The 55,279-nt window shown below is 61.6% G+C and carries 57 protein-coding genes and 1 other RNA gene (1 of these 58 cut by a window edge); 35 read left to right on the forward strand and 23 right to left on the reverse strand.

All coding sequences use genetic code 11. From position 1 onward, the window contains the following. Positions 1–337: 337 nt before the first annotated feature. Positions 338–544, forward strand: coding sequence for a hypothetical protein (locus tag AC1RO0_RS28965; RefSeq protein WP_153370176.1), 207 nt, complete (start codon positions 338–340; stop codon positions 542–544). Positions 545–604: 60 nt separating this feature from the next. Here the strand turns inward: AC1RO0_RS28965 and AC1RO0_RS28970 are convergent, their stop codons facing one another. Then, positions 605–1,960: an ATP-binding protein gene (locus tag AC1RO0_RS28970; RefSeq protein WP_498595996.1), complete on the reverse strand. Its 1,356-nt coding sequence runs from the start codon at positions 1,958–1,960 to the stop codon at positions 605–607. A 3-nt stretch (positions 1,961–1,963) separates the two neighbouring features. Beyond that, positions 1,964–2,683 (reverse strand): response regulator, encoded by a 720-nt coding sequence (locus tag AC1RO0_RS28975; RefSeq protein ID WP_498595997.1) that lies wholly within the window; start codon positions 2,681–2,683, stop codon positions 1,964–1,966. Positions 2,684–3,026: 343 nt separating this feature from the next. Here AC1RO0_RS28975 and AC1RO0_RS28980 point away from each other — a divergent pair, with 343 nt between their 5' ends. The 5 genes from AC1RO0_RS28980 to AC1RO0_RS29000 all read left to right on the forward strand — a co-directional run bounded on the left by AC1RO0_RS28980 (position 3,027) and on the right by AC1RO0_RS29000 (position 9,004). After that, positions 3,027–3,863: a pseudouridine synthase gene (locus tag AC1RO0_RS28980; RefSeq protein WP_498595998.1), complete on the forward strand. Its 837-nt coding sequence runs from the start codon at positions 3,027–3,029 to the stop codon at positions 3,861–3,863. Continuing rightward, positions 3,850–4,530, forward strand: coding sequence for a phosphoribosyltransferase (locus tag AC1RO0_RS28985; protein WP_498595999.1), 681 nt, complete (start codon positions 3,850–3,852; stop codon positions 4,528–4,530). Before AC1RO0_RS28980 ends, AC1RO0_RS28985 begins: the two co-directional genes overlap by 14 nt. A gap of 113 nt (positions 4,531–4,643) precedes the next feature. Beyond that, the gene (locus tag AC1RO0_RS28990) at positions 4,644–5,588 is read left to right on the forward strand and encodes a phosphoribosylaminoimidazolesuccinocarboxamide synthase (RefSeq protein ID WP_498596056.1); all 945 of its coding nucleotides are present in this window, start codon (positions 4,644–4,646) and stop codon (positions 5,586–5,588) included. Between the two features lie 351 nt (positions 5,589–5,939). Continuing rightward, positions 5,940–7,394 (forward strand): efflux transporter outer membrane subunit, encoded by a 1,455-nt coding sequence (locus AC1RO0_RS28995; RefSeq protein WP_498596000.1) that lies wholly within the window; start codon positions 5,940–5,942, stop codon positions 7,392–7,394. A 704-nt stretch (positions 7,395–8,098) separates the two neighbouring features. Then, positions 8,099–9,004 carry an SH3 domain-containing protein gene (locus AC1RO0_RS29000; protein ID WP_498596001.1) on the forward strand — a complete coding sequence of 302 codons (906 nt, stop codon included), beginning with the start codon at positions 8,099–8,101 and terminating at the stop codon, positions 9,002–9,004. Positions 9,005–9,201: 197 nt separating this feature from the next. Here the strand turns inward: AC1RO0_RS29000 and AC1RO0_RS29005 are convergent, their stop codons facing one another. From AC1RO0_RS29005 to AC1RO0_RS29015, 3 genes are all read right to left on the reverse strand, one after another. Continuing rightward, positions 9,202–9,444 (reverse strand): DUF982 domain-containing protein, encoded by a 243-nt coding sequence (locus AC1RO0_RS29005; protein ID WP_007690231.1) that lies wholly within the window; start codon positions 9,442–9,444, stop codon positions 9,202–9,204. Between the two features lie 253 nt (positions 9,445–9,697). Further along, the gene (locus AC1RO0_RS29010) at positions 9,698–9,820 is read right to left on the reverse strand and encodes a hypothetical protein (protein WP_267884712.1); all 123 of its coding nucleotides are present in this window, start codon (positions 9,818–9,820) and stop codon (positions 9,698–9,700) included. Between the two features lie 87 nt (positions 9,821–9,907). Continuing rightward, entirely contained in the window at positions 9,908–10,096 is a 189-nt protein-coding gene (locus AC1RO0_RS29015; protein ID WP_498596002.1) for a hypothetical protein, read from the reverse strand. A gap of 359 nt (positions 10,097–10,455) precedes the next feature. Here AC1RO0_RS29015 and AC1RO0_RS29020 point away from each other — a divergent pair, with 359 nt between their 5' ends. The 6 genes from AC1RO0_RS29020 to AC1RO0_RS29045 all read left to right on the forward strand — a co-directional run bounded on the left by AC1RO0_RS29020 (position 10,456) and on the right by AC1RO0_RS29045 (position 18,963). After that, positions 10,456–12,825 carry a transglycosylase domain-containing protein gene (locus AC1RO0_RS29020; RefSeq protein WP_498596003.1) on the forward strand — a complete coding sequence of 790 codons (2,370 nt, stop codon included), beginning with the start codon at positions 10,456–10,458 and terminating at the stop codon, positions 12,823–12,825. 293 nt (positions 12,826–13,118) lie between these two features. Further along, positions 13,119–15,038, forward strand: a complete 1,920-nt coding sequence (gene dnaK, locus AC1RO0_RS29025) for a molecular chaperone DnaK (RefSeq protein ID WP_007690238.1) — start codon at positions 13,119–13,121, stop codon at positions 15,036–15,038. 83 nt (positions 15,039–15,121) lie between these two features. Continuing rightward, on the forward strand, positions 15,122–16,270 hold the full coding sequence (gene dnaJ / locus AC1RO0_RS29030) for a molecular chaperone DnaJ (RefSeq protein WP_498596004.1): 1,149 nt from the start codon (positions 15,122–15,124) through the stop codon (positions 16,268–16,270). Between the two features lie 282 nt (positions 16,271–16,552). Next, entirely contained in the window at positions 16,553–17,680 is a 1,128-nt protein-coding gene (recF, locus tag AC1RO0_RS29035) for a DNA replication/repair protein RecF (protein WP_498596005.1), read from the forward strand. A 36-nt stretch (positions 17,681–17,716) separates the two neighbouring features. Continuing rightward, positions 17,717–18,487: a molybdopterin-synthase adenylyltransferase MoeB gene (locus AC1RO0_RS29040; protein WP_498596006.1), complete on the forward strand. Its 771-nt coding sequence runs from the start codon at positions 17,717–17,719 to the stop codon at positions 18,485–18,487. Further along, entirely contained in the window at positions 18,484–18,963 is a 480-nt protein-coding gene (locus AC1RO0_RS29045; RefSeq protein ID WP_498596007.1) for a GNAT family N-acetyltransferase, read from the forward strand. The genes AC1RO0_RS29040 and AC1RO0_RS29045 overlap by 4 nt, the downstream gene beginning before the upstream one ends. Here the strand turns inward: AC1RO0_RS29045 and AC1RO0_RS29050 are convergent. Continuing rightward, positions 18,960–19,772 carry a class I SAM-dependent methyltransferase gene (locus AC1RO0_RS29050; protein WP_498596008.1) on the reverse strand — a complete coding sequence of 271 codons (813 nt, stop codon included), beginning with the start codon at positions 19,770–19,772 and terminating at the stop codon, positions 18,960–18,962. The two genes, AC1RO0_RS29045 and AC1RO0_RS29050, sit on opposite strands and share 4 nt — an antisense overlap. Before the next feature lie 107 nt (positions 19,773–19,879). After that, complete coding sequence (locus AC1RO0_RS29055; RefSeq protein WP_498596009.1) at positions 19,880–20,881, reverse strand: 2-hydroxyacid dehydrogenase; 1,002 nt, start codon at positions 20,879–20,881, stop codon at positions 19,880–19,882. A gap of 190 nt (positions 20,882–21,071) precedes the next feature. Here AC1RO0_RS29055 and AC1RO0_RS29060 point away from each other — a divergent pair, with 190 nt between their 5' ends. Together AC1RO0_RS29060 and AC1RO0_RS29065 are read left to right on the forward strand one after the other, a co-directional pair. Next, positions 21,072–21,611: an SH3 domain-containing protein gene (locus AC1RO0_RS29060; RefSeq protein ID WP_007690257.1), complete on the forward strand. Its 540-nt coding sequence runs from the start codon at positions 21,072–21,074 to the stop codon at positions 21,609–21,611. 87 nt (positions 21,612–21,698) lie between these two features. Beyond that, on the forward strand, positions 21,699–22,310 hold the full coding sequence (locus AC1RO0_RS29065; protein WP_498596010.1) for a cadmium resistance transporter: 612 nt from the start codon (positions 21,699–21,701) through the stop codon (positions 22,308–22,310). A gap of 42 nt (positions 22,311–22,352) precedes the next feature. Here AC1RO0_RS29065 and AC1RO0_RS29070 read toward each other — a convergent pair whose 3' ends face one another. Further along, positions 22,353–22,814 carry an SRPBCC family protein gene (locus AC1RO0_RS29070; protein ID WP_498596011.1) on the reverse strand — a complete coding sequence of 154 codons (462 nt, stop codon included), beginning with the start codon at positions 22,812–22,814 and terminating at the stop codon, positions 22,353–22,355. A 118-nt stretch (positions 22,815–22,932) separates the two neighbouring features. Further along, entirely contained in the window at positions 22,933–23,925 is a 993-nt protein-coding gene (locus AC1RO0_RS29075; RefSeq protein ID WP_498596012.1) for an adenosine kinase, read from the reverse strand. 415 nt (positions 23,926–24,340) lie between these two features. Here AC1RO0_RS29075 and AC1RO0_RS29080 point away from each other — a divergent pair, with 415 nt between their 5' ends. Continuing rightward, entirely contained in the window at positions 24,341–25,285 is a 945-nt protein-coding gene (locus tag AC1RO0_RS29080) for an AEC family transporter (RefSeq protein ID WP_498596013.1), read from the forward strand. Between the two features lie 142 nt (positions 25,286–25,427). Beyond that, a complete protein-coding gene (locus tag AC1RO0_RS29085) occupies positions 25,428–26,588 on the forward strand; it encodes a patatin-like phospholipase family protein (RefSeq protein WP_498596014.1) in 1,161 nt (386 codons plus the stop codon). A 71-nt stretch (positions 26,589–26,659) separates the two neighbouring features. Here AC1RO0_RS29085 and AC1RO0_RS29090 read toward each other — a convergent pair whose 3' ends face one another. After that, a complete protein-coding gene (locus tag AC1RO0_RS29090) occupies positions 26,660–27,247 on the reverse strand; it encodes a c-type cytochrome (RefSeq protein ID WP_498596015.1) in 588 nt (195 codons plus the stop codon). Between the two features lie 151 nt (positions 27,248–27,398). Here AC1RO0_RS29090 and AC1RO0_RS29095 point away from each other — a divergent pair, with 151 nt between their 5' ends. Both AC1RO0_RS29095 and AC1RO0_RS29100 read left to right on the forward strand, forming a co-directional pair. Further along, positions 27,399–28,154 carry a 3-deoxy-manno-octulosonate cytidylyltransferase gene (locus tag AC1RO0_RS29095; RefSeq protein WP_498596016.1) on the forward strand — a complete coding sequence of 252 codons (756 nt, stop codon included), beginning with the start codon at positions 27,399–27,401 and terminating at the stop codon, positions 28,152–28,154. Between the two features lie 22 nt (positions 28,155–28,176). Continuing rightward, a complete protein-coding gene (locus AC1RO0_RS29100) occupies positions 28,177–29,031 on the forward strand; it encodes a prephenate dehydratase (RefSeq protein ID WP_498596017.1) in 855 nt (284 codons plus the stop codon). A gap of 191 nt (positions 29,032–29,222) precedes the next feature. On the opposite strand, the gene AC1RO0_RS29105 is transcribed toward AC1RO0_RS29100, so the two are convergent. The 5 genes from AC1RO0_RS29105 to AC1RO0_RS29125 form a co-directional block, all read right to left on the reverse strand. Next, positions 29,223–29,591: a VOC family protein gene (locus AC1RO0_RS29105; RefSeq protein ID WP_153370221.1), complete on the reverse strand. Its 369-nt coding sequence runs from the start codon at positions 29,589–29,591 to the stop codon at positions 29,223–29,225. 121 nt (positions 29,592–29,712) lie between these two features. Then, positions 29,713–29,934, reverse strand: coding sequence for a hypothetical protein (locus AC1RO0_RS29110; protein WP_498596018.1), 222 nt, complete (start codon positions 29,932–29,934; stop codon positions 29,713–29,715). 84 nt (positions 29,935–30,018) lie between these two features. Beyond that, positions 30,019–30,705: a helix-turn-helix transcriptional regulator gene (locus tag AC1RO0_RS29115; RefSeq protein ID WP_498596019.1), complete on the reverse strand. Its 687-nt coding sequence runs from the start codon at positions 30,703–30,705 to the stop codon at positions 30,019–30,021. Positions 30,706–30,718: 13 nt separating this feature from the next. Continuing rightward, positions 30,719–31,678, reverse strand: coding sequence for an NAD(+) diphosphatase (gene nudC, locus AC1RO0_RS29120; protein ID WP_498596020.1), 960 nt, complete (start codon positions 31,676–31,678; stop codon positions 30,719–30,721). Further along, positions 31,675–32,085, reverse strand: a complete 411-nt coding sequence (locus tag AC1RO0_RS29125) for an HIT family protein (RefSeq protein WP_498596021.1) — start codon at positions 32,083–32,085, stop codon at positions 31,675–31,677. The genes nudC and AC1RO0_RS29125 overlap by 4 nt, the downstream gene beginning before the upstream one ends. Before the next feature lie 91 nt (positions 32,086–32,176). On the opposite strand from AC1RO0_RS29125, the gene ffs reads away from it, so the two are divergent. The 3 genes from ffs (at position 32,177) to AC1RO0_RS29140 (ending at position 34,634) form a co-directional block, all read left to right on the forward strand. Further along, an RNA gene (gene ffs / locus AC1RO0_RS29130) (signal recognition particle sRNA small type) lies at positions 32,177–32,273 on the forward strand. A gap of 47 nt (positions 32,274–32,320) precedes the next feature. Continuing rightward, a complete protein-coding gene (locus AC1RO0_RS29135; protein ID WP_498596022.1) occupies positions 32,321–34,204 on the forward strand; it encodes a DNA polymerase III subunit gamma/tau in 1,884 nt (627 codons plus the stop codon). A gap of 106 nt (positions 34,205–34,310) precedes the next feature. Then, positions 34,311–34,634: a YbaB/EbfC family nucleoid-associated protein gene (locus AC1RO0_RS29140; RefSeq protein ID WP_007690284.1), complete on the forward strand. Its 324-nt coding sequence runs from the start codon at positions 34,311–34,313 to the stop codon at positions 34,632–34,634. 21 nt (positions 34,635–34,655) lie between these two features. Here AC1RO0_RS29140 and AC1RO0_RS29145 read toward each other — a convergent pair whose 3' ends face one another. Further along, entirely contained in the window at positions 34,656–35,129 is a 474-nt protein-coding gene (locus AC1RO0_RS29145; RefSeq protein WP_498596023.1) for an Lrp/AsnC family transcriptional regulator, read from the reverse strand. A 112-nt stretch (positions 35,130–35,241) separates the two neighbouring features. On the opposite strand from AC1RO0_RS29145, the gene AC1RO0_RS29150 reads away from it, so the two are divergent. Then, positions 35,242–35,778 carry an RBBP9/YdeN family alpha/beta hydrolase gene (locus AC1RO0_RS29150; RefSeq protein ID WP_498596024.1) on the forward strand — a complete coding sequence of 179 codons (537 nt, stop codon included), beginning with the start codon at positions 35,242–35,244 and terminating at the stop codon, positions 35,776–35,778. Positions 35,779–35,835: 57 nt separating this feature from the next. Here the strand turns inward: AC1RO0_RS29150 and AC1RO0_RS29155 are convergent, their stop codons facing one another. Further along, positions 35,836–36,462, reverse strand: coding sequence for an MOSC domain-containing protein (locus tag AC1RO0_RS29155; protein ID WP_498596025.1), 627 nt, complete (start codon positions 36,460–36,462; stop codon positions 35,836–35,838). 57 nt (positions 36,463–36,519) lie between these two features. On the opposite strand from AC1RO0_RS29155, the gene recR reads away from it, so the two are divergent. The 11 genes from recR to AC1RO0_RS29210 all read left to right on the forward strand — a co-directional run bounded on the left by recR (position 36,520) and on the right by AC1RO0_RS29210 (position 49,837). After that, positions 36,520–37,125 (forward strand): recombination mediator RecR, encoded by a 606-nt coding sequence (gene recR / locus AC1RO0_RS29160; protein ID WP_498596026.1) that lies wholly within the window; start codon positions 36,520–36,522, stop codon positions 37,123–37,125. Between the two features lie 14 nt (positions 37,126–37,139). Further along, entirely contained in the window at positions 37,140–38,396 is a 1,257-nt protein-coding gene (locus tag AC1RO0_RS29165; protein ID WP_498596027.1) for a lytic murein transglycosylase, read from the forward strand. A gap of 160 nt (positions 38,397–38,556) precedes the next feature. After that, the gene (gene rimP, locus AC1RO0_RS29170) at positions 38,557–39,162 is read left to right on the forward strand and encodes a ribosome maturation factor RimP (protein ID WP_007690292.1); all 606 of its coding nucleotides are present in this window, start codon (positions 38,557–38,559) and stop codon (positions 39,160–39,162) included. Positions 39,163–39,222: 60 nt separating this feature from the next. Next, a complete protein-coding gene (nusA, locus tag AC1RO0_RS29175) occupies positions 39,223–40,827 on the forward strand; it encodes a transcription termination factor NusA (RefSeq protein ID WP_498596028.1) in 1,605 nt (534 codons plus the stop codon). Beyond that, a complete protein-coding gene (locus tag AC1RO0_RS29180; protein ID WP_498596029.1) occupies positions 40,824–41,513 on the forward strand; it encodes an RNA-binding protein in 690 nt (229 codons plus the stop codon). Before nusA ends, AC1RO0_RS29180 begins: the two co-directional genes overlap by 4 nt. A 101-nt stretch (positions 41,514–41,614) precedes the next feature. Beyond that, a complete protein-coding gene (gene infB / locus AC1RO0_RS29185; protein WP_498596030.1) occupies positions 41,615–44,341 on the forward strand; it encodes a translation initiation factor IF-2 in 2,727 nt (908 codons plus the stop codon). Between the two features lie 75 nt (positions 44,342–44,416). After that, positions 44,417–44,836 carry a 30S ribosome-binding factor RbfA gene (gene rbfA, locus AC1RO0_RS29190; protein WP_007690299.1) on the forward strand — a complete coding sequence of 140 codons (420 nt, stop codon included), beginning with the start codon at positions 44,417–44,419 and terminating at the stop codon, positions 44,834–44,836. Positions 44,837–44,848: 12 nt separating this feature from the next. Continuing rightward, the gene (gene truB, locus AC1RO0_RS29195; protein WP_034516916.1) at positions 44,849–45,781 is read left to right on the forward strand and encodes a tRNA pseudouridine(55) synthase TruB; all 933 of its coding nucleotides are present in this window, start codon (positions 44,849–44,851) and stop codon (positions 45,779–45,781) included. 172 nt (positions 45,782–45,953) lie between these two features. Next, positions 45,954–46,223 carry a 30S ribosomal protein S15 gene (gene rpsO / locus AC1RO0_RS29200; protein WP_007690305.1) on the forward strand — a complete coding sequence of 90 codons (270 nt, stop codon included), beginning with the start codon at positions 45,954–45,956 and terminating at the stop codon, positions 46,221–46,223. Positions 46,224–46,605: 382 nt separating this feature from the next. Then, positions 46,606–48,738, forward strand: coding sequence for a polyribonucleotide nucleotidyltransferase (gene pnp, locus AC1RO0_RS29205; RefSeq protein WP_498596031.1), 2,133 nt, complete (start codon positions 46,606–46,608; stop codon positions 48,736–48,738). Positions 48,739–48,820: 82 nt separating this feature from the next. Next, on the forward strand, positions 48,821–49,837 hold the full coding sequence (locus tag AC1RO0_RS29210; protein ID WP_498596032.1) for a class I SAM-dependent methyltransferase: 1,017 nt from the start codon (positions 48,821–48,823) through the stop codon (positions 49,835–49,837). A 52-nt stretch (positions 49,838–49,889) separates the two neighbouring features. Here the strand turns inward: AC1RO0_RS29210 and AC1RO0_RS29215 are convergent, their stop codons facing one another. The 4 genes from AC1RO0_RS29215 to fabA are packed head-to-tail and all read right to left on the reverse strand — an operon-like array spanning position 49,890 to position 53,129. After that, positions 49,890–50,471 (reverse strand): GNAT family N-acetyltransferase, encoded by a 582-nt coding sequence (locus AC1RO0_RS29215; protein WP_498596033.1) that lies wholly within the window; start codon positions 50,469–50,471, stop codon positions 49,890–49,892. A 54-nt stretch (positions 50,472–50,525) separates the two neighbouring features. Continuing rightward, positions 50,526–51,332 carry an enoyl-ACP reductase FabI gene (gene fabI / locus AC1RO0_RS29220; protein ID WP_498596034.1) on the reverse strand — a complete coding sequence of 269 codons (807 nt, stop codon included), beginning with the start codon at positions 51,330–51,332 and terminating at the stop codon, positions 50,526–50,528. A 4-nt stretch (positions 51,333–51,336) separates the two neighbouring features. Further along, positions 51,337–52,560 (reverse strand): beta-ketoacyl-ACP synthase I, encoded by a 1,224-nt coding sequence (gene fabB, locus AC1RO0_RS29225; protein ID WP_498596035.1) that lies wholly within the window; start codon positions 52,558–52,560, stop codon positions 51,337–51,339. A gap of 53 nt (positions 52,561–52,613) precedes the next feature. After that, entirely contained in the window at positions 52,614–53,129 is a 516-nt protein-coding gene (fabA, locus tag AC1RO0_RS29230; RefSeq protein ID WP_007690321.1) for a 3-hydroxyacyl-[acyl-carrier-protein] dehydratase FabA, read from the reverse strand. 295 nt (positions 53,130–53,424) lie between these two features. Here fabA and irrA point away from each other — a divergent pair, with 295 nt between their 5' ends. Then, positions 53,425–53,844, forward strand: coding sequence for an iron response transcriptional regulator IrrA (gene irrA, locus AC1RO0_RS29235; protein WP_007690323.1), 420 nt, complete (start codon positions 53,425–53,427; stop codon positions 53,842–53,844). A gap of 13 nt (positions 53,845–53,857) precedes the next feature. On the opposite strand, the gene AC1RO0_RS29240 is transcribed toward irrA, so the two are convergent. Beyond that, positions 53,858–54,493 carry a trimeric intracellular cation channel family protein gene (locus AC1RO0_RS29240; RefSeq protein WP_498596036.1) on the reverse strand — a complete coding sequence of 212 codons (636 nt, stop codon included), beginning with the start codon at positions 54,491–54,493 and terminating at the stop codon, positions 53,858–53,860. Between the two features lie 142 nt (positions 54,494–54,635). Between AC1RO0_RS29240 and AC1RO0_RS29245 the strand changes: the two genes are divergently transcribed. Next, positions 54,636–55,112 (forward strand): hypothetical protein, encoded by a 477-nt coding sequence (locus AC1RO0_RS29245; protein ID WP_498596037.1) that lies wholly within the window; start codon positions 54,636–54,638, stop codon positions 55,110–55,112. A 77-nt stretch (positions 55,113–55,189) separates the two neighbouring features. Here AC1RO0_RS29245 and AC1RO0_RS29250 read toward each other — a convergent pair whose 3' ends face one another. Beyond that, positions 55,190–55,279: the end of a YdcF family protein gene (locus tag AC1RO0_RS29250; RefSeq protein ID WP_498596038.1), read on the reverse strand. The gene runs 702 nt beyond the window's last position; 90 of the gene's 792 nt are visible here — the last part of the coding sequence; its start codon lies off the right edge, out of view — the gene reads right to left on this strand; it ends in the stop codon at positions 55,190–55,192.

The raw sequence follows: 55,279 nt of genomic DNA on the forward strand, positions 1-55,279 counted from the left end.
CAGAACTTAGTCAACACTCCATCTGTAAAAATTCTGACATTTTTATAAGGTATTGATTTTACTAATGGATTTGTCGATCAATAAGGAGGTTGTTCGCTTGCCTTGGTCGAGGCGTCGAAAAATCTTGTCCAACTGGTCAAAATTTTCGATTTGCAGCAGCGGAAGGACCGTTCGCAGCCTCTGGAATAAAGGCGCATCCGCTTCTCACCGCCAAAACATGGCAATCAACCCCTATAAGTGCCAGGGGCGCGTTGGACGACCTAGCCACCGCAAGGGCTTGTAAAAAAGCGGTATTCCATAAGGAATTTCTGTTATATAAGGAGGATGGGAGGACATCATGGATACAACAAGCTCAAAGAGCATCGTCGAAGTCAGTGTCGATAGCGCCGCCGGACGGAAGGCGCTCGGTATCATGAATATGCGTCAGGCATTGGACCTGCCTGACCTGCCGAGCTTCACCTATACCCATCCGGATCCGCGCAAGGCCGCCGCAGGCGTCGTCGTCAGCCGTCGGGAATTGGAACGCTTCCTGACCTGCCATTGAGCATATACGCATCGATGGCCTAAGTCGCGCGTCAGCGCGACCCTTTTGGTGCGCCCAGCTTCAAGCGGCAATCCGATCACTCACCGCAAGCGGCAGCAATATAATGGCGTCAAGCCCGCCGCCATTGCGATCCTCCAGGCACAACGCACCATTATGCGTATCGAGGATCTGCCGGACGATCGTCAATCCGAGACCACTCCCCCCAAGATCGCGATTGCGCGACTCCTCAAGCCGGATAAAGGGCTCGAGCACATCCTTGCGCCGCTCCATCGGAATTCCCGGTCCACGGTCGCCGATGACGACGGCGGCATGATCACCACGACGCTCAATACAGACATCGGCACGGGCGCCATAGCGCAGCGCATTGTCGATGAGATTGTCCACCACTCTTGCCAGCGCCGTCTGCGGTATCGACACCGCCAGTTCCCGTCCGAGCGGTGAGAACGAGACAAGACCTTGCGCATCCTGGCGCTCGACGACGAGAGAGCGAACCGCGTCGTCGAGATCGGTGATATCTCTGCCCGTGGAGACAACGGTGCTGCGGGCAAAGCCCAGCGCTTCCTCGACGAGGCGCTGCATGGCCTCGACATCGGCAATCGCCCGCTCGCGATGCGGCGTATCCGGCATCATCTCCATACGCAGGCGGAAACGGGTCAGATAGGTCCTCAGATCATGGGAGATCGCGCCGAGGATCAGGGTGCGGTTGTTGACCAGCGCGGCGATGCGCAGCTGCATGCCGTTGATGGCGCGGATCAGCAAACGCAACTCGCAGGCGCCGCGCTCGGGAATATTGATCGGCTGCAGGCCCTTGCCAATGGAATTGACCGTGCGCGACAGGCGTGTCAGCGGCCGGGTCTCGCGCGCCACGGCGACGATGGCGATCACCGCCACCAGAACGCCGAGAAGTCCGGCCATGAAGCCCACGGGCATTCCGTACAATCGCACGGTCGGCGTGTCTGCCAGGCTGAAGACGGCGACCTTACCGCTGGCAAGGCCGATCGAGACTTCGATGGTGCGATCGGACGCACCGACCGAAAACCAGCCCCCTTGTGGCCGTTCGGGAAGCGCGCGCAGGCGGAAATAACGGTTGCCGAGCGCCATGCTGGCATAGTCCCGGGCCAATTTGCGGTCGAGAGCGGGGTCGGTGGCCGCATCGTTTGGCGCGGGGGTGACGACATCGGCCAGGCGCAGATCCAGACCGGCGGCATTCAGCGCGCGCACGGCCTGTTCCTGCGTGTCCGGCGGGATGGCATCGAGAAGGCGCAGCGTCGACTTGATCTGTGTCGCCGGGGAAAACTCGTGGCTGAGCGGCGTGTCCGGCTTCAGGCTGGCGGCAACGAAGGCGGCGAGCTGGATAATGAACAGCGCCACGGCGACGATCATGATGATACGCGAAACGAGACCGAGTTTCAGCATGGCTCAGACATCCCTCACTTCAGCGGTCAGCAGGTAACCGGCATTGCGCACCGTGGTGATCAGCTGCGCACCATCCGGCAGATACTGCGCCAGCTTGGTGCGCAGCCGCGAGACGGTGACATCGATGGTGCGATCGAAGGGGTCGGCACCGCGACCCCGCGTCCAGTCAAGCAGCTGGTCGCGCGACAGTACCCGGCGCGGCCGCTCAAGGAAGCAGATGAGCAGATCGAACTCGGCCGTCGTCAGGCGCAGCGGGCCTTCGCCCTCCATCTCGATCGCCCTGCCGTCGAGATCGACGATCAGGCCGGCGAAGCTCTTGCGCCGCCGCTGGCCACTCGTCTCTTCCGTGCGCTCCGGCCCGGCACGGCGCAGAATGGCGCGGATGCGCGCCAGGAGCTCGCGCGGATTGAAGGGCTTGCCGAGATAATCGTCGGCGCCCATCTCCAGGCCGAGAATACGGTCGATATCCTCCGACTTCGCCGTCAGCATCAGGATCGGCACGCGGCTGCGCGCCCGAATGCGGCGGCAGGCCGACAGACCGTCCTCGCCCGGCAGCATCAGATCGAGAATGATGAGATCGGGAAAACCCCTGGCAAGCGCGCGATCCATGGCGGCAGCGCTTTCAACCGCCTCGACGGCAAAATCCTCGCGGCTGAGGAACTCCTCGAGGAGGGCTCTTATTTCACGGTCGTCCTCGACCAATAGCAGCGATGCGGAAGCCATGACACATCCATGCGAGGCAAAGGGCGTCTTTGACAACAGGGAAACGACCGGCGTTACAAACTGTAACAAATTTTCGCCTTTCTGAAAAATCCAGGAAACAGACGTCAGGCAGGTTTGTCGCCGTCCCTCCGGAGCGAGGGGCGGCATCGGCCCCGGTGTCGCCCTACCCGACCCTATCGCCGCTCCGGACCCTCGGCAGGGCTCGTGTCGACAAGGCGCGAGCCCTCGCCTGCCCTCACGTATTTCCCCGTTCCGGGATTTGCGTCGTGGCGATCCTCATGCGAAAGGATTGGCATCGTCAGGCCGGCGCGCCTGACCATGGCGACACAAGGACGAGGCAAGGGTGAGCCAAAGGCATTCTCCGCAAAGATCGGGCAAGCCGGCAAAGGGCCGGCAGGAGAGCGACGGCAAACGTGTGACCTTGCCGCGCGCGCTATCGAAGCTCGGCTATTGTTCACGCACGCAGGCGGAAGCGCTGATAGCAGCCGGCCGCGTGACGGTCGGCGGCCGGGAGATCACCGATCCCACCGCCTGGATCGATCTCGACCGCGCAAGAATCGCTGTCGACGGCGAGGCGATATCCGCGGAAAAGAAGCTCTATTTCATGCTGAACAAGCCGCGCGGGCTGGTGACGACCCGCGACGATCCCGAGGGACGGCCGACGGTCTATGATTGTCTTCGGGATATCGACGCCCGGCATCTGGCGCCGGTCGGGCGGCTGGACAAGGCAAGCGAAGGGCTGCTTCTCTTTACCAATGATACCGTTCTGGCGCAGGCGCTGCTCGATCCCATCAGCCATGTGGGCAAGATCTACCATGTGCAGGTCAACACCATCATGGAGCAAGAGATGCTGGATCGGATGGAGCGCGGTATCGTCGACGACGGCGAGCTTCTGACCGCGACCGCCGTCCGCCTCTTGCGCAGCGGCGAGCGCAACGGCTGGATCGAGGTCGAGCTCAAGGAGGGCCGCAACCGGCAGATACGCCGGATGCTGGAGGTGCTCGGCATCGAGTGCCTGCGGCTGGTGCGCGTTGCCTTTGGCGACATTGCACTCGGCGACCTTCCAAAGGGCGCGGTGAGGCCGCTGACAGAAGCGGAGGTTCTCGGGCTGCGCCGGCGCGCCGGCATGGAAAAGACCGGACGCAACGAAACGAAGGCGAGACGCAATGCAGCCCCATGATTTCTGGCAGGAGCTTCATCCGCCGCAGAGCTTTCCGACATCGGGCGAATTCCGCGATGTCTACGTGGCGGAACTTCCCGACGGGCGGCAATTGCGCCTACCGATCCGCATGCTCGCCGATGGCGAGCATGCGCTGGCGTCGTTGATCATCAACCAGGCAGGCTTTTCGGTGCAGGAGGCACTGGCGCAAGCGCTGGCGGAACGCATCGCGGCTTATGATATCGATGTTGTCGCCGGACTGCCGACGCTCGGACTGACATTGGCAAGCGCGGTCGCCCGGGCGCTTGACCACGAGCGCTATGTGCCGCTCGGCACCTCGCGCAAATTCTGGTATCGCGAGGAGCTGTCGGTGTCGCTGTCCTCGATCACCACGCCCAACCAGGAGAAACGTCTTTATATAGACCCGCGCATGCTGCCGCTTCTTGAGGGCAAGCGGGTGGCACTGATCGACGACGTGATCTCGAGCGGCGCCTCGATCGTCTCAGGCCTGGAGCTTTTGAGCGCATGCGCGATCGAACCCGTAGTCATCGGCGCGGCGATGCTGCAATCCGAGCGCTGGCGGGAGCGGGTCGATGCATCCGGCAAGCCATGGAGCGAGCGGATCGTCGGCGTGTTTTCGACACCGATCCTCGACAGAACCGGAAACGGCGGCTGGCGCCTGCCCTGATCGGCTGGTTCCGGATTTGAGGCCGCGCTTTACTTGACATCGGCGGAGCACAAATTAAGGGTCCAGTGATGAAGCGTCCGCGGGGCGGATGCATGAGCCCGCTGGTGACCGTGTTGCGAATTCTCTCCGAAGCCCATTTTCCGGAACTGCCCAATTACTACCGCGGCAAGGTGCGTGAGAATTACGACCTGCCGGACGGCAGCCGCATCATCATCAGCACCGACCGGCTGAGCGCCTTCGACCGCATCCTCACCTGCATTCCCTATAAGGGCCAGGTGCTGACGCAGACGGCACGCTACTGGTTCGAGGCGACCAAGGATATCTGCCCGAACCATGTCATCGCCTATCCCGACCCGAACGTGGTCGTCGGCAAGCGGCTGGACATCCTGCCGGTGGAGGTCGTCGTGCGCGGCTATCTCGCCGGCACCACCGGTACCTCGATCCTGACACTCTATAAGAAGGGTCAGCGCGAGATGTACGGCATCACGCTGCCGGACGGCATGCGCGACAATCAGATCCTGCCGACCCCGATCATCACGCCGACCAGCAAGGAATTCGACGGCGGCCATGACGAACCGCTGACGCCGGCGCAGATTGTCGAGGGCGGGCTTCTGACAAGTGAGCAATGGCAGACGCTGTCGGACTATGCGCTGGCCCTGTTCGCGCGCGGCCAGGAGATCGCCAGCAAGCAAGGGCTGATCCTCGTCGACACCAAATATGAATTCGGCACCGATGAAAACGGCACCATCATCCTCGCCGACGAAATTCATACGCCGGACAGCAGCCGTTACTGGCTGGCCGACAGCTACCAGGACAGTTTCGACAAAGGCGCCCGCCCCGCAAGCTTCGACAAGGATTTCGTCCGCGCCTGGGTGGCTGAACGCTGCGATCCCTACAAGGACGAGATCCCGGAGATCCCGCTCGACCTCGTCGAGCAGACCTCGAAAGTGTATATCCGCGCTTACGAAGCGATCACGGGCACGCCGTTCGTTCCAGACGATCGCGGCGCAACGCCGCGCGACCGGGTTCGCGCAAGCCTCGAGCGCTATTTCCCGTAAGAGCCGGTCGATCGTCGCCGCGACCGTGTTTCAGGGCGGGGAGCCGCCCTGAAGTTGCATATTGCGTCATGTTATAGGCTTCCCACCGCTCTAGGTAGCGGCGGAAAGGGTATGCTTTTTGCAACACTTTAAAATTTTTTTACCAAAAGCCTGATATTTGTCACGATCCCACATATGTTCGCCGACGAGAAATGGCAAAAGGCACTGTGCTATTGCAAAACTCGTTGCTAGATTGGCGCCGAACTGCTTCGGACCATTTGTTGTATTGCGTAGGCAGGAGCGCCGACACATATGGGGTCACGTCGACCCCGTTAAATAGTGATCATGTAAATTGAATTGTGGGATAATGTGATGGTATCCATTCGTACTGCCGCCCCCGCCCTGCTTCTTTTTCTAGCAGGTTGCGTCAGCGGCCCCGATCATAAGCCACCGGAAATGCCTCTCCCGGCCAAATTCTCGGAGGGTGGTACGAAGATCAACGGCGATCTGGCCGGGTCTCAATGGTGGACCGCCTTCGGTGACTCGAAGCTGAACTCGTTCGCAGCACAGGGACTTGCTGAAAACCTCAACATCCAGCAGGCGCTGGAACGCATCAATCAGGCGCAGGCCGCGGTCATTACCGCCGGCGCTGGCGGACTGCCGAGCCTTACGGCCTCCGGCGACCATACGACCAACGGCCAGAAGGGCAGCCTGCGTACGCAGAGCGAAACGCAGAACTCCACCACTGGCGGAGCTTCGGTTTCGTGGCTGCTCGACCTATGGGGTCAGTACCGTCGCGCCAAGGAAGGCGCCGTCGCATCGCTCGACGCGGCCTATTCCAGTGTCGACACCGCTCGTCTGACCTATCTGCAGGATCTGGCCAACAGCTACGTCAACGCCCGTTACTACCAGGCCCGCATCTCGATCGCGCAGGACAACTTGAAGTCCCGTCGCGAGACGCTGGCCCTGACCAAGTTCCAGCTCGAAGCCGGTGCCGCTTCTCGCCTCGACGTCGTCCAGGCCGAAGGTCTCGTCAATTCGACGCTTTCCGAAGTTCCGGGCCTCGAAATCAGCTATCGTCAGGCCGTGCATCATATCGCAACCCTGCTCAACGTGTCGTCGGCAACCGTTATCGCCCAGATGCAGGGCGGCGGCAGGCAGCCGGTATTCCGCGGTCGTGTCAATTCGGGTATTCCAGCCGACCTGATCCGCAACCGGCCTGACATCCGCGTCGCCGAGCGTAACCTCGCCGCCGCAACCGCCCAGATCGGTGTAGCGGAAGCGCAGCTCTTCCCAACAATCACCCTCAGCGGCGCTATCTCGCCGTCCTACGTCCACACGTCGTCCAGAAGCGGCAGCCTGACGACCTGGTCGTTCGGCCCGACCCTGACGCTGCCGATCTTCGACGGCGGCGCGCTGCGCGCCAATGTCAAGACTGCCGAATCGTCGAGCCGTGAACTGTATATCGTCTGGCAGCAGACGGTGCGGTCGGCTGTCGAAGACGTCGAAAACGCCCTGTCGGCCGTCAGCCGCGATGCACAGACTGTTTCGGCGCTGCGTGCGCAGGTAAAGTCCTACCAGGAAGCCCTCTCACTCTCGACGGCTAGCTATAAGGACGGCGCCTCCTCGCTGCTCGACGTTCTTGATGCACAGCGCAACGTTTCGACCGCGCAGGAAAGCCTTGCAACGGCTATCCAGCAGAGCGCCATCGACTACATCTCGCTGAACGTCAACATCGGCGCCGGCTATGTTCCGGCCGAAAAGGGACCGGTCGCCACAAAATCGGCCAAGGTCGTCAAGGTCGCCGACAAGAAGGCCGTCAACTAAAGCATATCGCCCGGCTCTGCCGGGCGTTTCTTCCCATGAAACCGCCGCGGGCAACCGCGGCGGTTTTTCTTTGGCCGGAAAAGGACAAAATAAAATGGCGCGCTCCGCTTCCGCAAAGCACGCCACCAGACAGTCAATAAACAAAAAGGCCGGAACTAACCGGCCTTTCGTCATCCATCCTCACACCAGTGCCAGTACATCCGTGGTCAAAGGGAAAGACGGAACCGCAGCCAGATTGATCGCGAAAGGTTAACACATGGTCAACGCCACTTTCGCAACATCAGGAATGCAAGGGGCTCGCTTTGAAGCGCGCCACGCATTCATCGGCTGCATGACTGAAGCCTATATCGGGTGGGAATACGGTGATTTCAAGGTCGATAGAACGAAAGTCCCGATGCCACGCGAAATAATAAGCAAACCTTCCTAAATATTCCCAGAGATTTTGGCGGCTTTGCGCATACCCGTTCAAGCTGCATTCATACGAAATCTCCTAAAACCTCGGAAAAGATTGAAAGAATGGCGTTGGATCTTCCAAAATCCCGTGAATGCGCCAGCTTTGATCTTCTCGAAACTGGAAACGGCGTGCCGGATCCTGTAACCACATCGAACGCCTCTTGCCGGACGTGCGACGCAGGCAGGCAACAACAATTGGCGCAGCCGCTGGGCAATCCATTAAGCCGGCGGCGCGCAGGGGGAGAGCATTCATGAGACATAAGCTTCTCGCAGCCATCACGCTGACCGCACTCGTCGCGCTACCGGCGCTCGCGCAAGCCGCGGAAGGTTTTGCCACAGCCAATGTCAACATGCGGTCCGGCCCGAGCACGCAATATCCAGCGGTGACCATGATCCCCGCCGGCGTACCGCTGGAGATCAACGGCTGCCTTAACGAAACGCCCTGGTGCGACGTCTCCTTCGTCGGCGGACGCGGCTGGGTCGCCGGCCGCTACATCCAGGCAACCTATCAATCGCGCCGCATCTATGTCGGCCCGCAATATTACCGCCCGCTCGGCATCCCGACCATCACCTTCAATGTCGACGATTACTGGGGCCGCTATTATCGCGGCCGCGACTTCTATCGCGATCGCGACCGTTGGCGTCGGGGTCCGGGCTGGAGCGACCGCCGCCCCGATTCAGGCTGGGATCGCCGCCCCGACCGCAATCCCGGCTGGGATAATGATTCGGGCCGCAACTGGGATCGTCGCCCGGACCGGAACCGCGACTGGGGCAACCAGCAGGACGATAACGGGGATTGGGGCCGGCAACGCCAGGATCGCAATCGTGATTGGGGCAACCAACAGGACAACAATCAGGACTCGGGCCAGCCGCGCCGGGATCGCAACCGCGATTGGAACCGGCAGCCGGACGACAATCAGGGTTGGGGCGGCAACCGGCAGGACCGCCGGCGTGACGACAACCGCCAGGACAATCAGCAGCGCCGTCCAGAACCCCAGCCGCAGCAGGCACAGCCGCAACCCCAAGCGCAGCCGCAACGGCAGGATAATCAACGGCCGAGTGGCCGCCCGCCAGGGCAGTATAGCCAGGACAATGTCGCTCCCTGCCCAACGTCGCAGCCCGATTGCCGCATGACGCCAAGAGGCTTCAATCGATAGTCGCCTCAAGGCGACAAACAACAAAGGTCAGCGACCCACGTCGCTGGCCTTTTTATTGGTCTGCACGATGGTCAAAAGAAACGGAAACGGAAGATTTCGGCAGGGAAAGCGCGCGCTCGCAGGTTGCGCGACAACGCCCGGCATCCGCCGGTCCAGAAGGCTTGAGCGATCAGGCGGCGTTAAGGCGCCGCACTGCCTCAATGAGTTTTCAAATGCGCCTCGCGCATCGCTGAAATGAATATTTCCCGGGCCTCCTCAGCGGATTTCCGCCCATCGATCGCGGCACGGCAGACGCTTCGGGCGGCCACATAAAACGGGCCACGTCGATCCGGCCAGAGATTGGCCATGCAATTCAGCGCCTCGGAAGGGCCAGTGACTGTTTGGAAACTGCCTTGAGTAAAGCCGATCTCGATCGGATTGCTCCATTTGATGTGTCGCATGAATACTCCTCCTCACGCGCTATCAATTGCTTGAGACCATCCGGCAAGACGGCCACAAGCGGTTACTATAGCCTCAATCAGAGCATTCGAAAATATGGAACTTGGCGAGCGCGGCGCATAAAGAAGAAAGGAATCCGGAGAGGTTAATTTGATGTCGTATGCTGGGATTGGGTCCGTCATATTTCACGCCAAGATACCGCTTTATGGCGTGAAAATTTGCGAGAAGACGGCGTTAGAACCTGGGTGTTCCCGCCTACTTCTCCCGCGCGATGCGCTTCGCGTCATCGGCTGAAAAGCCGGCACGGCGGGCAAGTTCTTCCAGCCCGAATACTCGGTCCAACAGATCAACCAGCCATAATTCAAAGCGTTTCCACATGGTAAGCCTCCACCGCAGTAGACCTTGTCGTTGTAACGATCCCGCGATGAACATCCCATGAACACCGCTCCGGCCTACCGAACAGGTTCAGCGAAACAGAGGTGGTCGCTGGGCGTTCGATAGCAATTCCTGCTTGGTGGCGAAGTCGCCGAACAGCTTTTTCAGCCGGACTTCCTCGTCCTTGCAGATCCGGTGCCGCCGCGCGAAATCCTCGATACTCCAGACTTCCCGCAGCTTGGTCTCGCCAACCTTCTCTATCGCAATATGTGAACTCATTGCGCTCGCCCTCTTGTTTTTATGAGAAGAGAATGCCCGAGAAGCGGAAAAGTTCCTTGCACGATCCCGTCATGAAAGGACAGAAGCCGCCGCCATGACGGGCGGTTGAGGATTCTTAATCCCTCCTTAAATCGCCGCATTTACAGTTCAACTCGGGCTTCGACATTTTCACGATCATTTCGTGGGCGAATGCCGGCGGCGCATAAGCTTGAAAATCATGGTCGATTTTCAAGCTTATGCGCCGGTAAAAGCGCTGGCTGCGTCTCTTGCGCGTCCGAACGGATGCGCGGCACGCGGTTATGGCGACGCCGGCATCAGATATCGATCCATAGAACCATCAGGGGTACGACCAGTCCGCAATGGCAGGCAAAAGCAGATCAGGCCAGAGGATAGAACCATCCTTTTCAAGCGGTAAGGAACGTAGCGATGATGGTTTCAGCGCCGGCGAACGTATTGCCGGCGGTGGACGCTCATCGGGACGGGAAAGCTCCAAGCGCGACAACTCCCCTGAACCCGACAAGCCACGCCGATCGAGCCGCCGGCGCAAGCAGCCAAAACGGCGCTCCGGCGGCGGTTTCTTCGGTTTCCTCCGCTCCGCGATCTATTGGGGCATCGTGCTCAGCATCTGGGCCGGCATCGGGCTTGCCGGTCTGGTGGTCTACTACGGATCGCGCATGCCGAGCGCCAGCACCTGGTCCATTCCCGAGCGACCGCCGAACGTCAAGATCGCCGATCTCGACGGCAGCATCATCGCCAATCGCGGCACGACCGGCGGCGAGGCCTTGGCGCTGAGCGACATGTCGCCCTACATTCCCGAGGCGCTGATCGCCATCGAGGACCGCCGCTTCTATTCCCATTTCGGCTTCGATCCGATCGGGCTTGGCCGCGCGGTGGTGACAAACGTGATCACCGGCCATGCCGTTCAGGGCGGTTCGACGCTGACGCAGCAGCTCGCCAAGAACCTCTTCCTATCGCCAGAGCGCACGCTGGAGCGCAAGGTGCAGGAGGTGCTGCTCGCCATCTGGCTGGAGCACAAGTTCACCAAGGACCAGATCCTGGCGATGTATCTGAACCGCGTCTATTTCGGCTCGAACGCCTATGGCGTCGAGGCGGCCTCGCGGCGCTATTTCAACAAATCGGCGCGCGACGTGAACCTCGGCGAAGCAGCCATGCTCGCCGGCCTCGTCAAGGCGCCGTCGAAACTGTCGCCGGCGCGCGATCCCGCCGCCGCCGAAGCCCGCGCGCAACTGGTGCTTCAGGCGATGCGCGACCAGGGCTTCATCAGCGAGGCCGATATCAAGACGGCGATGTCGCAGCCGCCGACGCGCGCCAAAAGCTATTGGAGCGGGGCTGAAAACTACGTGGCCGACATGGTCATGGGCCAGCTTCCCGGCCTGATTGGCGGCGATATCAAGGAAGACTTGACCGTCGACACCACCATCGACATGTCGCTGGAAGAAAAGGCCGAACAGGCATTGAACGACGTACTCGCCAAGGACGGCAAGAAGCTCAGCGCCTCGCAGGCCTCGCTCGTTTCCGTCGACTCGACGGGTGCGATCCGCGCATTGGTCGGCGGCCGGGATTATGCGCAGAGCCAGTTCAACCGCGCCGTCACCGCCAAGCGCCAGCCGGGCTCGGCCTTCAAGCCCTTCGTCTATACCGCAGCACTTGAAATGGGCTTGACGCCGAACTCGATCCGCAACGATGCACCGGTGAAGATCGGCAACTGGGCGCCGGAGAATTACGAGCAGAAATATAGCGGGCCGGTCACGCTCGCCACCGCTGTGGCACACTCGCTGAACACGGTCGCCGCCCAGCTTGCGACCGAAGTCGGGCCGGATCAAGTGATCAAGGTCGCCCACAGGCTCGGCATCGAATCCGATCTGCAGGCCAATGCCTCGATCGCGCTCGGCACGTCGGAAGTGTCGCTACTGGAACTGACCTCGGCCTATGCCTCCTTCATGAACGGCGGCTTCAAGGCGACGCCGCATGTGATCACCAAGGTGACGACGGCTTCCGGCAAGGTGCTTTACCAGGCGAATTTCGACAATCCGCCGCGGGTTCTCAACCCCGATGTCGTCACCAACATGAATGCGATGATGGCCGGCGTCATCAATTTCGGCACCGGCAAGGCCGCTCGCATCCCCGGCTGGCAGGCCGCCGGCAAGAGCGGCACGACGCAATCCTTCCGCGATGCGCTGTTCGTCGGCTTCACCAGCCATCTGACGACAGGCGTCTGGTTCGGCAATGACGACGGCAAATCCATGAAGAAGGTGACGGGCGGCGGATTGCCGGCCAAGGCCTGGAAGGAATTCATGATCGCCGCCCATAAGGGCCTGACGCCGACCCCGATCTTCGGCGGCGGCCAGATCATCGACAACAGCGTGCCGATGGCGCAATCCGCACCTGGCACCAATCAGCCGGCGACGATCGACGGTATTATTTCCGGCACGCTCGGCGACGGCGGCCAGGTCGCGCATCAGGGCCAACCGACACTCCAGCAGCGCCCAGTGCAGCAGCAGATCCCGCAGCAGGGCAATCAAACCGCCGCGAACGACGAGCTGGAAGACCTGCCGCCCGCAAATCTTGCCAATGACAACAATCCGTACAGCTCCAATTCCTACGATACCGGCGATATCCCGCCGGCCGACATCGGCGATACCGCTCCGACGACGGCAACGGCGAGGCCGCATCGCACCTCACTGCTGGACGTTATTCTGGGGCGATAAGACAACGATTCCCGCGATTGTCGCTTGCATGGTCAAAGCAAGGCTGATCTGATAGATGGTCGCGCCAATTCTCCAGCTCCGCAGGCGCAATGCGGGACTGTGGAATTTGAGCGACAAACCATTCGTTTTGCTGGATTCCGGGTGATTTCCCGCCTTGCAGTCAGTAAAACCGCTACTTATATACGCGGCATCACCGCAGTCATGGCTGCGCAATCCTCAAGACCATCCCGTAAGGGGCTGTCAATGGAATGCCTGACAGGGGTTCCGATAGCTTGCTTCAAGGAGAGAATGACATGGCAAAAGTAATTGGTATCGACCTTGGAACGACAAATTCCTGCGTCGCCGTCATGGACGGCAAGGACGCGAAAGTCATCGAGAATGCCGAAGGCGCCCGCACTACCCCCTCAATGGTAGCCTTCACTGAAGACGGCGAACGTCTCGTCGGCCAGCCGGCCAAGCGCCAGGCGGTCACCAACCCCACCAATACCCTCTTCGCTGTCAAGCGCCTTATCGGCCGCCGCTACGAAGATCCGACCGTTGAAAAGGACAAGCACCTTGTTCCTTTCAATATCGTCAAGGGCGACAATGGCGACGCCTGGGTCGAAGCCCACGGCAAGGGCTATTCGCCCGCGCAGGTTTCCGCAATGATCCTTCAGAAGATGAAGGAAACCGCAGAAGCCTATCTCGGTGAAAAGGTCGAAAAGGCCGTCATCACCGTTCCGGCCTACTTCAACGACGCACAGCGCCAGGCAACCAAGGATGCCGGCCGCATCGCCGGTCTTGAAGTCCTGCGTATCATCAACGAGCCGACCGCTGCGGCTCTCGCTTACGGCCTCGACAAGAAGGACGGCAAGACCATCGCCGTTTACGACCTTGGCGGCGGCACCTTCGATATCTCGATCCTGGAAATCGGCGACGGCGTCTTCGAAGTGAAGTCGACCAACGGCGATACCTTCCTGGGCGGTGAAGACTTCGACATGCGTCTCGTCGAGTATCTCGTTGCCGAGTTCAAGAAGGACAATGGTATCGACCTCAAGGGCGACAAGCTCGCTCTGCAGCGCCTCAAGGAAGCTGCCGAAAAGGCGAAGATCGAACTGTCTTCCGCGCAGCAGACCGAAATCAACCTGCCCTTCATCACCGCTGACGCCACCGGCCCGAAGCACCTGACGCTGAAGCTGACCCGCGCCAAGCTGGAAAGCCTGGTCGACGACCTCGTGCAGCGCACCATCGCGCCCTGCAAGGCCGCCCTCAAGGATGCCGGCGTCACGGCTGCCGAGATCGACGAAGTCGTTCTCGTCGGCGGCATGAGCCGCATGCCGAAGGTACAGGAAGTCGTCAAGCAGCTGTTCGGCAAGGAGCCGCACAAGGGCGTCAACCCGGATGAAGTCGTCGCTCTTGGCGCCGCCATCCAGGCCGGCGTTCTGCAGGGCGACGTCAAGGACGTTCTGCTCCTCGACGTCACCCCGCTGTCTCTCGGCATCGAAACGCTGGGCGGCGTCTTCACCCGTCTGATCGAGCGCAACACGACGATCCCGACGAAGAAGTCGCAGACCTTCTCGACCGCCGACGACAACCAGTCGGCCGTGACCATCCGCGTCTCGCAGGGCGAGCGCGAAATGGCCGCCGACAACAAGCTGCTCGGCCAGTTCGACCTCGTCGGCCTGCCGCCGGCACCGCGCGGCATGCCGCAGATCGAAGTCACCTTCGACATCGACGCCAACGGCATCGTCCAGGTTTCGGCCAAGGACAAGGGCACCGGCAAGGAACAGCAGATCCGCATCCAGGCTTCGGGCGGTCTCTCCGACGCCGACATCGAGAAGATGGTCAAGGATGCCGAATCGCATGCTGCCGAAGACAAGAAGCGCCGCGAAGGCGTGGAAGCCAAGAACCAGGCCGAAAGCCTGATCCACTCCAGCGAGAAGTCGCTGAAGGACTTTGGCGACAAGGTGACCGAAGCCGATCGCAACGCGATCTCCGAGGCGATCGCAGCGCTGAAGACGGCAACCGAAGCATCCGAGCCGGATGCTGAAGACATCAAGGCCAAGACCCAGACGCTCATGGAAGTGTCCATGAAGCTCGGCCAGGCTATCTATGAGGCCCAGCAGTCGGAAGCTCCTTCCGCTGATGCCTCGGCAGGCGGCCATCACGACGACGTCGTCGATGCCGACTACGAGGAAATCAAGGACGAGGACGACCGCAAGCGGTCTGCATAAGCGCGAACCGAAAGGTTCTCGAGGAAACTTAGCTCCGGCTGCCTTTTGGCAGCCGGAAATCCATTTCCGGGGTCTAATCCTTAATGGCAAAAGCGGACTACTACGAGACATTGGGCGTCTCCAGGACAGCGGACGAAAAAGAGCTCAAGAGCGCTTTTCGCAAGCTGGCAATGCAATTTCATCCGGACAAGAACCCCGATGACAATGACGCCGAACGCAAGTTCAAGGAAATCAACGAAGCCTACGAAACGCTCAAGGACCCGAACAAGCGTGCGGCCTATGATCGTTACGGCCACGCCGCCTTCGAGCATGGCGGCATGGGCGGCGGCGGTTTTGGTGGCGGCGGCTTCGGCGGCGGTGGCGGTTTCTCCGACATTTTCGAGGATATCTTCGGCGAGATGATGGGTGGCGGCCGAGGCCGCGCACGCTCCTCCGGCGGTCGCGAACGCGGCGCCGATCTTCGCTACAACATGGAAATCTCGCTCGAGGAAGCCTTTACCGGCAAGACGGCACAAATCCGCGTGCCCACCTCGATCACCTGCGACGTCTGCTCCGGTTCCGGCGCCAAGCCGGGCACCCAGCCGAAGACCTGCGGCACCTGCCAGGGCTCGGGCCGCGTGCGCGCCGCGCAAGGCTTTTTCTCGGTCGAACGCACCTGTCCAACCTGCCACGGCCGCGGCCAGACCATTCCCGATCCCTGCGGCAAGTGCCACGGCCAGGGCCGAATCACCGAAGAGCGTTCGCTCTCGGTCAACATCCCCTCGGGCATCGAGGACGGCACCCGCATCCGCCTGCAGGGCGAAGGCGAAGCCGGCACACGCGGCGGTCCATCGGGCGATCTCTACATCTTCCTCTCCGTCAAGCCGCATGAATTCTTCCAGCGCGACGGCGCCGATCTCTATTGCGCGGTGCCGATCTCGATGACGACGGCAGCGCTTGGCGGCACCTTCGACGTCGCGACGCTCGACGGCACGAAATCACGCGTCACCGTTCCAGAGGGCACGCAGGTCGGCAAGCAATTCCGCCTGAAGGCCAAGGGCATGCCGGTGCTGCGCTCCAGCCAGATCGGTGATCTCTACATCCAGATCCAGATCGAAACGCCGCAGAAGCTCACCAAGCGCCAGCGCGAGCTGCTGCAGGAATTCGAACAGATCTCCTCGAAAGACAACAATCCCGAATCAACCGGCTTCTTCGCCCGGATGAAGGATTTCTTCGACACGTTCAGCGATTAAGCAGCGAATCAAATTGTTTCACATGAATCCGGCCGAATCATCGGCCGGATTTTTTTGTTTTGGCGGGCTAATCTTTTCGCCCAGCCGCACTACGGGTTCATCGCTCATCTCTGTTTTGTCGTGGCAACGAGCCTGCTCCGCCTCATCCTGAGGAGCGGAGGCCAAAGGCCGGAGCCTCGAAGGACGAGGCGGCCCGACCGCGCTTCATCCAATCGGCAAAATCCTTGCACTTGGCCAATGTTCGGCATACCCCTCGGCCATCGACACGAATCCGGATGACCGATGCCGCATAAGGTTTTCATCTCGCGCCTGAAGCTGACCGACTTTCGCAATTATGCGACGGCGGCGCTGGCGCTTGACGAGCGGCATGTGGTGCTAACCGGCGACAATGGCGCCGGCAAGACCAATCTGATGGAGGCGGTCTCTCTGCTTTCACCCGGGCGCGGCCTGCGGCGTGCGGCCTATGCGGATGTCGTCCGCGTCGATGCGCCAAACGGCTTTTCGATCTTTGCCGAGCTTGAGGGTATGGAGGACAGTGTCGAGATCGGCACCGGCGTCGACGCCTCCGACGAGACGACGGCGCGCAAGCTCCGTATCAACGGCACACCGGCCAGGACCGTCGACGAGTTGACCGACCATCTGCGCGTGCTCTGGTTGACGCCGGCCATGGATGGGCTTTTCACCGGCGGTTCCTCCGAGCGCCGCCGGTTCCTCGACCGGCTGGTGCTGTCGCTCGATCCGGCGCATGGCCGCCGCGCCAGCGACTTCGAACGCGCCATGCGCAGCCGCAACAAGCTGCTTTCCGAAAGCCGCTTCGACCCCTCCTGGCTTGCCGGCATCGAGGAGCAGATGGCGAGCCTCGGCATTGCCATGGCGCTTGCCCGGCAGGAAATGCTCGGCCTTCTCACCCGGCTGATCGCCGAGACGCGCGAGGCGACGCCCTTTCCCTCGGCCGTACTCGAACTCTCCGGCTTTCTTGACGGGCAGTTCGACCGCCCCGCCCTCGATCTCGAGGATCATTATGCCGGGATGCTGCGCGAGGGACGCTATCGTGACGCGGCCGCCGGGCGCACGTTGGACGGGCCGCACCGGACCGATCTTCTGGTGCGTCATCGCGAGAAGGACATGGAGGCGGAGCGCTGCTCGACGGGCGAGCAGAAAGCGCTGCTGGTTGGCCTCATCCTTGCGCACGCCCGCCTCGTCGGCAATCTGACCGGCCATGCGCCGATCCTTCTGCTCGACGAAATCGCCGCACATCTGGACGAAGGCCGGCGCGCCGCTCTTTTTGACCTGATCGACGGGCTTGGCGGCCAGGCCTTCATGACCGGCACCGACAAGGCGATGTTCTCCGCACTCGGCGAACGGGCGCAATTCTTCACCGTCGCGCATGGCGGCATTACGAAATCGTAGCGGCGAATTTTCCGCAGAGCGTGATATTATCTTGCCATGGACCCTTTGACCCCAGACGAAATCGCCCGTTATCAGCGCCACATCCTGCTTCCCGAAGTGGGCGGCGCGGGGCAACAGAAATTGAAGACGGCGCGCGTTCTGGTGATCGGCGCCGGCGGGCTTGGTGCACCGGTGCTGCAATATCTCGCCGCCGCCGGCGTCGGTACCATCGGCATTGCCGATGATGACCGCGTCTCGCTCTCCAACCTGCAACGGCAGGTGATCCACGATACCGGCACGATCGGCGAATTGAAGACGCAAAGCGCTGCCGACGCCATCGCGCGGCTGAACCCGCATGTCCGCACGATCCGCTTCGAGGAGCGTTTTTCGACGCAGACCGCCGCGCGGCACCTCGCCGGCTTCCATCTCGTCGTCGACGGCTCCGACAATTTCGACACGCGCTATGCCGCTGCCGACGCGGCTGAACTGGCCCGCCTGCCGCTGGTGACCGGTGCGGTTGGCCGGTTCGACGGATCGGTGACGACGCTGAAGCCCTACGAGGCCGATGCGGACGGCACGCTGAACCCCGGTTATCGCGACCTCTTTCCAACGCGACCGCCCGAGGGCCTCATTCCCGCCTGCGCGGAGACCGGCATCATTGGCGCGCTCACCGGCGTCATCGGCACGCTGATGGCGATGGAAGCGATCAAGATCATCACCGGCACCGGCGAACCGCTGATCGGCCGGCTGCTGCTCTATGACGGACTTGCCGCCCGCTTCGACACCATCCGCTACCGCCGCAAGCGCGCGAGGACCGCCGCCGAATGAGCGAAATCATCTTGCAACGCCTCGACGGCAGCTTCGAGCGCTGGGACGAGCTGCTCGCGCTCATCCTCGCCTCCTTCGCCTATATGAACGGCCGGATCGACCCGCCCTCCTCGGCGCTGTCGCTGACGCCGCAATCGCTGAAGGAAAAGGCGAGGACAGAAATCGGCTATGTCGCGCTCGATGGCAATCGAGTAGCCGGCTGCATATTCTGCCGCCCGGAGGCTGAGAGCCTCTATATCGGCAAGCTCGCCATCCTGCCGTCCGAGCAGGGCAAAGGCATCGGCCGACGGCTGCTGGCGCTCGCGGAGGCAACGGCGCGAGAGCTTGGGCTCGATACGCTGCGGCTGGAAACCCGAATCGAGCTGACCGGCAATCATGCCACCTTCGCCGCCTGGGGATTCCGGAAAACCGCCGAGAACCGACATGCTGGATTCGATCGCACGACGTCGATCGAGATGCGGAAAGCTCTGATTTAAGCAACGGCCACGATGACGTGCGCCTGAATTTTGGCGGCAATCTCGCCGCCACCATGCCTATCTGCAATCACGGATGCAGCGTAGTCGGTCGCGGCGTCCAGTTTTCCCGCCTCCCTCGCCTCGATCTCGTTGCGAAGAAGAGTTCCCTGACAGTAAGCAACGGCCGGAATGCGCGGCGAGGATGCACTGCTTTGTTCGGCTCTCGTCTCGATCACCACGCTGGAGAAGCCTGCCGCCTCCAGCTCACTGCGGATCAATGCCGTATCGTGATAGCCGTGCGGCGTGCGTGCCAGAAAACGCGGTGGATCGTTCGGAAACATCTCAGCGAGAGCATTCGTCACGTCATTCGCAAAGAGATTCTCCTCAATGCGATCCCATACGTTGAACAGAAAATGCCCTCCGGGCTTCAGGACCCGCTTTGCTTCGCGGTAGGCAGACACGCGGTCGGGAAAGAACATCGCGCCGAACTGACAACAAACGAGATCGAAGGCCGCATCTTTGAATGGTAATGCCATAGCATCCGCCTGATGCCATTGGATGCGACTGTCGGGACCTTGTTGCGAAGCGGCGTAGTTGAGCATCGGCTGGTTGAGGTCGGTGACGATATAGCTTGAGTCGGCAGACAGTTTTGGCGCCAGCATGCGGGTAACAACACCGGTGCCCGCGGCAATCTCCAAGACGGCGCCCGGCGCCAGGGACGCTGCCCGTCCTGCAAGATCCACGGCGAAGGGCTCGAAAATCAACGGCACCATATAGCGGTCGTAGTTTTCCGGGATAGAACCGGCGAATACCTTGTCCGTTTCCAGCATTGCCATCACCCGCCGTCCGTTTGATAGCCCGCAAGTATAGCACATCGTTTTCCGCTCTGGTCGTTTTCGACCGAGAGGCCCGTAAACATATGTGTCTGCGGTCTAGCTCAGCGGAACGGCAGAACGCGATTCGGCGGCCGGTGGCCGTCGATGAAAGTGCGGATGTTGATGATCACCTTGTCGCCCATGTCGATACGGCTTTCGAGGGTGGCCGAGCTCATATGCGGTAGCAGCACCACCTTGCCCTCGTTGGCGAGCTTCACCAGCTTCGGATTGACAGCCGGTTCGTTCTCGAAGACGTCGAGGCCGGCGCCGGCGATCTTGCCCTCGCGCAGGATTTTGATCAGCGCCGTCTCGTCGATGACGTCGCCGCGCGACGTGTTGACGATATAGCTGGTCGGCTGCAGCAGCGCCAGACGCCGCGCCGAGATCAGGTGGAAAGTCGCTGGCGTCGACGGGCAATTGACGGAAACGATGTCGACGCGGGCGAGCATCTGGTCGAGGCTGTCCCAATAGGTCGCCTCCAGCTCATCTTCCGTTGCCGCGCTGACGCGCTTGCGGTTGTGATAATGGATCGATAGGCCGAAAGCCTTGGCGCGACGGGCGACGGCGGTGCCGATGCGGCCCATGCCGACAATGCCGATACGCTTGCCGTGAATGCGGCGGCCGAGCATCCAGGTCGGCGACCAACCGGCCCATTCGCCGGGATTGTCCGTCAGCACCCGCGCACCTTCGGCAAGCCGACGTGGCACGGCAAGGATCAGCGCCATGGTCATGTCGGCCGTGTCTTCGGTCAGCACATTCGGCGTATTGGTGACCGTGATTCCCTTGCGGGCGGCGGCTTCGACGTCGATATGGTCGGTGCCGTTGGAAAAGCTGGCAATCAGCTTCATCTGCGGTCCGGCTTCCTCGATCAACGCGGCGTCGATGCGGTCGGTAACCGTCGGCACCAGCACATCGACCGTCCGCACGGCTTCGGCGAGCTCCGCCTGCGTGCGCGGCACGTCGTCAATGTTGAGTTCGGCATCGAACAGCTCACGCATCCGCGTCTCGACCGCATCGGGCAGTTTGCGCGTGACGTAGACCTTCGGTTTTTTCTTCGTCGTCATGGCGAGCGGCGATGCCTTGTTCAGATGTTTTTAACCAAGAAGCAGGATAATTTTCCCGTTCCGGGCATTTCTACCAGACCCGCAGGCGAAGACAAACAAAACTCGCTGGCGGCGCCGAGGATTTGCCGATGGTCGGAGCAAATAGGCAGCCTGACAGCGCCTTGATCATGATGAACGAACGGAAACCCCTATGCGTGGCAAAGTATTGAAGTCCTGCGCTGTTTTCGCGATCGGCCTGATGATGGCCGGCGCCACCGCCGATCTTGCCGCGGCCCAGGCCGCCAAGGGACCGAGCGGATTGCCGCTGCCACGCTTCGTCACGCTGAAGTCGAAGCGTGTCAACCTGCGCGTCGGACCGAGCGCGGACTATGCCGTCTCGTGGCTCTATCTCAAGCAGGGCCTGCCGGTCGAAATCATTCAAGAATACGACAATTGGCGGCGCGTGCGTGACGCCGACGGCACCGAGGGTTGGGTCAACCAGTCGCTGCTCTCCGGCCAGCGCTCCGCGCTTGCAGCCCCGTGGATGAAGGGCAAGGGCAAGGCGGTATTCGTCAACATGCGCCGTGATGCCCAACCATCCGGCACCGTCATCGCCAAGCTTCAGCCGGGCGTAATGATGAACGTCCGCGAATGCACCGGCGACTGGTGCCTTGCGACCGCCGACGGCACCGAGGGCTGGGTGGCGCAGTCCGAGATCTGGGGCGCCTATCCCGGCGAAGCCTTCAAGTAATAGAAGCAGCCTTCATGCCCCATGGGAGCCACGATCGCGTGACTATTCCGACGCAATGATGCACCTGGCATCGGAAGAGATCTGATCGTGGAATACTTGCCCGGAATTCTCGGCGTCGCCGTCGTCATGTTCGTATCGACGAATGTGGACGACATCTTCGTATTGCTCGGATTTTTCGTGGATCCGAAATTCCGCGCCCGGCAGATTGTCATCGGCCAGTATCTCGGCATTACCATTCTTTTTGCCGTCAGCCTCCTCGCTTCCTTCATCTCTCTCGTCATTCCCGCCGCCTATATCGGCCTGCTGGGCCTGGCGCCGATCTTTATCGGGCTGAAAAAACTGTGGGAGGTATGGAAAGGCACCGATGCCGACGACGATCCCGAAAATCATGAGAAAGCGTCAGCCGGACACGGCAAGATCGCGGCCGTCGCGATGGTGACGATGGCGAACGGCGGCGACAATATCAGCATCTACACGCCGATATTTGCGACGCGCACCATATATGAGGTTGCGACGATCGCCGTCATCTTCGTTTTCCTGACGGCCATGTGGATCGGCTCCGCCCACTACCTGGTCAATCACCGCACGATCGGCGCGCCGATCAGGCGGTATGGAAACCGAGTGGTGCCCTTCGTGCTCGTGGCACTTGGGTTACTGATTCTCCACGAGGCCGGAACCATTGAGTTGCTGCACCGGTAGTGCTCACTTCGAAGTCTGTTCAATTTCGCCAATTGGATCAGATCATCCGGCAGTTCTTTCGACGACATATTTTGCCAACCTTGCCAGTACGTCCGGAAAATCCGCGCTCACCGCTTCTCCAATGGCCTGAGCGTCAAACCCTTGCGAGTTGACGGCGTAGATGACCCGGCACTGATCGTCGGCCACGGCTTCGATGCTATGCTCAACCTGAATCAGCGTTTCGCCAACCAAAGTCTCGTCGATGAAACGCTGTGGCGCGCTCACATCGGTAAGTCTGCTACGGATAATTTCGCCGTCAGGCAGCTCCATCGAAAACCAGGTTCCCGTGACGAAATTCCCATCCAGCTGGACTGATTTCACGCCCGGATTCCACAGCTTCCAACTGCCGGCGTCAGCGAGTGCCTGCCAGATTGCCCGCTGCGAAGCATCGACGTCGCAGCTGTAAGACTTGCTCCAAGATGCATCGCTGTTCATGGGAAACCCATTTTTGAGGCGTTCACTCATGATGTGTGAACTTGGGAAATAGTCAACAGACCGCATTCGCCTCGAAAGCTCGACAAAAAACCGCCCGCAACGATCTGTTGCGGACGGTTTCGATTCGAACGGAAGTACGAACGGGCGTTTAGATAAGCCCAAATTCCTTGGCGGCTTCCGACAGTGATTTCATCGGCCGAGGGCCGATCTGCTCGATGACGATCGCCGCCGCGAGATTGCCGAGCTTGCCGCAATCTTCGAGGCTGCGGCCCTGGGTATAACCGAACAGGAAACCGGCGGCGAAGAGATCGCCGGCGCCGGTCGTATCGACGCGCTCCTCGATCGGGTGGGCATCGACGACGTAGCGCTCATTGCCGCGCACGACGACGGCTCCATCCTTGCCGGTGGTGACGGCGGCGATCTTGCAGTCGGCGGCGATGAGCGTCAGCGCCTTGTCGAAATCTTCGGTCTCGTAGAGCGACAGCGCTTCGTCACGATTGGCAAAGACAATGTCGACGGTACCGGAGCGCATCAGGTCGAGGAATTCGCCGCGATAACGGCCGACGCAAAAGCTGTCGGAGAGCGTCATCGACATTTCCCGGCCATGGGCATGGGCGATGCGGGCGCATTCGCGGATCGCTTCCTTGGCGCGCGGCGGATCCCAGAGATAGCCTTCGAAATAGGTGACCTTGGCATCGGCGACGACATCTGGCTCGACATCTTCCGGGCCAAACTCGACGCAGGCACCGAGATAGGTATTCATCGAGCGCTCGCCATCTTCGGTCACAAAGATCATCGAGCGGGCGGTCGGCGGAAACGTGCCCTTCGGCCTGGTCTCGTAATGCACGCCCTGGGCGCGGATGTCGTGCTCGAAGATTTCCCCGAGCTGGTCTTCCGCGACCTTGCCGAAATAGGCGGCCCTGCCGCCGAAATTCGCCACGCCCGCCGCCGTGTTGCCGGCGCTGCCGCCGGAGGCTTCGAGCGCCGGACCCATGCGCGAATAGAGAAGTTCGGCACGCTCGGCATCGATGAGATTCATCGCGGCCTTGGTGATCTTGTTGTCGATCAGAAATTGATCGTCGCAGCGTGCAATAATATCGACGATAGCATTGCCAACGGTCAGTACATCGAAACGAGTCATCGAGAAAGTGCCCCGGTATTGGTGATAGCCGTTAATCGGTATTATCGGTTTTTCGGAAGTTTGGAAGAAGAATCCGCAATCTACCGGATAACTACCAGATAACTAAATTCCGATCAGTCATTTGCCTGTCACTTTCCATCTGTAAATTTCTATCAAGCGGCTGGCATGGGATGCGGACAAGGCATCCAAGGCCAGTCTGGGAGGGTATGATACCTTCCGCCTCACCGGTACGCGCGCTGACCACGGATGAACTGGCGGCTTGTATACCGGGAGGACTCCGGCGAGAACCGGACGCTGAAAAGCGGGCTCAGCCCGCTTTTTTTGTGCCCGCCTGCTTTTCGGCTTTCCACGATGCGGCAAGCTGTTACAACTCTGGGATCATATCCCTCGATCCCACCCCACACTCCTTGCCAGCATGTCCGAAATCTTTTCCGATGTTCTCCCGGTCTTCCTGCTGATTCTTGTCGGCTGGGTGATCGTGCGTACCGGCATCCTGACGGCCAGCGTCGGCGAGGCGATGAGCGAGTTCGTCTTCAAGATCGCCGTGCCGCTGCTGCTGTTTCAGACCATTGCGGAAGCGGATTTTCGCGGCGCTTCGCCGTTCCGACTGTGGGCCGCCTATTTCGCCGGCGTTGCGGTCACCTGGACGGCCGGCCATCTGGTGGCGACGCGGCTGTTCGGGCGGGATGCTCGCATCGGCGTGCTCGCCGGCGTCTCCTCCGCCTTCGCCAACACGATTTTCATCGGCCTGCCCCTGGTGGGACGCACGGTCGGTCCTGACGGCATCATGGCGATGTCGATCCTGATTGCCGTGCATTTGCCAACCATGATGATCGCCGGCACGCTGCTGATGGAGCAGGCTGAGCGCAGGGAAAATGGCGGTGCCGGACGCAGCATGCTCGAGCTTCTGCAACAGGTCGGCCGCAACCTCGTCCGCAATCCGCTGGTCATCGGGCTTCTCGGCGGGCTTGTCGTGCACCTCATCGGCATTCCCTTGCCGGCAACGCTCGGCACCGTCGTCGACAACATCGCCAATATCGCCGGTCCGGCGGCGCTGATTTCGCTCGGCATGGCGCTTCGGCAATATGGGGTTTCCGGCAATCTCGGCATAGCCAGCGTCACCGCGGCCTTCAAGCTCGTGCTCTTGCCGGCCTGCGTGCTTGCGGCAAGCTACCTTCTCGGTCTCAGCCCGGAATGGCGAGCCGCACTCGTGCTGACCGCGGCAGTTCCGACCGGCGTGAACGCCTGGCTGATTGCCAATCGCTTCGGCGTCGGCCACAGTCTCGCTGCATCGACGATCACACTGACGACCGCGCTCGGCGCCTTCTCAGTGTCACTTTGGGCCTATTTGCTCGGCTAGGGCATGCAGCAGGCTTGTGCGGATTCATCTCCGCCTCAATGCTGCGACGATATATCTCCACCTTTGGAGAAGCAGGCAGGAAAATGGTCATATATTTGCGCATCGCCACCGCTAAGGATGGAGCGCAGCAAAGGATGGAACCATGAATATTGCAGCGCCACTCACCACCAATCCGGCTTCGGCCTATGCGCAGAAGGTTTTCGTGCTGCAGGGCGGCGGCGCGCTCGGCTCCTACCAGGCGGGCGCTTTCGAGGCGTTGCGGGAACAGAATATCGAGCCGGACTGGATCGCCGGCATCTCGATCGGCGCGATCAACGCCGCGATCATGGCGGGCAACGTGCCGGGCGAGCGGCTGGAGAAGCTGCGATCCTTCTGGAACAAGGTCAGCGTGCAGATGCCGGTCGACCTCCTGATGGAGAAGCAGCGCGGCACCAATCCCTTTTACCGCACCGTCAGCAGCTGGTGGGTCTCGACCTTCGGCGTGCCCGGCTTTTTCTCGCCCTGGCAGATCCCATCCTGGTTTCAGGCGCGCGGTTCGGCGGGTGCAACCAGCATTTATGATACCGAGCAACTGCGCCAGACGCTGCTCGACCATGTCGACTTCGACCGCATCAACCACGGCCCGGTGCGGCTCAGCCTCGGCGCCGTCAACGTCCGCACCGGCAATTTCGCCTTCTTCGACAACCGGGACGTCCAGATCAAGCCCGAACACGTCATGGCGAGCGGCGCGCTGCCGCCCGGCTTCCCGGCCATCAAGATCGGCAACGACTATTACTGGGATGGCGGCCTGGTCTCCAACACGCCGCTAACCTACGTGCTGCGCAATGGCGCCGACGTCGACACCGTGGTCTTCCAGGTCGATCTTTTCAGCGCCGCCGGCCCGCAGCCGCAGGATCTCGAAGAGGTGGAAGAGCGGCGCAAGGACATCACCTATTCCAGCCGCACCCGGCTCAACACCGACCTTTTCCTCGAACGCCATCGCCTGCGCCGCACGATCTCGGAGCTTTACGCACGCCTGCCGGAAGAAGCCAAGGCCGACCCCGAGGTCCAGAAGCTGAAGGCGCAATGCTCGGACTACGGCGTCACCATCATCCATCTGATCTACCGCAATAAGCAGTTCCGCTCGCATTCGAAGGACTACGAATTCTCGGCGCTGTCGATGCACGAGCATTGGGAGACGGGCCTGCGCGACGCGCGCAAGGCGCTGATGGCGGAGGACTGGCGCGTGCCGCCGAGCGCCGAGGACGGGCTCAAGGTCTATGACATCGACCAGAGAACACGGTCGCGCCGGCATTCAGCCTGAAGAGCCGCCGAAACGGCCAAAAGCCCGATCGAAGCGACCGGGTTTTTGGCAATCATTCGCCTGGACTTTCTCTAGTTCGTCGCGGCAGGCGCCGGCGCTGCATTCGGATCCGGCAGCGGCACCGGCGTATCGGCCAGCGTGCGCAGATAGGCGATGAGGTCGGCCCGATCCTTTTCCTTCGGCAAGCCGGCAAAGCCCATCGCCGTTCCGGAAATGAACTTTTTCGGTGCCGCTACGAAGTGATAAAGATGATCGTAGGTCCACTTCTCCGCGCCATCCTTGGAAAAGCCCTTGATGGCGGCGGAATAGGCAAAGCCCTCATGTTCGGCGACCGGACGGTCGACAATACCCCAGAGATCCGGGCCAACCTTGTTTGGCCCTCCCTTTTCCCCGGAATGACAGGCCTGACACTTCTTGAAAATCGTTTCGCCGACCTTGGCGTCTGCCGTCTGCAGCAATTGCGCGATCGGTGTTTCCTTTGCCTCGGCAGCCTTGCCGCCGGCATCCCCGGCCGGTGCTTCGGCGGCGACAATTTCAAAGCCGGGCTTTTCCGGCACCTCTGAATGGAAAATAAATCCTGACGCGAGCGACACGGACTTCAGCACGAAAAGTGTTGCCAGAAGTGCCCCGACACCCATGTTCACGTAGGATGAATTCATCTGCTATGCTCCCCTCGCCTCCGGCAGTGACTGCCGGCCCATCTTGAATTCGCGCGAAACCTATGTCTTTTGGCTGTTTCTTGCAACTCTGTAAACGGTCTCCACCATGAGACGTTTTGACACTTTTACGGCGGGAATAGAAGGCCCAACGATGACAGATTCCAACTTAGACAAGACGCTGGTGCTCATTCCGGCCCGAATGGCCTCCACACGCCTGCCGGGCAAACCGCTCGCCGATATTTGCGGCCTGCCCATGATCGTACAGGTTGCCAAGCGCGCGCGCGAGGCGGCGATCGGTCGCATCGTCGTTGCCGTCGATCATGACGACACCTATGCCGCCGTCGCCAATGCCGGTTTCGATGTCGTCATGACGGGCATGGATCATCAATCCGGCTCCGATCGCATCCATGAAGCGCTGCGGGCCGTGGATCCGGATGGCCGCGCCGAGTTTATCGTCAATGTCCAGGGCGACCTGCCGACCATCGATCCCGAAACCATCCGCGCCTCGCTGCGCCCGCTCGAAAACCCTGTCGTCGACATCGCGACGCTGACCGTCGAGATCAAGGACGAGGAAGAAAAGACCCTGCCGAGCGTCGTCAAGGTCGTCGGCTCGGCTCTTTCCGAAAGCCGGCTGCGCGCGCTCTACTTTACCCGCGCCACCGCCCCTTACGGCAAGGGGCCGCTCTATCATCACATCGGCCTCTATACCTATCGCCGCGCCGCGCTGGAAAAGTTCGTCAGCCTCGGCCCTTCACCGCTGGAAAAGCGCGAATCGCTGGAGCAATTGCGGGCTCTGGAAGCCGGCATGCGTATCGATGTCGAGATCGTTGACACGATCCCGCTCGGTGTCGATACTGCCGCCGACCTCGAAAAGGCCCGACGCATCCTTTCCGGCGCCTCTCGCTGACCCCCCCCTTAAAGGCAGTCCCATGACCACCAAGACCAACAAGATCTCGTTCCAGGGCGAGTACGGCGCCAATTCCGACATGGCATGCCGCGACATGTTCCCGACCATGGCGCCGCTGCCCTGCCAGACCTTCGAGGATGCCTTCGCCGCCGTCGATAATGGCGAGGCCGATCTCGGCATGATCCCGATCGAGAACACGATCGCCGGCCGCGTTGCCGACATCCATCACATGCTGCCTGAATCGCACCTGCATATCGTCGGCGAATATTTCATGCCGATCCGCTTCCAGTTGATGGTGCTGCCGGGCGTCAAGAAGGAAGAGATCCGCACGGTCCACAGCCATATCCACGCGCTCGGCCAGTGCCGCAAGATCGTGCGCGCCAATGGCTGGAAGCCGGTCGTCGCCGGCGATACGGCAGGTGCCGCCAAGCTGGTGCAGGAAACCGGCGACCGTACGATGGCAGCCCTTGCGCCGCGGCTGGCGGCCGACCTCTACAAGCTCGATATCATCGCCGAAAACGTCGAGGATACCGAGGACAACGTGACGCGCTTCGTCATCCTGTCGCGTGAGGAGAAATGGGCGGAGCGCAGCTCGCCGGAGGAAAAGATCGTCACCACCTTCGTCTTCAACGTCCGCAACATTCCGGCAGCGCTCTACAAGGCACTCGGCGGCTTCGCCACCAACGGCATCAACATGACGAAGCTGGAAAGCTACCAGCTCGGCGGCCGTTTCGTAGCGACGCAGTTCTACGCCGACATCGAGGGCCATCCGACCGACGCGAATGTGCAACGCGCACTGGAGGAACTGCGGTTCTTCTCCGAGAAGGTCCGGATATTGGGGGTCTATAAGGGGCACCCGATGCGCGGGCAGCTTTAGGGCTTCATAGCTGCTGGAAAGCCCTTCATCCGGCCTATCGGCCACCTTCTCCCTGCCTGCGGGGAGAAGGGGACAGACGCACCCACAGCCTTCCATCCAGCCAACTCCCTAGACGGATACAGAGGTCGTCCCCTCTCCCCGTCAAAACGGGAGAGGGCTAGGGTGAGGGGCAAAACGGCATACTCTACAGCTCACTTATCCGGCTCACAAACCCTCAAGCGATGACCGTCCGGGTCCAACACGACGAAGGTCGGGCCGAAGTCGAGCGTCGTCAGTTCCTGGGCGACCGGCAGGCCGCGCGCCTTCCAGTCCTTGTAGTGTTCCGCCACCGCCCCTTCACCCTCGACCATGAAGGCGAGTTCGCCGCGGCTGCCGATCGCGGACGGCTGCGGTTCGACGCTGCTGCGGCGCCAGAGGCCCAGGGTGAAACCATTGTCGAGCGGGAAGGCCGCGAAATTCGGCGCGGCAACGGCCGGCTCGCGGCCGAGCAGATCGCGATAGAAGGGTATGCTTTCGGCCGGGTCCTTGACGTAGAAGATGATGAGGTTCGGGCTGGTCATTGGGATATTCCTCTTGGTGCTGGGGATATGACGGCAATATCTGTCCCGGCCGACAGGTCATGACGGACCTTGCCGGAGCAGATGTTTGTCGATGGGTAGTTGGGATGCGTCTCAGAAGCGCCTATCGCAGGCGAACGTCCTCGCGATACGGGGCGCAGCCGTCGAGAAAACCGAGATCGCGTTTCATAACATCGGGCGCTTCGTCGAGATCGAGGCGAGAACGCTGCCGCGCGAAACGGCCAAGCGTCGCCTGCGCAAGACGTTGCAGCCAAGCCTGCGCCAACGGCGCACGAGCCGCAGAACGATGCGTGTCCTCTCGGGCGATGAAAGCGGGGCTTTCCATGATCGGTCCTCCTTCCTGTGTGGAATAGGAGCGATAATAACCGTCCATACTGACAGTTTCTGGCAGTAGTCTATTGCTTGGGGATCAATCGTGGACCATGCCCTGCTGCTTGTGCCATTCCTTCGCAAGCACGACGCGGCGTCGCGGGTAGCGGGTCTCCAGCACGGCGAAATCGACGATGCGATCGGCGCGGAAATGACGAAAATCCTGGCGCAATTCGCACCAGCCCATAACCATGCGCACCTCGTCGAAATAGCCGAGCGCAAAGGGCCAGATGCGCCGGGTCGAAATGGCCCCGTTCACATCACCATAGGTGAGCTGCACGATGCGTTCGGAGCGGATCGCCTTGCGCATGAGAGAGAGGTCGGCCTTATCCTCCAGCGCACGGCGGGTGGCGACGACCAGCGTCGCCTGCTCGACGGTCTCGCGCATATCATTGGGCAGCACGGCGGCTATTTTGGCAAGCGCATCCGCGCCGGCGGCGGCCAGACGCTCGTCGGCGGCGCGCGCCACCCAACGGGAGCCGAGCACCAGGGCTTCGATCTCGTCCTGGGAAAACATCATCGGCGGCAGCATGAAGCCGGGTTTCAGGACATAGCCGATGCCCGGCTCGCCCTCGATCATCGCGCCCTGTGACTGAAGGCTGGCGATATCGCGATAGAGCGTGCGCAGGCTGACGCCGGTTTCGCCCGCCAGAACCGCGCCGCTGACCGGACGGCGATAGCGCCTCAGCGTCTGCAACAGGGTCAGCAAGCGTTCCGAGCGCGCCATGGCAAACGAGGACCTATCGTTTCCATTCCACCCAGTCGCGCATCAGGCGATGGGCGATGGCGCCCTTGGGCGGGGAGGTGTTGCCGGAAGCCGAGACGCGATCGAGCATTTCGAGTGTCTCTTCCGGCGTGAACCAGCGGCAATCGTCGAGCTCGGTGGCGTCGATATGGATCTCCGTCGACTTCGCCTCGGCATAGCAGCCGATCATCAGGGAATGCGGCATCGGCCAGGGCTGCGAGGCGTGGTAACGCACGCGGCCGGTCTGGATGCCCGACTCCTCATGCGTCTCGCGGCGCACGGCATTCTCGATGGTTTCGCCCGGTTCGACGAAACCGGCGAGACAGGAATACATGCCCGGCGCGAAATGATGGCTGCGGCCGAGCAGGCAGAGATTTTTCTCCTCGTCGACCGTCAGCATGATGACGACAGGATCGGTGCGCGGGAAGATCATGTGTTCGCAGGCGGTGCAGACCCGCTTGTAGCCGCCGATGCGGCTTTCCATCACCGAGCCGCATCGGCCGCAGAAGCGATTGTCGCTGTTCCAGCGGATGAGGCTCATGCCCTGCGCCGCCTCGCCGAGGATTTCGCCTTCAAGCAGGAAATCTCGCCAGAGGGAACGCATATCGGCGGGCTTGTAGTGGCTGGCAAGTTCATCGGCATTGATCCGCACCGGCACGGCCAGCCGCGGCTCGCCGGTCTTGCGGTAGCCGAGCAGCACGGCCGCCTCCCAATCCGGATCGAGTTCCTGCAGCTCGTAGCGCGCAAACAGCGGATCGAGCACCTGACCGTCATGCTTCAGAACCAGCTTGTCCCTGGCGAACGCCAGGATATGCGTGCCTTCCTTCGAAAGTGCGCGCTGGATCGTTTCCTCGTCACGATGCTCGGCGTCCCGGTTGAGCTGGTTTTCCGCAAAGGCGGTGAGGCTGCTGGCTTCCGGGTGAGGCGCATCCGAAGAGAAGATCGAGTGGTTCATTGTGAAAGCGTGTCCCGCAACTTGGCTATGAAGCTGTTCATGTCTTCGTCCGTATGGGGTTCCGCCTTGCCGTGGCCCCAGATCGGACCGGGCCAGTTCGCGTCCCCTTCGAACCGTGCAATCACATGAACATGAAGCTGTCGGACGATATTTCCAAGAGCCCCGACGTTGATTTTTGTCGCCCCGGTCACCGTCTTCAGGGCAGCGGCCACCTTGTTGGTCTCGAAGGTCAGCAGAACCTGGTCCAGCGGGGTCAGCTCGAATATTTCCGATATGCCGGGCCGGCGGGGCACCAGCACCAGCCACGGCCAGCGGCTATCCTTCGACAGGCGCACGTCGCAGAGGCCAGTGATCGTCACGGAAACGCTGTCATTCGCCAGACGATCGTCGAGCGTAAATTCCTTCAATGGGTGATCCTCCGGTGTTTTTTCAAATGTTTAGCAGTTTTTTTTGACCTTGGCTTGCTTTTGATGACGATATTGCCGATATGTGCCTCTGGGAGGTTGGTGGTGGACGAGCCACTCGCCAACTGGGTCAGGTCCGGAAGGAAGCAGCCCCAACGAGCCCGGCACGGGTCATCGTGCCAGCCTCCCACCCTTTTTGAAAGCAAGGCCCGGCTTTCTGCGGGCAATAAGCAGGGCCATGAGCGACACCGAGCGACAAGCAAAAGATGCCGCTTCGACCGGCACCGGTTACCGGGTTCTAGCCCGCAAATATCGTCCCAAGGATTTCACAGACCTGATGGTCGGCCAGGAGCCGATGGTTCGCACGCTGACCAACGCGTTCGAAACCGGTCGTATCGCCCAGGCCTATATGCTGACCGGCGTGCGCGGTGTCGGCAAGACGACGACGGCCCGCATTCTGGCGCGCGCGCTCAACTACAGAACCCCCGAGATCGACCGCCCGACCATCGACCTGCGCGAGCCCGGCGAACATTGTCAGGCGATCATGGAAGGCCGGCATGTCGATGTCATCGAGATGGACGCCGCCTCCCATACCGGCATCGACGATATCCGCGAGATCATCGAGCAGGTGCGCTACCGCCCGGTTTCGGCGCGTTACAAAGTTTACATCATCGACGAAGTGCACATGCTGTCGACGGCCGCCTTCAACGGATTGTTGAAGACGCTGGAAGAGCCGCCGGAGCATGTGAAGTTCATCTTCGCCACCACCGAAATCCGCAAGGTGCCGATCACGGTCTTGTCGCGCTGCCAGCGCTTCGACCTGCGCCGCATCAGCGCCTCGGATCTCGTCGGACTGTTCACCACCATCGCTGGCAAAGAAGGCATCGAGGCGGAGCCGGAAGCGCTCGCCATGATCGCCCGCGCCGCCGAGGGATCTGCCCGCGACGGCCTGTCGCTGCTCGACCAGGCAATCGCCCATGGCAGCGGTGTGGTCGTGGCCGACGCCGTCCGCTCGATGCTGGGTCTTGCCGACCGCGCCCGCATCGTCGATCTCTTCCATCACATCATCAAGGGCGATGTCGCCGCCGCGCTCGCGGAATTCAACAGCCAGTATGAGGCAGGCGCCAATCCCGTCGTCGTACTGACTGACCTTGCCGATTTCACCCATCTCGTCACCCGCCTGAAATATGTGCCCGATGCCGCCAATGATCCATCGCTGAGCGAAGTCGAGCGCAACAAGGCGGCGGAATTCGCGCAGGGCGTGGCCGTGACGACTTTGTCGCGTATCTGGCAGATGCTCCTGAAGGGCATACCGGAAACCGAAAGCGCGGCGCGCACCGCCGGTGCCGCCGAAATGGTGCTGATCCGCTTGGCGCATGCCGCCCATCTGCCGGCGCCGGAAGATGCGGCGCGGCGGCTTGCCGAATTCTCCGACAGCAATGGCAACGGCGGCGCACGTCCCTCGCCCGCTTCGCCCAACGGCAATGGAGGCGGCGGAACGCAGGTCTCCTATCAGGGCAATGTGATGGCGCGCGCGGTCGAGACAGCCCCACCGCGGCCCGCACCAAAGGCTCCAGTTGCCATGCTGCGCGCGGTTCCGAATACACAGCCGGACTCTGCTCCGGTCGGCCGTATCGAACAGAGGCCTGCCGAAGCGCCGAAGCCGCTGGTTGCCATCAATTCGATGACCGATATCGCCGAACTCGCCGGCCAGAAGCGCGATCCGAAGCTGAAGGCGATGGTGCGCAGCTTCGTCCGCCCGGTGCGGCTGGAGCCCGGCCGGCTCGACGTCAGCCTGACGCCGGGCGCGCCGGGAACGCTCTTGAACGAGCTTGCCGTCAAGCTGAAGGAATGGACCGGCATTCACTGGATCGTCAGCCTCAGCCGCGACGAAGGCGAGCCGACGGTGGTGGAAGCCGAGGCGAATGCGCAGCGGCAGCGGGTCGCCGATGCACGCCAGGATCCCGATGTCGCGGCGATCCTGGCGCAATTTCCGGGCGCAAAGATCATCGACGTGCGCGTGCGTGCGCCCGATATCGAAGAAGAGGAACAGACCGCCGCTCCGGCGACCGCCGAATCCGACGAAGGCGATATCCTGCCGGGCGATGACATCGAATTCTAAGGATACGATGCCGAACCGGACAGCCACGCAGCAAAATCTGCTGGGTGGCATTCGAAACATATTGTACTAAACTATAATGAATGACGCGGAAGAAGGACGAGCAACGATGCGCGACATCATGGGCATGATGGGCAAAGTGAAGGAAATGCAGGCCAAGATGGAGAAGATGCAGGCGGAGATCGCCGACATCCGCGTCGAAGGCAAGGCAGGCGGCGGCCTCGTCACCGTCACCGTCAACGGCAAGGGCCTGATGCTGGGCATCAAGATCGACCCGTCGCTCTTCAAGGAAGACGACGTCGAGATCCTCGAGGACCTGATCGTCGCGGCCAACAAGGACGCCCAGGACAAGGCCGAGGCGATCACCGCCGAAAAGACCCGCGAACTCACCGCCGGCCTGCCGATCCCGCCCGGCTTCAAGATGCCTTTCTGATAGGCGCCCTCCTGAAAAGATTCAGCGCACCGTCTTGCGGATGAGTTCGCGGCCGATCGGTTTCGCCGGCTCGTTCCGCAGCACCAGCGATGTCGTCACAGCGCCATGCCGGGCGATGGAATCGACGATGGTTTCAAGGTCGGCCGGCGACGGCACCAGCACCTTGAGCAGGAAGCAATCCTCGCCGGTCAACCGCAGCACCTCGATGATCTCCGGCATGTCCGAAAATTGCTTGAGGTAGGGACGGATATGCTCGTGCGTCGTCCGCAGCCGGATCACGGCCATCATGCCGAGGCCGACGGCGGCGGGATCGACGATCGCACGATAGCCGGCAATGATGCCGCGCTCCTCCAGCCGTTTCAGGCGCTCGGACGCGGCCGGCTGAGACAGGCCGACGCGGCGGCCGAGTTCGGAGACGGAAATCCGCCCATCCGCTTGCAGGATCTCGATCATCGACAGATCGGTCGGATCCAGATCTCTCTCGAAACTTTCCATGTCTGAACCTTCAATTCATCGTCAGTGCCAAACTTTATCCGATGGATTGCAATGTCAATGATGGAAGCGGTATGCCAGTTTCTCTCCGTCATCAGACAGCGAGAGGAAAGATATGAGCGATATCATCGTGCTCCCCGGCCTTGGCGGGTCCGGAGAAGGCCATTGGCAAACCCTGTGGGAACAACAGGACCCGCGACTGCGCCGGTTTCAGCCGGCGAGCTGGGACAGGCCGGAGCTTACTGACTGGATCGCCGCGCTCGATCGCGAGATTGGCCGGGCAAAGACGCCGCCGATCCTTGTCGGCCATAGCCTCGCCTGCCAGTTCATCGCACATTGGGCGGTTTCCGCGAAAACTAGAGTCCTCGGCGCCTTCCTCGTTGCGGTACCGGATCCGACCGGCGAGGTCTATCTGAGTGGAGCCCCCAGCTTCGCCAATCCGCCGCGCCGAAAGCTACCGTTTCCATCGCTTCTCGTCACCAGCACCGACGATCCCTACGGCCCGTTCGACTATGCCAAGGAAAGCGCCTCCGTCTGGGGCAGCGAACTCGTCGATGTCGGTCCGCTCGGCCACATCAATGCCGCCTCGGGGATCGGTGATTGGCCGGAGGGCCTAGCTCTTTTCCGGCGGTTCTCGGCCGGGCTCGGCTGAAAGACCAAAGCCGGAAGCGTCCTTGAAATTGCCGCCGGAGATCTCCGTGCGGCAAGCCTAGGAACCGACGGCTTCGCTTTCGAGCATCGCCCGCAGCTTGTGGTGAATGGGTGCGGAGAGATAGCGCGCCCGGTCCTGCGGCGACAATCGCTGGCCGTGGGTGGCGATCATCTCCGGCATGGTGACCCTGGCCCCCGCATAGGGGATATGGGTCACTGCCATTCCGGCGGCGACTGTTCCGGCCGTCATGACGCGGCAATAAATGCCGGGACGACGCGCCTGGAAATAACGTTTGACGAATTTTGGATCGCCCATCTTTGCCGCGAAGGTGGCGCAAGGAATGCGGGCCGAGGTGACTTCCAGAACCAGATCGCCGGCTATGAATCTGTCGCCGACGGCGATCTCGCAATTGTCCAGCCCGTCGATGACGAGATTTTCACCGAACGCGCCAGGCTCCAGCCGACGTCCCAGCTCGCGCGACCACCAGTCCAGCGTCAGGGATCCCTCGACATAAACGGCCTGGTCGCATCCACCGTGATGCTTGCGATTGCAGATGGCGTCGCCAATGAGACCTTCGGCGTCGATCATGACGGCACCGCCAAGCACATGCTTGTTGATACCAGTCCGGTATTTCTTGCCGGGCAGGATTTCGGCGGCGCCGATGCAGACGGCCAGAATTTTCATGGGGCGATCATCCCTTCGGCGATTCCGTTCCGCAAGCATATGGGCTAAAAGCCTCCCATGGCAAAGCGAGTCACCGGCCCCGAAATCGAGAAACTCATCCAGCTCCTGGCAAAGGTGCCGGGCCTTGGTCCGCGCTCGGCGCGTCGCGCCGCCTTGCACCTGATCAAGAAGAAGGACCAGCTTCTCGGTCCCCTCTCCCATGCCATGGGCGAGGCCTATGACAAGGTGAAAATCTGCTCGCGCTGCGGCAATGTCGATACCGTCGACCCCTGCACCGTCTGCACCGACGACCGCCGTGACCAGTCGGTCATCATCGTCGTCGAGGATGTCGCAGACCTCTGGGCGCTCGAGCGCGCCGCCGCGATGAACGTCGCCTATCATGTGCTCGGCGGCGTTCTCTCCCCACTCGACGGCGTCGGCCCCGACGATCTCAACATTCGCGGCCTGATTCAGCGCGTCGGCGAAGGCGGCATCCGCGAAATCATCATCGCCGTCAACGCCACCGTCGAAGGACAGACCACAGCACACTATATAACAGACCAGCTCGCCGGCCTTGAGGTGAAGATCACCCGATTGGCCCACGGCGTACCCGTCGGCGGCGAACTCGACTATCTCGACGAGGGCACGCTGACGGCGGCGCTGCGAGCACGGACGGCGATTTGAGGGAGGGACGAAATATGAGGAGAGTAACAAAGGGGGGTATCTCACGGCATATTCTGGGCCTCCTTATCCTCCTCCTAGCCCTCCCCGCCCTCGCCGCCTCCAAGGCCGATGTCGAAGCCCAGTTCCAGACTTGGATCCAAAGGGATCTCTGGCCCGAGGCAAAAAAGGATGGCATTTCCGAAAAGACCTTTCATGCCGCCTTTGCCGGCGTGACGCTGAACTGGAGCCTGCCCGATCTCGCCCCGCCCGGCTTTCCGAAACCCAAGGAGCAGAAGCAGACCCAGGCGGAGTTCTCCTCGCCCGCACCCTATTTCAACGAGGGGCGCCTGCAGAGGCTGGCGGTGACCGGGCGCAGCTTCGCCTCGCAATACGCCCCGGCGCTGAAGCGGATCGAGAAGGTCTATGGCGTGCCCGGCCCGATCCTGCTTGCCATATGGGGCCGCGAGACTGGCTTTGGGGCTGCAAAACTGCCGAATTCGGCGGTGCAGGTGCTGGCGACCAAGGCCTTCATGTCGACCCGCAAGGACATGTTCCGCACAGAGCTGATTGCCGGCTTGCAAATTCTCGAGCATGGCGACGTCACCCCTGATCAATTCATGGGATCCTGGGCCGGCGCGCTTGGCCAGCCGCAATTCATGCCGACCAGCTATCTGAAATATGCCGTCGATTTCGATGGCGACGGCCATCGCAACATCTGGACCTCCGTACCGGATACGCTTGCCTCCATCGCCAACTATCTTGTGCAGAAGGGCTGGCAGCGCGGCCGTGGCTGGGGTTACGAAGTGACGATCCCGGAGAGTGTCTCCTGCGCGCAGGAAGGGCCGGATCTCGCCAAGCCGATTTCGCAATGGACGTCGCTCGGGATCGCCAGGATCGCCGGCAAGTCGTTTCCCTCCGATGAGCTGCGCGCCAGTGGCATGATGCTGGTGCCGGCCGGCCGCGACGGACCGGAATTCATCGTCACGCCGAATTTCTACACCATCAAGGAATACAACAATTCCGACCTCTACGGTCTCTATATCGGCAATCTCGCCGACCGCATCGCCTATGGCTCCGGCGCTTTCCAGGGCCAATGGGGCGATGTCGGCAAGATGCTGCGCTCCGATGTCGCCGGCATGCAGAAGACTTTGGAGCGTAAGGGCTACGACGTCGGCGGCACCGACGGATTGCCGGGTTACAAGACAAGGCGGTCGATCGGTCAGTGGCAGGCAAAAAGTGGTATGAAGCCGACCTGCTATCCCGACAGCTCCATGCTCGGCGTGCTGAAATAAGCGGCAGAGCGGGGTTCGGGCGCGAATGCCTTGCAATTTGGCGGGAACGGGATTATATCCGCTTCAAATTCTTGATCGTGTGATGAAGAGTGGGCCGCAAGGACCCGCTCTTTTTTATTACCTCGATCTCCCAATTGCAGCACCCTGCAGGAGTGAACGCTTGTCGGAAGTGACAAACGCAGACAATATCAATGAACCGCGGCTGATCGTCGAAACCGGCCTTGACCAGCGCATCGCCGCCATCATCGAGCCCGTGATCGTCGGCATGGACTATCGCCTGGTGCGTGTTCGCCTCATGAACCAGAACGGCCTGACATTGCAGGTCATGGCTGAGCGCAACGACGGCTCCATGAACGTCCAGGGCTGCGAAGAGATCTCAACAGCGATTTCGCCGGTGCTGGATGTGGAAGATCCGGTCGATAAGGCGTATCATCTGGAAGTGTCTTCGCCCGGCATCGACCGCCCGATGGTCCGCAAGTCGGATTTCGTCCGCTGGAACGGCCACATCGTCAAGTGCGAAACCTCGATCCTGGTGGATAACCGCAAGCGGTTCCGCGGCAAGATCACCGACGTCAATGACGATGGTTTTACGATCGAGCGCGATCAGGTCGCTTATGGCGAAGAACCGAAAGTCACCATTCCGTTCAGCACGCTGGCCGAGGCCAAGCTGATCCTGACGGACGATCTTATCCGCGATGCTTTGCGCGCCGACAAGCAGGCCAAGGCCGAGGCTGCGAACCAGAACGAAGCGGACGAAGAAGAATAAACCGATCAACGAACCGCCTAACGGGACGGGAACCCCAGGGCAGGAAGACGGAGACTAAACATGGCAGTCAGTGCGAACCGGCTAGAACTTCTGCAGATTGCAGATGCAGTGGCGCGCGAAAAGGTCATCGACCGCGAGATCGTGCTTGCCGCGATGGCGGACGCGATTCAGAAGGCCGCGCGCTCGCGTTACGGCACGGAATCGAACATCCGCGCCGACATCAATCCGAAGACCGGCGAAATCCGTCTGCAGCGCCTGCTCGAAGTTGTCGAAAAGGCCGAGGACTATTCCACGCAGATCCCGCTGGAACTGGCCCGCGACCGCAACCCGGATGCAGCCCTTGGCGACTTCATCGCCGATCCGCTGCCGCCGATGGATTTCGGCCGTATCGCCGCACAGTCGGCCAAGCAGGTCATCGTGCAGAAGGTGCGCGAAGCCGAGCGTGACCGTCAGTTCGACGAATTCAAGGACCGCGTCGGCGAAATCGTCAACGGCACCGTCAAGCGCGTCGAATATGGCAACGTCATCGTCGATCTCGGCCGTGGCGAAGGCATCATCCGCCGCGACGAAATGATCCCGCGCGAAAACTTCCGCTATGGCGACCGCGTTCGCGCTTACGTTTACGACGTGCGCCGCGAACAGCGCGGTCCGCAGATCTTCCTGTCGCGCACGCATCCGCAGTTCATGGTCAAGCTCTTCACCATGGAAGTGCCGGAAATCTACGACGGCATCATCCAGGTGAAGTCGGTTGCCCGCGACCCGGGCTCGCGCGCCAAGATCGCCGTCATTTCGAACGACTCGTCGATCGATCCGGTCGGTGCCTGCGTCGGTATGCGCGGTTCGCGCGTTCAGGCCGTCGTCGGCGAATTGCAAGGCGAAAAGATCGACATCATTCCGTGGTCCAACGAGCCGGCGAACTTCGTCGTCAACGCGTTGCAGCCGGCGGAAGTCTCCAAGGTCGTTCTCGATGAGGATGCCGAGCGCATCGAAGTCGTGGTTCCGGACGAACAGCTGTCGCTGGCCATCGGCCGCCGCGGCCAGAACGTCCGCCTCGCTTCGCAGCTGACCGGCTGGGACATCGACATCATGACGGAAGCGGAAGAGTCTGAGCGCCGTCAGAAGGAATTCAACGAGCGCACCAACCTGTTCATGGACGCGCTCGACGTCGACGAGATGGTCGGCCAGGTTCTGGCCTCGGAAGGCTTTGCCGCCGTCGAGGAACTGGCCTATGTCGAACTCGACGAAATCGCTTCCATCGACGGTTTCGACGAAGAGACCGCCCAGGAAATCCAGCAGCGCGCCCGCGAATATCTGGAGCGCCTGGAAGCTGAAATGGACGAGAAGCGCAAGGCGCTCGGCGTTGCCGACGAACTGCGTCAGATCAACGGCATGACCGCACAGATGATGGTCGCCCTCGGTGAGGACGGCATCAAGACGATCGAGGACTTCGCCGGCTGCGCCGCCGACGATCTCGTCGGCTGGAGCGAGCGCAAGAACGGCGAGACGAAGAAGTTCGAAGGCCTGTTCTCCAAGCTTGAAATCTCGCGCGTCGAAGCCGAACAGATGATCGTACAGGCTCGCCTGTCGGCCGGCTGGATCACCGAAGCCGATCTCGCCACCGAGGCCGAAGAGGTCGCGGAGGATGAGACCGAGCAAGAAGCATGACGAGCACCACTGAGCCGAATACGCCACCTGAGGACGACGATCTCGGGAGTGACGTGAACGGACGCATGTGCATCGTAACACGCGAAAGCGGATCGCCGGATGAGCTGATCCGCTTCGTGGCCGCTCCGGACGGGACCATCGTTCCCGATCTGAAGCGGCAGCTGCCGGGACGCGGCTGCTGGGTCAAGCTCGACCGGGCGCTGGTGGACAAGGCAGTGGCGAAGAAATTGTTTGCCCGCGCCCTGAAGGCGGAGGTGACGGCACCGAGCGATCTCGGGGCCACCGTCGACCGCCTTCTTGTGGCGCAGCTTGCCGGGATGATGCACATGGCGCGCAAAGCGAGCCAGTTCGTCAATGGCTCGTCGAAGGTTGATGGCTCCGTTCGCAACGGTTCGGCACTTGCCGTGTTCCATGCGATCAATGCCGCCGACGACGGCGTTCGCAAGATCGACCAGGCAAGAAAGGCCTGGCATCTCGGGATGGAGACCGAAGAGGAAATACCGTCATTCCGTGTCTTCACGGAGGCGGAAATGGAAGAACTGATGGGCCAGAACGCTTTTATCCATGCCGCAGCGCTTGCAGGGCGGGCGGGTCAGGGTGTAGTGAAGCGCGCAAACCTGCTCGAACGGTACCGCAACGGCGGTCAGTCCCGGGCAACGGGCGGCGCTGGCCGGCGAAAACAATGACGCGGTCACCGGTCGATACCGGACGCCTCATTAAGGTACATGCATTGAACGACAGGGTCTAACGGACGTTTCCGAGCCCTGTCCGAAGGAACGGGAACGGAATGACCGACAATCAAGACGACAAGACGCTGAGTGCATCGGGTAAGAAGACCCTCACCCTGAAGCCTTCAGGCGTGAACCAGGGCACCGTGCGCCAGGACATGGGCCGCGGTCGCACCAAGGCGGTCGTGGTTGAAACCCGCAAGCGCCGCCCGCTACGCCCAGAAGACGAAAAGCCGATCGTTGCTACGACGACCGCTGCCGCGGCGCCGTCCGTGACGCGCGTTGCAGAACCGACGCCGCAGCCGCCGCGCCCGCCGCAGCCGGCTCCGCGCATTCATCAGCCGGGTGGCCAGCAGCAGCGGCCGCAGCAATCCAACCAGAACAACCAGCAGCGCCCGCAGCAGGAACGTTCGTCGCGCCCGGTGGTTCTGAACCATCTGTCGGCTGGCGAAATGGATGCACGCCGCCGCGCGCTTGCCGAAGCCCAGATCCGTGATGCCGCCGACGCGGTTCGTCGCGCCGAGGAAGAAGCACGCCGCGCTGAGGAAGAGGCCGCCCGCCGCATCGTCGAGCAGGCTGAAGCTGCCCGTCGCGCCGAGGAAGAGGCCGCTCGTGCCCTCGAACCCAAGGTAGAAACGCCTGAACCGGTGGAAGCAGCCAAGCCAGCAGTCCAGGCGACTGCGGCTCCAGTTGTTGCCCGTCGTCCGGATGCGGCTCCGCAGCCGGCGCGCCCAGGCGCTCCTGCCGCTGAAGCACCGGCCAATCGCCGCCGGGTCAATGAAGAAGAAACCGATCGCGGCCCGCCGCGTGGCGGCGCCCCCGCGCGTGGCAAGGTCGTGCGTCCGGAACCGGCAAAGCCGGTCACCACTCGTCCGAAGACGGACGAAGAGCGCCGCCGCGGCAAGCTGACGGTCACGACCGCCAATGTCGATGAAGACGGCAGCGCCCGTGGTCGCTCGCTGTCGGCCATGCGCCGTCGCCAGGAAAAGTTCCGCCGCAGCCAGATGCAGGAAACGCGCGAGAAAATCACGCGTGAAGTCGTGCTGCCGGAAACCATCACCATCCAGGAACTGTCGCAGCGCATGTCCGAACGTGCCGTCGACGTCATCAAGTTCCTGATGAAGGAAGGCCAGATGATGAAGCCGGGCGACGTCATCGACGCCGATCTGGCCGAACTCATCGCCGGTGAATTTGGCCACACGGTCAAGCGCGTTTCGGAATCCGACGTCGAACTCGGCATCTTCAATGTTGGCGACGAAGACGGCGAACTGGTTTCCCGTCCGCCGGTCGTCACCATCATGGGTCACGTCGACCACGGCAAGACCTCGCTGCTCGACGCCATCCGCCACGCCAACGTGGTGGCCGGTGAAGCCGGTGGCATCACCCAGCATATCGGCGCCTACCAGGTCGAGCAGAACGGTCACAAGATCACCTTCATCGACACCCCCGGCCACGCCGCCTTCACGGCGATGCGTGCCCGTGGCGCCCAGGCGACCGATATCGCCATTCTGGTGGTTGCCGCAGACGACAGCGTGATGCCGCAGACGATCGAATCGATCAACCATGCCAAGGCTGCCGGCGTTCCGATCATCGTTGCGATCAACAAGATCGACAAGCCGTCCGCCGATCCGCAGAAGGTTCGCAATCAGCTGCTGCAGCACGAAGTCTTCGTCGAAACCATGGGCGGTGAAGTGCTCGACGTGGAAGTTTCCGCGAAGAACCGCACCAACCTCGACAAGCTGCTCGAAGCCATCCTGTTGCAGGCGGAAATCCTTGATCTCAAGGCCAATCCGAACCGCACCGCGGAAGGCACCGTCATCGAAGCCCAGCTCGATCGCGGCCGTGGCTCTGTTGCCACCGTCCTTATCCAGAAGGGTACGTTGCGTCCCGGCCAGATCGTCGTTGCCGGCGATCAGTGGGGCCGCGTGCGCGCTCTGGTCAACGACAAGGGCGAGCATGTAAAGGAAGCCGGTCCAGCGACCCCGGTCGAGGTTCTCGGTCTTTCGGGTGCACCGCAGGCTGGCGACAAGTTCGCCGTCGTCGAAAACGAAAGCCGTGCCCGCGAAATCTCGGAATATCGTCAGCGCCTGACCCGCGACAAGGCGGCTGCTCGTCAGTCCGTCCAGCGCGGTTCGCTGGAACAGATGATGATGACGCTGCAGACCACGGGCACCAAGGAATTCCCGCTGGTCATCAAGGGCGACGTACAGGGCTCGATCGAAGCCATTGCCGGCGCGCTGGATAAACTCGGCACCGACGAAGTTCGTGCCCGCATCGTACATTCCGGCGTCGGCGGCGTGACCGAATCCGATATCTCGCTCGCCGGAGCATCCGACGCGGCGATCATCGGCTTCAACGTCCGCGCCAACTCGCAGGCTCGTACGCTCGCAGAGCGTGAAGGCATCGAAATCCGCTACTACAACATCATCTACGACCTGGTGGATGACGTGAAGGCGGCTATGTCGGGCCTGCTCTCTCCGGAACGTCGCGAAACCTTCCTTGGCAACGCCGAAATCCTCGAGGTGTTCAACATCACGAAGGTCGGCAAGGTCGCGGGTTGCCGCGTCACCGAAGGCAAGGTCGAGCGTGGCGTCGGCGTCCGCCTGGTGCGCGACAACGTCGTCATCCACGAAGGCAAGCTCAAGACGCTCAAGCGCTTCAAGGACGAAGTCTCGGAAGTCAACATGGGCCAGGAGTGCGGTATGGCCTTCGAGAACTACGAAGACATCCGCGCCGGCGATACGATCGAATGCTTCCGCGTCGAGCATATCACCCGCACGCTGTAAAAGCGCGAAGTTGAAACAATGGGACGGGCGCCGGAACATCCAGTCCGGCGCCCGAATCTTTTGGGACCAAAGCAAATGGCAACAAGACCAACTACTTCCGCGCCTTCGCAGCGCATGCTTCGCGTCGGTGAACAGGTGCGTGCCGCGATCACCCAGGTCCTGCAGCGCGGCGAAGTGCGCGACGACCTGATCGAACGCACCGTGATCTCCATTTCCGAAGTGCGTATGTCGCCGGACCTGAAGATCGCCACCGCTTTCGTGACGCCGCTCGGCGTCGCCGACCACGACCTCATCATCGATACGCTCAATCGCCACACGAAATACATCCGTGGCCGTCTCGGGCAGCATCTCCGGCAGATGAAATACATGCCGGAAATCCGCTTCCGCGACGATACCAGCTTCGATAATTACAAGAAGATCGATGCGCTGCTGCGTTCGCCGGAGGTCCAGCGCGACCTCAAGGACGACGACACCGATACCGACGAAAACCGATAACAGAGACAGAGAATGTCCAAACCACGCAAGCCCAAGGGCCGCCCGATTTCGGGCTGGCTGATCCTCGACAAGCCGGTTGATTTCGGCTCGACCGAGGCCGTTTCCAAGATCAAATGGCTGTTCAAGGCGCAAAAGGCGGGCCATGCCGGCACGCTCGATCCGCTTGCCTCCGGCATGCTGCCGATCGCGCTCGGCGACGCCACTAAGACCGTTCCCTACGTCATGGACGGCCGCAAGATTTACGAATTCACCGTCAGCTGGGGCGAGGAACGCGCCACGGACGACCTTGAAGGCGAGGTGACGCAGTCCTCGGACAAGCGCCCAAGCGAAGACGAGATCCGCGCGCTGCTGCCAAACTATACGGGTGTCATCAACCAGATCCCGCCGCAGTTTTCCGCGATCAAGATCGCCGGCGAGCGTGCCTACGACCTCGCCCGCGAGGGTGAAACGGTCGAAATCCCGTCGCGCGAAGTCGAGATTTTCCGCCTGACGCTGCTCGCCTGCCCGGATGCCGACACGGCGCATTTCGAAGTGGAATGCGGCAAGGGCACCTATGTGCGGGCGCTCGCGCGTGATTTCGGCCGCGATCTCGGCTGCTACGGCCATATTTCCGGCCTGCGCCGCAGCTTTGTCGCTCCCTTCGCCGAGGAGGCCATGGTGCCGCTCGCCGATCTCGTGGCGCTCGAGGAGATCGAGGACGCGGATGAGCGGCTCGCTGCCCTCGACGCGCTGCTGATCGACACCGCCGAAGCGCTGTCATCCCTACCGCATCTGGTCATCAACGACGACCAGGCGCATCGCCTGAAGATGGGCAATCCCATTCTCGTGCGCGGCCGCGATGCCCCGGTTGCCGAAACCGAGGCCTATGCCACGGCGCGCGGCAAGCTGATCGCCATCGGCGAAATCGGCGAAGGCGAATTCCGCCCGAAGCGGGTTTTTGGCTGATCTACCCCAAAAGGGCTGCTGAAGAGGCGTTCCCGAACGCCTCTTCCCTTTGCACCCCAAATGGTCTATAGGCAGCGCCAGCATCGGGCCTGCTCGATTGCATTCGCGGCCAATGCTGGACGACATCCCGGCGTTTGGCGACTTATTTCCTCCTCATAGAAAGGACCATCCGATGTCGATTACTGCTGAGCGCAAAGCTGCGCTGATCAAGGAATACGCCACCGTCGAAGGCGATACCGGTTCTCCGGAAGTCCAGGTTGCTATCCTGACCGAGCGCATCAACAACCTCACGGACCATTTCAAGGACCACAAGAAGGACAACCACTCCCGTCGTGGCCTCCTGACCATGGTCTCCAGCCGCCGTTCGCTTCTTGACTACCTCAAGAAGAAGGATGAAGGCCGCTATTCCAAGCTGATCGGTAGCCTCGGCATCCGTCGCTAATGAATTTTCCGGCGGGCGTTCACCTGAACGTCCGCCGGATGCTTTTGGGGCATACCTGCTCCGCCCGAACATGATCTCGAAGAATGCGAAGCAATTTTCGGACGAGATCGTGGTACAATGGAAGACCTGTTTGTGCGGCGCGCTCCGTTTGCGCCAGATAAAACAGACCCGGCAGCCCGGATGGGCCGGTGCTGCCAACAACAACCGTTGACCTGTCATGGGGCAGGATTGCCGGATGCTTTCAGCCGAAGCCGCAAGCTTCGGCCGATCCTTGAAAGCCTCTCGTTGTCTTGCCCGTGATGCGTCACATTCGTGCGGTTGAAGATGCGCCTTGCCGACCCCCGGCGACGGCGCCTTTTCCCGCATCACGCAAGGACAAGATATGTTCGATATCCATACCGTCGAAATCGAGTGGGCAGGCCGCCCGCTGAAGCTCGAAACCGGCAAGATCGCCCGCCAGGCCGATGGCGCCGTCATGGCGACCTACGGCGAGACCGTGGTTCTTGCCACCGTCGTTTCGGCCAAGTCGCCGAAGCCGGGCCAGGACTTCTTCCCGCTCACCGTCAACTACCAGGAAAAGACCTATGCAGCCGGCAAGATTCCCGGCGGCTACTTCAAGCGCGAAGGTCGTCCGAGCGAAAAGGAAACCCTGGTTTCCCGCCTGATCGACCGCCCGATCCGCCCGCTCTTCCCGGAAGGCTACAAGAACGACACCCAGGTCGTCGTCACCGTTATCCAGCATGACCTGGAAAACGATCCGGACATCCTGTCGATGGTTGCCACTTCGGCTGCCCTGACGCTGTCGGGCGTTCCGTTCATGGGCCCGATCGGCGGCGCCCGCGTCGGCTACATCAACGGCGAATACGTGCTCAACCCGCATCTCGACGAGATGGACGAATCGAGCCTCGACCTCGTCGTCGCCGGCACGCAGGAAGCCGTGCTGATGGTTGAATCCGAAGCCAAGGAACTCTCCGAAGACGTCATGCTCGGCGCGGTCATGTTCGGTCATCGCGGTTTCCAGCCGGTCATCGACGCGATCATCAAGCTCGCCGAAGTTGCCGCCAAGGAGCCCCGCGACTTCCAGCCGGAAGATCATTCCGCTCTCGAAGCCGAAATGCTGTCGATCGCCGAAACCGAACTGCGCGCTGCCTACCTCAACACGCAGAAGGCTGAGCGCTACGCTGCCGTCGACGCCGTCAAGGCGAAGGTCAAGGCACACTTCTTCCCGGAAGGCGTCGAGCCCAAGTATTCCGCCGAAGTCATCGGCGCCGTCTTCAAGCACCTGCAGGCCAAGATCGTTCGTTGGAACATTCTCGACACCAAGGGCCGCATCGACGGCCGTGACCTGTCGACCGTTCGCCCGATCGTCTCGGAAGTCGGCGTCCTGCCGCGCACGCACGGTTCGTCGCTGTTCACCCGCGGTGAAACGCAGGCGATCGTCGTTGCCACGCTCGGCACCGGCGAAGACGAGCAGTATGTCGACAGCCTGACCGGCATGTACAAGGAACGCTTCCTTCTGCATTACAACTTCCCGCCCTACTCTGTCGGCGAAACCGGCCGCATGGGCTCCCCGGGCCGCCGCGAAATCGGCCATGGCAAGCTCGCATGGCGCGCTGTTCGCCCGATGCTGCCGACGGCGGAACAGTTCCCCTACACGCTGCGCGTCGTATCCGAAATCACCGAGTCCAATGGCTCGTCCTCGATGGCAACCGTCTGCGGCACCTCGCTGGCGCTGATGGATGCCGGCGTACCGCTCGCAAAGCCGGTTGCCGGTATCGCCATGGGCCTGATCAAGGAAGACGAACGCTTCGCCGTTCTCTCCGACATCCTGGGTGACGAAGATCATCTCGGCGACATGGACTTCAAGGTTGCCGGCACCGACGGCGGCATCACTGCCCTGCAGATGGACATCAAGATCGAAGGTATCACCGAAGAGATCATGAATGTCGCCCTGAACCAGGCCAAGGGCGGCCGTCTGCACATCCTCGGCGAAATGGCCAAGGCCATCTCCGAAAGCCGTGGCCAGCTCGGCGAATTCGCACCGCGCATCGAAGTCATGAACATCCCGGTCGACAAGATCCGTGAAGTCATCGGCTCCGGCGGCAAGGTCATCCGCGAAATCGTCGAAAAGACCGGCGCCAAGATCAACATCGAAGACGACGGCACCGTCAAGATCGCCTCGTCCTCCGGCAAGGAAATCGAAGCGGCCCGCAAGTGGATCCATTCGATCGTTGCTGAGCCGGAAGTCGGCCAGATCTACGAAGGCACTGTTGTCAAGACCGCCGACTTCGGCGCTTTCGTCAACTTCTTCGGCGCCCGCGACGGCCTCGTGCATATCTCGCAGCTCGCTTCCGAGCGCGTTGCCAAGACCCAGGACGTCGTCAAGGAAGGCGACAAGGTCTGGGTCAAGCTGCTCGGCTTCGACGAGCGCGGCAAGGTCCGCCTGTCCATGAAGGTTGTCGACCAGGCAACCGGCCAGGAACTCGCCGCCAAGAAGGACGACGCGGCCGAATAAGCTGCGCCTTCACTTAAGTTCCGGGGCGCGGAATTCGTTTCCGCGCCCTTTTTCTATCCGCTGACCGCACGAGATCACGCCCATGAGCCGCGACGCCCTGAAGACCCTGTTCCATCCCTTTGCCTCCGGCACCGTCGTCACGCCTGGCGAAGGCGAGCGCATCCTGTTTCTCGGCGCGGAAGCGGGCTTCTCCCTGCCAGCCGACTTTGCAGCGGAACTTTCCGCCGTCCAGGGCTTCCGGCCCTTCTACCGCCAGCTGCAGGCGCAGCGGGTCGAGGTGACGCCGGAGATCGAGGGCAAGGATTATGACGGCGCGCTGGTGCTCTGCACCAAGCACAAGGGCGAGAACGAGGCCGCTATCGCCACGGCGCTATCGCGCGTGAAGGCCGGCGGGTTGATCGTCGTTGCCGGCGGCAAGGAAGACGGCATCCAGCCGCTGCGCAAGCGCGTCGAAGGCTTCGGCCTCGAGGTCAACCATATGCCGAAATATCACGGCGTCGCCTTCTGGTTCGCGCGCCCGGCCGATATCAGTGCGCCGACCGCACAGCTGGTGAAGCCCGCCACGCGTGTCGACGGCCGCTTCACCACGACGGCTGGCATGTTCTCGCATGACCGCATCGACGCCGGCTCGGAGCTGCTTGCTTCGCGCCTGCCGACCGATTTTTCCGGCGACGCCGCCGACTTCGGCGCCGGCTGGGGCTATCTCTCGGTGGAGCTGGCGACCAAGTCGCCACGGATCGCGCGTATTGACCTCTACGAGGCCCACTACGACGCGCTGGAGGCCGCGAGGGCCAATCTCCTTGCAAACTGCCCGAAGGTCGCCCAGCGCTTCTTCTGGCACGATCTGGCCGGCGAGCCGGTCAAGGACAAGTACGACCTGATCATCATGAACCCGCCCTTCCACGAAGGCCACGCCGCCGAGCCTTCACTCGGCCAAGCGATGATCAAGACCGCATCCTCGGCGCTGCGCAGCGGCGGCCGCCTGATGCTGGTCGCCAATCGCGGCCTGCCCTATGAGCCGGTGCTGACCGAGAACTTCAAGGAAAGCGGCGAGACCTGCCGCAATGCGCGCTTCAAGGTGCTGTGGGCGAAGAAGTAAGCGGGAACGAATTTCTGCTGGCAGCGTAGCGGGTGGACGTCCGCTACGCGCCTTATTTACTCGCCCATTCGCGGCTCAAAACCGCATAGATATATTCATCGCCCCAGACGCCATTAAAGCAGCCGTTCTCGATCAGATGCGCCTCCCGGCGCAGGCCGAGCCGTTCGACGACGCCGACGGAAGCGGTGTTTTGCGCGTCCAGGCGGGCAAATATCCGATGAAGGCCGAATGTGCCGAAGCCCAGATCGATGACGGTCCGCACCGCCTCGGTCGCATAGCCTTTGCCGGCATAGGCCGGATTGAAGATATAACCGACCTCGGCCTGGAGCGCGGCCTTGCTCGTAAGCTTCAGGCTGACATCACCCAACAGGGCACCATCCTCTCGCCGAAGCACCGCCCAGCGCAAGGAACTGCCATCGTCCGAGAGACATGAATTCAAGCTGGCATCGAAACGCTCCCGCAACGCCTCTGCCGACGGCGGGTCGCGGTAGAGGAAACGGTAGATAGCAGGCAGGGAGCGATAAGCGCTGTAGGCCTCAAAATCCTCAGGCAGGAAGCCGCGAAGGATGAGACGTTCGGTGGATGCGAAGGGTTCGGCGTTCGTGAACGTCATCGGGAAGCCCGGCGGGATCATCCGAGGATGATTACCCCTCACGGCACTTGGCCGCGAGGGGTATCCAATTGCGATTTACTCGCTGTCGGCGCTCGACAGCGTTTCCAGCGTCGGCATCGAGGTGATGTTGTAGCCGGCGTCGACAAAATGGATTTCGCCGGTAACGCCTGCGGACAGATCCGACAGGAGATAGAGCGACGAAGAGCCGACCTGATCGATGGTGACCGACTTGCGCAGCGGTGCGTTGCGCTGGTTCCACGACAGGATGGCGCGGGCGTCGGAAATGCCGGCGCCGGCGAGTGTGCGGATCGGGCCGGCGGAGATGGCGTTGACGCGGATGTCGCGCGGGCCGTAATCGGCGGCGAGATAGCGCACGGAGGCTTCCAGAGCCGCCTTGGCGACGCCCATGACGTTGTAGTTCGGGATGACCCGCGTCGAGCCGTTATAGGTCAGCGTTAGCATGCTGCCGCCTTCCGTCATCAGCTCGGCGGCGCGCTTGGCGATCTCGGTGAAGGAGAAACAGGAAATCACCATCGTGCGGGTGAAATTGTCGCGCGTGGTGTTGGCGTAGAGGCCCTTCAGCTCGTTCTTGTCGGAAAAACCGATGGCGTGGACGATGAAGTCCAGCTTGCCCCAGCGCGCCTTGATCTCGTCGAAGACGGCATCGACGGAGGCCAGATCCTCGACGTCGCAAGGCAGAAGGAAATCCGAGCCGACTTCAGCCGCCAGCGGCTTGACGCGCTTGCCGAGCGCTTCGCCCTGGAAGGTGAATGCCAGTTCCGCGCCTTGGGCCGCCAGCGCCTTCGAAATGCCCCAGGCAATCGAATGATTGTTTGCGACGCCCATGATGAGGCCGCGCTTACCCTGCATGATTCCCGTCATTGCTTTATCCGTTGTAGCGCTGGAATACGAGCGTGGCATTGGTGCCGCCGAAACCGAAGGAATTCGAAAGAGCGATGTCGATCTTGGCATTGTCGATGCGCTTGCGCACGACCGGCACGCCTTCGAATTCCGGGTCGAGTTCGGTGATATGGGCGCTTTCGCCGATGAAGCGTTCCTGCATCATCAGGATCGAGTAGATCGATTCCTGGACGCCGGCAGCGCCGAGCGAATGGCCCGTCAGCGACTTGGTCGACTGGATCGGCGGGATCTTGGTTCCGAAAACTTCGCGAATAGCGCCGATTTCCTTGCTGTCGCCGACCGGGGTCGAGGTGCCGTGGGTGTTGATGTAGTCGACATCGCCCTTCACGGTGGCGAGCGCCTGGCGCATGCAGCGCACCGCGCCCTCGCCCGACGGAGCGACCATGTCGTAACCGTCGGAGGTGGCGCCGTAGCCGACGATCTCGGCATAGATCTTGGCGCCGCGCGCCTTGGCGTGCTCCAGTTCCTCGAGCACCAGCACACCGGCGCCGCCGGCGATGACGAAGCCGTCACGGCTGGCATCATAGGCGCGCGAGGCAGTTTCCGGGTGATCCTCGTTGAACTTGGAAGACATGGCGCCCATGGCGTCGAAGAGGTTCGACATGGTCCAGTCGAGATCCTCGTGGCCGCCGGCGAACATCACATCCTGCTTGCCCCACTGGATCATTTCGGCGGCGTTGCCGATGCAATGCGCCGAGGTCGAGCATGCCGACGAGATGGAATAGTTGACCCCGTAGATCTTGAACCAGGTGGCGAGCGTCGCCGAGGCCGTCGACGACATCGCCTTCGGCACGGCGAAGGGGCCGACGCGCTTCGGGCTGTTGTTCTTGCGGGTGATGTCGGCAGCTTCGATCAGCGTGCGTGTCGACGGGCCGCCAGAGCCCATGATGATGCCGGTGCGCTCGTTGGAGATATCGCTCTCTTCGAGGCCGCTATCGGCAAGCGCCTGCTTCATGGCGACATGGTTCCAGGCACCACCCTGCGACAGGAAGCGCATGGCGCGGCGGTCCACCAGATCGGTCGTGTCGATCTTGGGCGAGCCCCAGACCTGGCACTTGAAACCATGTTCGGCGAAATCGTTCGAAAACGAGATACCGGACTTGGCTTCGCGCAACGACGCGGTAACTTCCTGCGCATCGTTCCCAATGGATGAAACGATACCCAGACCCGTGACAACAACCCGTCTCATGTCAATGACCTTTTCTAAAACGTCTGTCTTTGTGGAGGCGGCAGGGCCGCGGTTCAGGCAGCCTTGTCCTTTGACAGGCCGACGCGCAGGTCCGATGCCTGATAAATAACTTCGCCATCAGCCTTCAAGTAACCGTCGGCAGTACCGAGGACGAGGCGGCCGCGCATGACGCGCTTGAAGTCGATGCCGTATTCGAGGAGCTTCGTGTCGGGACGAACCATGCCCTTGAATTTCACTTCGCCGGTGGATAGCGCCATGCCACGGCCGGGCTCGCCGAGCCAGCCAAGGAAGAAGCCGGTCAGCTGCCACATGCCATCAAGGCCGAGGCAGCCCGGCATGATCGGATTGCCGGCAAAATGGCAGGGAAAATACCAGTCGTCGGGGCGCACGTCATATTCGGCGCGGATGTAGCCCTTGTCGAAGGCACCACCGGTTTCGGAGATATCTGTAATGCGATGGACCATCAGCATCGGTGGCAGGGGAAGCTGCGCATTGCCAGGGCCGAACAATTCGCCGCGGCCGCAGGACAGGATTTCCTCATAGTTGAAGCTGGATTGTCTCGTCGTCATAAAAATTCCGTTCCCCCGCATGGATGCCGTGGATGTGAAGCTTTAGTGCAAGATCGAGGGAAAATGAAGCGTAAGCATGACACGCCCATTTCGCCGCCCGATGGCCGCACTTCGCTATATGTGGTCGTCGCATACAGGAACGCTAGGGCTGCTGCCAGTGGCAAATGCGGCAAGAGCCCTATTTTTCCGGCGATTGATAGCCTTCCCACCCCATCGAAACTATTGAAAGCAATCCGTGCAAAAGTTATATGGCTTAATCAAGAATTACAGAGATCAGGAATCCGGAGCTCCCTGAATGGCGGAAGAAGCCGAAATCGCGATCGAAACCAGGCTGCGCAACGCCGGCCTGAGGCCGACCCGACAGCGCATAGCGCTCGGCGATCTGCTTTTTGCCAAGGGCGACCGCCACCTGACCGTCGAGGAACTTCACGAGGAAGCCGTCACCGCCGGCGTTCCCGTCTCGCTTGCCACCGTCTACAACACGCTGCATCAGTTCACCGAGGCCGGCCTCATTCGCGTGCTGGCCGTCGAAAGCGCCAAGACCTATTTCGACACCAACGTCTCCGACCACCACCACTTTTTCGTCGAAGGCCACAATGAAGTGCTGGATATTCCGATCAGCAATCTGACGATCGCAAACCTGCCGGAGCCACCGGTGGGCATGGAAATCGCCCATGTCGACGTCGTCATCCGCCTGCGCCGCAAGCAGCGGTAAGTCATAAGTTAGCTCACATCACATCGTCGGGATGCCGGCCGGGCCTATGATGATAGGTCGGGAAGGTCCAGCCGAACCAGAGCGCGCCGCCGCGCACGGCAAAGGCGGCGGCAACGCCGAGCCCCGCCGAAGCATAGAGCGGCATCATCGTCGCGTTGGCGGCGGTGAAGACGCCGGCGCCGACGAGGGCGGCGGTGACGTAGATTTCCGGTCGTAGCAGCACCGAGGGCTCGTTTGCGAGCAGATCGCGCAGGATGCCGCCGAAGGTCGCCGTCAGCGCACCGGTGACGATGGCAACCGTCGGCGAGCCCGTCGCCGCCATGCCCTTGGCAGCCCCCATGACGCAATAGGCCGACAGGCCGATCGCATCGAGCCAGATCAGCAGCCGATAGCGCGATTCGAACAGATGCGCGGTGAAGAAGACCAGCACGCCGACCAGGGCGCAGATGATGATATAGGTCGGGTTCAGCACCCAGAAGACCGGCAGGCGACCGAGAATGATATCCCTGAGCGTGCCGCCGCCGATGCCGGTGACCGCCGCAAAGAACAGAAAGCCGATCAAATCAAGCTGCTTGCGCGAGGCCGCCAGCGCGCCGGTCGCCGCGAAAAGGGCGACGCCGGCATAGTCAAGAAACGAGAGAAGCGACATCGGGAACTCCAACAGAATGCCGGCGGCGATTTTGATGGAGTGAATCACGGTGGCAAGGGCCGCGCAAGCAGGCAGGTGTAAAGATGCCGAAGCGGACGCGACAACCCCAGCGGCCGTGCCGTGCTTTGGAGAGGAAACCCCGTTGAAATCCCTGCTGATCGTGATCCTCAATCTCGTCGCACTCGTCATCATGCCCGTCGCGGCGCAAGCGCAACAATCGCTGCTGCAGGACCCGGTGGCCTATGAGAGGGATCACTTCACCAAACGCTGCGAGGGCCAGGCAAGCTTCGGCGACGGCTTTGCCACCGAGCGGGATTTCAACAACGACAGACTGATGGACATCGTCGTCAACGAGGGCGAGATCACCTGCAAGGGCGAAAAAGGCCCCGACTGCACCGACGAGGGCTGCCCCTATAATTTCTACGTCCATGTCGTTGAGGGCGGCTATATCCTCGTCGCGACGGCGCGGATCTACGGCTACGATTTCATCCAGCGCTTCGGCAACATGGTGCTGGTCATGAAGATGCACCCACGCTTCTGCGACCGCACCGATGGCGACCCCTGCGAGATCACCGTCCGTGTCCGCGGCGTCAAGTTCGTCACTGTCTCGAAAAAATAGAGGCTACGACCAAACACGTAGTGATGATCGAAATCAGCAACTACAGCCTGACACGTCGTTACGATCCAGACACGTAGTTACGGTCCAGGATAAAACGCCGAGGTACGGCCGACGGCGTAGTAGCCGACGAGGCCGATCCATTCGCGTACACCAGTCGACAGCAGCTG

Source organism: Rhizobium sp. GW821-FHT14E12 (assembly GCF_058803745.1).

Bases quoted from the DNA above. Each gene is read 5' to 3' on its own strand.
- AC1RO0_RS28965 (WP_153370176.1), top strand. From the start codon at position 338: ATGGATACAACAAGCTCAAAGAGCATCGTCGAAGTCAGTGTCGATAGC.
- AC1RO0_RS28970 (WP_498595996.1), bottom strand. From the start codon at position 1,960: ATGCTGAAACTCGGTCTCGTTTCGCGTATCATCATGATCGTCGCCGTG.
- AC1RO0_RS28975 (WP_498595997.1), bottom strand. From the start codon at position 2,683: ATGGCTTCCGCATCGCTGCTATTGGTCGAGGACGACCGTGAAATAAGA.
- AC1RO0_RS28985 (WP_498595999.1), top strand. From the start codon at position 3,850: ATGCAGCCCCATGATTTCTGGCAGGAGCTTCATCCGCCGCAGAGCTTT.
- AC1RO0_RS28995 (WP_498596000.1), top strand. From the start codon at position 5,940: ATGGTATCCATTCGTACTGCCGCCCCCGCCCTGCTTCTTTTTCTAGCA.
- AC1RO0_RS29000 (WP_498596001.1), top strand. From the start codon at position 8,099: ATGAGACATAAGCTTCTCGCAGCCATCACGCTGACCGCACTCGTCGCG.
- AC1RO0_RS29005 (WP_007690231.1), bottom strand. From the start codon at position 9,444: ATGCGACACATCAAATGGAGCAATCCGATCGAGATCGGCTTTACTCAA.
- AC1RO0_RS29010 (WP_267884712.1), bottom strand. From the start codon at position 9,820: ATGTGGAAACGCTTTGAATTATGGCTGGTTGATCTGTTGGACCGAGTA.
- AC1RO0_RS29015 (WP_498596002.1), bottom strand. From the start codon at position 10,096: ATGAGTTCACATATTGCGATAGAGAAGGTTGGCGAGACCAAGCTGCGG.
- AC1RO0_RS29020 (WP_498596003.1), top strand. From the start codon at position 10,456: ATGGCAGGCAAAAGCAGATCAGGCCAGAGGATAGAACCATCCTTTTCA.
- dnaK (WP_007690238.1), top strand. From the start codon at position 13,119: ATGGCAAAAGTAATTGGTATCGACCTTGGAACGACAAATTCCTGCGTC.
- dnaJ (WP_498596004.1), top strand. From the start codon at position 15,122: ATGGCAAAAGCGGACTACTACGAGACATTGGGCGTCTCCAGGACAGCG.
- recF (WP_498596005.1), top strand. From the start codon at position 16,553: ATGCCGCATAAGGTTTTCATCTCGCGCCTGAAGCTGACCGACTTTCGC.
- AC1RO0_RS29040 (WP_498596006.1), top strand. From the start codon at position 17,717: ATGGACCCTTTGACCCCAGACGAAATCGCCCGTTATCAGCGCCACATC.
- AC1RO0_RS29045 (WP_498596007.1), top strand. From the start codon at position 18,484: ATGAGCGAAATCATCTTGCAACGCCTCGACGGCAGCTTCGAGCGCTGG.
- AC1RO0_RS29050 (WP_498596008.1), bottom strand. From the start codon at position 19,772: ATGCTGGAAACGGACAAGGTATTCGCCGGTTCTATCCCGGAAAACTAC.
- AC1RO0_RS29055 (WP_498596009.1), bottom strand. From the start codon at position 20,881: ATGACGACGAAGAAAAAACCGAAGGTCTACGTCACGCGCAAACTGCCC.
- AC1RO0_RS29060 (WP_007690257.1), top strand. From the start codon at position 21,072: ATGCGTGGCAAAGTATTGAAGTCCTGCGCTGTTTTCGCGATCGGCCTG.
- AC1RO0_RS29070 (WP_498596011.1), bottom strand. From the start codon at position 22,814: ATGAGTGAACGCCTCAAAAATGGGTTTCCCATGAACAGCGATGCATCT.
- AC1RO0_RS29075 (WP_498596012.1), bottom strand. From the start codon at position 23,925: ATGACTCGTTTCGATGTACTGACCGTTGGCAATGCTATCGTCGATATT.
- AC1RO0_RS29080 (WP_498596013.1), top strand. From the start codon at position 24,341: ATGTCCGAAATCTTTTCCGATGTTCTCCCGGTCTTCCTGCTGATTCTT.
- AC1RO0_RS29085 (WP_498596014.1), top strand. From the start codon at position 25,428: ATGAATATTGCAGCGCCACTCACCACCAATCCGGCTTCGGCCTATGCG.
- AC1RO0_RS29090 (WP_498596015.1), bottom strand. From the start codon at position 27,247: ATGAATTCATCCTACGTGAACATGGGTGTCGGGGCACTTCTGGCAACA.
- AC1RO0_RS29095 (WP_498596016.1), top strand. From the start codon at position 27,399: ATGACAGATTCCAACTTAGACAAGACGCTGGTGCTCATTCCGGCCCGA.
- AC1RO0_RS29100 (WP_498596017.1), top strand. From the start codon at position 28,177: ATGACCACCAAGACCAACAAGATCTCGTTCCAGGGCGAGTACGGCGCC.
- AC1RO0_RS29105 (WP_153370221.1), bottom strand. From the start codon at position 29,591: ATGACCAGCCCGAACCTCATCATCTTCTACGTCAAGGACCCGGCCGAA.
- AC1RO0_RS29110 (WP_498596018.1), bottom strand. From the start codon at position 29,934: ATGGAAAGCCCCGCTTTCATCGCCCGAGAGGACACGCATCGTTCTGCG.
- AC1RO0_RS29115 (WP_498596019.1), bottom strand. From the start codon at position 30,705: ATGGCGCGCTCGGAACGCTTGCTGACCCTGTTGCAGACGCTGAGGCGC.
- nudC (WP_498596020.1), bottom strand. From the start codon at position 31,678: ATGAACCACTCGATCTTCTCTTCGGATGCGCCTCACCCGGAAGCCAGC.
- AC1RO0_RS29135 (WP_498596022.1), top strand. From the start codon at position 32,321: ATGAGCGACACCGAGCGACAAGCAAAAGATGCCGCTTCGACCGGCACC.
- AC1RO0_RS29140 (WP_007690284.1), top strand. From the start codon at position 34,311: ATGCGCGACATCATGGGCATGATGGGCAAAGTGAAGGAAATGCAGGCC.
- AC1RO0_RS29145 (WP_498596023.1), bottom strand. From the start codon at position 35,129: ATGGAAAGTTTCGAGAGAGATCTGGATCCGACCGATCTGTCGATGATC.
- AC1RO0_RS29150 (WP_498596024.1), top strand. From the start codon at position 35,242: ATGAGCGATATCATCGTGCTCCCCGGCCTTGGCGGGTCCGGAGAAGGC.
- AC1RO0_RS29155 (WP_498596025.1), bottom strand. From the start codon at position 36,462: ATGAAAATTCTGGCCGTCTGCATCGGCGCCGCCGAAATCCTGCCCGGC.
- recR (WP_498596026.1), top strand. From the start codon at position 36,520: ATGGCAAAGCGAGTCACCGGCCCCGAAATCGAGAAACTCATCCAGCTC.
- AC1RO0_RS29165 (WP_498596027.1), top strand. From the start codon at position 37,140: ATGAGGAGAGTAACAAAGGGGGGTATCTCACGGCATATTCTGGGCCTC.
- nusA (WP_498596028.1), top strand. From the start codon at position 39,223: ATGGCAGTCAGTGCGAACCGGCTAGAACTTCTGCAGATTGCAGATGCA.
- AC1RO0_RS29180 (WP_498596029.1), top strand. From the start codon at position 40,824: ATGACGAGCACCACTGAGCCGAATACGCCACCTGAGGACGACGATCTC.
- infB (WP_498596030.1), top strand. From the start codon at position 41,615: ATGACCGACAATCAAGACGACAAGACGCTGAGTGCATCGGGTAAGAAG.
- rbfA (WP_007690299.1), top strand. From the start codon at position 44,417: ATGGCAACAAGACCAACTACTTCCGCGCCTTCGCAGCGCATGCTTCGC.
- truB (WP_034516916.1), top strand. From the start codon at position 44,849: ATGTCCAAACCACGCAAGCCCAAGGGCCGCCCGATTTCGGGCTGGCTG.
- rpsO (WP_007690305.1), top strand. From the start codon at position 45,954: ATGTCGATTACTGCTGAGCGCAAAGCTGCGCTGATCAAGGAATACGCC.
- pnp (WP_498596031.1), top strand. From the start codon at position 46,606: ATGTTCGATATCCATACCGTCGAAATCGAGTGGGCAGGCCGCCCGCTG.
- AC1RO0_RS29210 (WP_498596032.1), top strand. From the start codon at position 48,821: ATGAGCCGCGACGCCCTGAAGACCCTGTTCCATCCCTTTGCCTCCGGC.
- AC1RO0_RS29215 (WP_498596033.1), bottom strand. From the start codon at position 50,471: ATGATCCCGCCGGGCTTCCCGATGACGTTCACGAACGCCGAACCCTTC.
- fabI (WP_498596034.1), bottom strand. From the start codon at position 51,332: ATGACGGGAATCATGCAGGGTAAGCGCGGCCTCATCATGGGCGTCGCA.
- fabB (WP_498596035.1), bottom strand. From the start codon at position 52,560: ATGAGACGGGTTGTTGTCACGGGTCTGGGTATCGTTTCATCCATTGGG.
- fabA (WP_007690321.1), bottom strand. From the start codon at position 53,129: ATGACGACGAGACAATCCAGCTTCAACTATGAGGAAATCCTGTCCTGC.
- irrA (WP_007690323.1), top strand. From the start codon at position 53,425: ATGGCGGAAGAAGCCGAAATCGCGATCGAAACCAGGCTGCGCAACGCC.
- AC1RO0_RS29240 (WP_498596036.1), bottom strand. From the start codon at position 54,493: ATGTCGCTTCTCTCGTTTCTTGACTATGCCGGCGTCGCCCTTTTCGCG.